At 54.0% G+C, this 44,217-nt stretch carries 56 protein-coding genes, 1 tRNA gene and 2 pseudogenes; 8 read left to right on the top strand and 51 right to left on the bottom strand.

Features of this window, described 5'->3' with window-relative positions:
• The coding region (gene punC, locus AQS70_RS10880) for a purine nucleoside transporter PunC (protein ID WP_055102783.1) at positions 1 to 869 on the bottom strand (869 nt) is incomplete at its 3' end.
• A 118-nt stretch (positions 870 to 987) separates the two neighbouring features.
• On the opposite strand from punC, the gene punR reads away from it, so the two are divergent.
• A complete protein-coding gene (gene punR, locus AQS70_RS10875; protein WP_055102782.1) occupies positions 988 to 1,893 on the top strand; it encodes a DNA-binding transcriptional activator PunR in 906 nt (301 codons plus the stop codon).
• A gap of 177 nt (positions 1,894 to 2,070) precedes the next feature.
• On the opposite strand, the gene AQS70_RS10870 is transcribed toward punR, so the two are convergent.
• The 4 genes from AQS70_RS10870 to AQS70_RS10855 all read right to left on the bottom strand — a co-directional run bounded on the left by AQS70_RS10870 (position 2,071) and on the right by AQS70_RS10855 (position 4,321).
• Positions 2,071 to 2,589, bottom strand: coding sequence for a DUF4174 domain-containing protein (locus AQS70_RS10870; protein ID WP_055102781.1), 519 nt, complete (start codon positions 2,587 to 2,589; stop codon positions 2,071 to 2,073).
• 178 nt (positions 2,590 to 2,767) lie between these two features.
• Positions 2,768 to 3,346, bottom strand: coding sequence for a DedA family protein (locus tag AQS70_RS10865; protein ID WP_055102780.1), 579 nt, complete (start codon positions 3,344 to 3,346; stop codon positions 2,768 to 2,770).
• 26 nt (positions 3,347 to 3,372) lie between these two features.
• Positions 3,373 to 3,552: a hypothetical protein gene (locus AQS70_RS10860; RefSeq protein WP_055102779.1), complete on the bottom strand. Its 180-nt coding sequence runs from the start codon at positions 3,550 to 3,552 to the stop codon at positions 3,373 to 3,375.
• Between the two features lie 352 nt (positions 3,553 to 3,904).
• Positions 3,905 to 4,321 (bottom strand): Ivy family c-type lysozyme inhibitor, encoded by a 417-nt coding sequence (locus AQS70_RS10855; RefSeq protein ID WP_055102778.1) that lies wholly within the window; start codon positions 4,319 to 4,321, stop codon positions 3,905 to 3,907.
• 337 nt (positions 4,322 to 4,658) lie between these two features.
• Between AQS70_RS10855 and AQS70_RS10850 the strand changes: the two genes are divergently transcribed.
• Positions 4,659 to 4,745: transfer RNA gene (locus AQS70_RS10850), tRNA-Leu, on the top strand.
• 251 nt (positions 4,746 to 4,996) lie between these two features.
• Here the strand turns inward: AQS70_RS10850 and AQS70_RS10845 are convergent.
• Positions 4,997 to 5,515, bottom strand: a complete 519-nt coding sequence (locus AQS70_RS10845; protein WP_055102777.1) for a hypothetical protein — start codon at positions 5,513 to 5,515, stop codon at positions 4,997 to 4,999.
• Between the two features lie 345 nt (positions 5,516 to 5,860).
• Here AQS70_RS10845 and AQS70_RS10840 point away from each other — a divergent pair, with 345 nt between their 5' ends.
• Both AQS70_RS10840 and AQS70_RS10835 read left to right on the top strand, forming a co-directional pair.
• Positions 5,861 to 6,931, top strand: a complete 1,071-nt coding sequence (locus AQS70_RS10840; protein WP_082428083.1) for a DNA-processing protein DprA — start codon at positions 5,861 to 5,863, stop codon at positions 6,929 to 6,931.
• A gap of 18 nt (positions 6,932 to 6,949) precedes the next feature.
• A complete protein-coding gene (locus tag AQS70_RS10835) occupies positions 6,950 to 8,089 on the top strand; it encodes a hypothetical protein (RefSeq protein ID WP_055102776.1) in 1,140 nt (379 codons plus the stop codon).
• 243 nt (positions 8,090 to 8,332) lie between these two features.
• Here the strand turns inward: AQS70_RS10835 and AQS70_RS10830 are convergent, their stop codons facing one another.
• The 8 genes from AQS70_RS10830 to AQS70_RS10795 form a co-directional block, all read right to left on the bottom strand.
• On the bottom strand, positions 8,333 to 8,845 hold the full coding sequence (locus AQS70_RS10830) for a lysis system spanin subunit (protein WP_055102775.1): 513 nt from the start codon (positions 8,843 to 8,845) through the stop codon (positions 8,333 to 8,335).
• A complete protein-coding gene (locus tag AQS70_RS10825; protein WP_055102774.1) occupies positions 8,842 to 9,510 on the bottom strand; it encodes a glycoside hydrolase family 19 protein in 669 nt (222 codons plus the stop codon). Before AQS70_RS10825 ends, AQS70_RS10830 begins: the two co-directional genes overlap by 4 nt.
• 59 nt (positions 9,511 to 9,569) lie before the next feature.
• Positions 9,570 to 9,842, bottom strand: coding sequence for a hypothetical protein (locus tag AQS70_RS10820; protein WP_055102773.1), 273 nt, complete (start codon positions 9,840 to 9,842; stop codon positions 9,570 to 9,572).
• Positions 9,835 to 10,161, bottom strand: coding sequence for a hypothetical protein (locus tag AQS70_RS10815; protein ID WP_055102772.1), 327 nt, complete (start codon positions 10,159 to 10,161; stop codon positions 9,835 to 9,837). The genes AQS70_RS10820 and AQS70_RS10815 overlap by 8 nt, the downstream gene beginning before the upstream one ends.
• The gene (locus AQS70_RS10810; protein ID WP_055102771.1) at positions 10,161 to 10,616 is read right to left on the bottom strand and encodes a hypothetical protein; all 456 of its coding nucleotides are present in this window, start codon (positions 10,614 to 10,616) and stop codon (positions 10,161 to 10,163) included. The genes AQS70_RS10815 and AQS70_RS10810 overlap by 1 nt, the downstream gene beginning before the upstream one ends.
• Before the next feature lie 68 nt (positions 10,617 to 10,684).
• Positions 10,685 to 11,383: a hypothetical protein gene (locus AQS70_RS10805; protein WP_156355137.1), complete on the bottom strand. Its 699-nt coding sequence runs from the start codon at positions 11,381 to 11,383 to the stop codon at positions 10,685 to 10,687.
• Positions 11,384 to 11,705: 322 nt separating this feature from the next.
• Positions 11,706 to 15,347 (bottom strand): TipJ family phage tail tip protein, encoded by a 3,642-nt coding sequence (locus AQS70_RS10800; protein ID WP_055102769.1) that lies wholly within the window; start codon positions 15,345 to 15,347, stop codon positions 11,706 to 11,708.
• Positions 15,348 to 15,403: 56 nt separating this feature from the next.
• Complete coding sequence (locus tag AQS70_RS10795; RefSeq protein WP_055102768.1) at positions 15,404 to 16,021, bottom strand: tail assembly protein; 618 nt, start codon at positions 16,019 to 16,021, stop codon at positions 15,404 to 15,406.
• Between the two features lie 803 nt (positions 16,022 to 16,824).
• On the opposite strand from AQS70_RS10795, the gene AQS70_RS10785 reads away from it, so the two are divergent.
• Complete coding sequence (locus AQS70_RS10785) at positions 16,825 to 17,550, top strand: DUF2971 domain-containing protein (protein ID WP_055102766.1); 726 nt, start codon at positions 16,825 to 16,827, stop codon at positions 17,548 to 17,550.
• On the opposite strand, the gene AQS70_RS10780 is transcribed toward AQS70_RS10785, so the two are convergent.
• The 24 genes and pseudogenes from AQS70_RS10780 to AQS70_RS10665 all read right to left on the bottom strand — a co-directional run bounded on the left by AQS70_RS10780 (position 17,547) and on the right by AQS70_RS10665 (position 37,839).
• Positions 17,547 to 18,311: a C40 family peptidase gene (locus AQS70_RS10780; protein ID WP_055102765.1), complete on the bottom strand. Its 765-nt coding sequence runs from the start codon at positions 18,309 to 18,311 to the stop codon at positions 17,547 to 17,549. The genes AQS70_RS10785 and AQS70_RS10780 overlap by 4 nt on opposite strands.
• A gap of 2 nt (positions 18,312 to 18,313) precedes the next feature.
• Positions 18,314 to 19,165, bottom strand: a complete 852-nt coding sequence (locus AQS70_RS10775; RefSeq protein ID WP_055102764.1) for a phage minor tail protein L — start codon at positions 19,163 to 19,165, stop codon at positions 18,314 to 18,316.
• 11 nt (positions 19,166 to 19,176) lie between these two features.
• Positions 19,177 to 19,515, bottom strand: a complete 339-nt coding sequence (locus AQS70_RS10770; protein WP_055102763.1) for a phage tail protein — start codon at positions 19,513 to 19,515, stop codon at positions 19,177 to 19,179.
• Positions 19,516 to 19,518: 3 nt separating this feature from the next.
• On the bottom strand, positions 19,519 to 23,367 hold the full coding sequence (locus AQS70_RS10765) for a phage tail tape measure protein (protein ID WP_164488182.1): 3,849 nt from the start codon (positions 23,365 to 23,367) through the stop codon (positions 19,519 to 19,521).
• Between the two features lie 28 nt (positions 23,368 to 23,395).
• A complete protein-coding gene (locus AQS70_RS10760) occupies positions 23,396 to 23,662 on the bottom strand; it encodes a DUF1799 domain-containing protein (RefSeq protein WP_055102762.1) in 267 nt (88 codons plus the stop codon).
• 53 nt (positions 23,663 to 23,715) lie between these two features.
• Complete coding sequence (locus AQS70_RS10755; RefSeq protein ID WP_055102761.1) at positions 23,716 to 24,105, bottom strand: phage tail assembly chaperone; 390 nt, start codon at positions 24,103 to 24,105, stop codon at positions 23,716 to 23,718.
• 9 nt (positions 24,106 to 24,114) lie between these two features.
• The gene (locus AQS70_RS10750; protein ID WP_055102760.1) at positions 24,115 to 24,762 is read right to left on the bottom strand and encodes a phage tail protein; all 648 of its coding nucleotides are present in this window, start codon (positions 24,760 to 24,762) and stop codon (positions 24,115 to 24,117) included.
• A 70-nt stretch (positions 24,763 to 24,832) separates the two neighbouring features.
• On the bottom strand, positions 24,833 to 25,249 hold the full coding sequence (locus AQS70_RS10745) for a DUF4128 domain-containing protein (protein WP_055102759.1): 417 nt from the start codon (positions 25,247 to 25,249) through the stop codon (positions 24,833 to 24,835).
• Entirely contained in the window at positions 25,246 to 25,899 is a 654-nt protein-coding gene (locus AQS70_RS10740) for a hypothetical protein (protein WP_055102758.1), read from the bottom strand. Before AQS70_RS10740 ends, AQS70_RS10745 begins: the two co-directional genes overlap by 4 nt.
• Before the next feature lie 17 nt (positions 25,900 to 25,916).
• Complete coding sequence (locus AQS70_RS10735; protein WP_055102757.1) at positions 25,917 to 26,177, bottom strand: hypothetical protein; 261 nt, start codon at positions 26,175 to 26,177, stop codon at positions 25,917 to 25,919.
• Positions 26,174 to 27,385, bottom strand: a complete 1,212-nt coding sequence (locus tag AQS70_RS23630) for a phage head spike fiber domain-containing protein (protein WP_156355135.1) — start codon at positions 27,383 to 27,385, stop codon at positions 26,174 to 26,176. The genes AQS70_RS10735 and AQS70_RS23630 overlap by 4 nt, the downstream gene beginning before the upstream one ends.
• A gap of 3 nt (positions 27,386 to 27,388) precedes the next feature.
• Complete coding sequence (locus AQS70_RS10725; RefSeq protein WP_055102755.1) at positions 27,389 to 28,528, bottom strand: hypothetical protein; 1,140 nt, start codon at positions 28,526 to 28,528, stop codon at positions 27,389 to 27,391.
• Positions 28,528 to 28,929 (bottom strand): hypothetical protein, encoded by a 402-nt coding sequence (locus AQS70_RS10720; RefSeq protein ID WP_055102754.1) that lies wholly within the window; start codon positions 28,927 to 28,929, stop codon positions 28,528 to 28,530. The genes AQS70_RS10725 and AQS70_RS10720 overlap by 1 nt, the downstream gene beginning before the upstream one ends.
• Positions 28,930 to 28,988: 59 nt before the next feature.
• Entirely contained in the window at positions 28,989 to 29,351 is a 363-nt protein-coding gene (locus tag AQS70_RS10715; protein ID WP_055102753.1) for a DNA-directed RNA polymerase subunit alpha C-terminal domain-containing protein, read from the bottom strand.
• A 106-nt stretch (positions 29,352 to 29,457) separates the two neighbouring features.
• Positions 29,458 to 29,961, bottom strand: coding sequence for a DnaT-like ssDNA-binding protein (locus AQS70_RS10710; RefSeq protein WP_055102752.1), 504 nt, complete (start codon positions 29,959 to 29,961; stop codon positions 29,458 to 29,460).
• A gap of 61 nt (positions 29,962 to 30,022) precedes the next feature.
• Positions 30,023 to 30,507: pseudogene (locus AQS70_RS10705) on the bottom strand (hypothetical protein).
• Between the two features lie 26 nt (positions 30,508 to 30,533).
• The gene (locus AQS70_RS10700) at positions 30,534 to 31,499 is read right to left on the bottom strand and encodes a major capsid protein (protein ID WP_055102751.1); all 966 of its coding nucleotides are present in this window, start codon (positions 31,497 to 31,499) and stop codon (positions 30,534 to 30,536) included.
• A gap of 12 nt (positions 31,500 to 31,511) precedes the next feature.
• Positions 31,512 to 32,240, bottom strand: a complete 729-nt coding sequence (locus tag AQS70_RS10695; protein WP_055102750.1) for a hypothetical protein — start codon at positions 32,238 to 32,240, stop codon at positions 31,512 to 31,514.
• A gap of 116 nt (positions 32,241 to 32,356) precedes the next feature.
• The gene (locus AQS70_RS10690; protein WP_055102749.1) at positions 32,357 to 33,445 is read right to left on the bottom strand and encodes a minor capsid protein; all 1,089 of its coding nucleotides are present in this window, start codon (positions 33,443 to 33,445) and stop codon (positions 32,357 to 32,359) included.
• Between the two features lie 4 nt (positions 33,446 to 33,449).
• Positions 33,450 to 34,838: a DUF4055 domain-containing protein gene (locus AQS70_RS10685; protein ID WP_055102748.1), complete on the bottom strand. Its 1,389-nt coding sequence runs from the start codon at positions 34,836 to 34,838 to the stop codon at positions 33,450 to 33,452.
• Complete coding sequence (locus AQS70_RS10680; protein WP_055102747.1) at positions 34,835 to 36,157, bottom strand: phage terminase large subunit family protein; 1,323 nt, start codon at positions 36,155 to 36,157, stop codon at positions 34,835 to 34,837. The genes AQS70_RS10685 and AQS70_RS10680 overlap by 4 nt, the downstream gene beginning before the upstream one ends.
• On the bottom strand, positions 36,132 to 36,608 hold the full coding sequence (locus AQS70_RS10675; RefSeq protein WP_055102746.1) for a DUF2280 domain-containing protein: 477 nt from the start codon (positions 36,606 to 36,608) through the stop codon (positions 36,132 to 36,134). The genes AQS70_RS10680 and AQS70_RS10675 overlap by 26 nt, the downstream gene beginning before the upstream one ends.
• Before the next feature lie 86 nt (positions 36,609 to 36,694).
• On the bottom strand, positions 36,695 to 37,207 hold the full coding sequence (locus AQS70_RS10670) for an HNH endonuclease (RefSeq protein WP_055102745.1): 513 nt from the start codon (positions 37,205 to 37,207) through the stop codon (positions 36,695 to 36,697).
• Positions 37,207 to 37,839 carry a putative metallopeptidase gene (locus AQS70_RS10665; protein ID WP_055102744.1) on the bottom strand — a complete coding sequence of 211 codons (633 nt, stop codon included), beginning with the start codon at positions 37,837 to 37,839 and terminating at the stop codon, positions 37,207 to 37,209. Before AQS70_RS10665 ends, AQS70_RS10670 begins: the two co-directional genes overlap by 1 nt.
• 72 nt (positions 37,840 to 37,911) lie before the next feature.
• Here AQS70_RS10665 and AQS70_RS10660 point away from each other — a divergent pair, with 72 nt between their 5' ends.
• Positions 37,912 to 38,298: a hypothetical protein gene (locus AQS70_RS10660; RefSeq protein ID WP_055102743.1), complete on the top strand. Its 387-nt coding sequence runs from the start codon at positions 37,912 to 37,914 to the stop codon at positions 38,296 to 38,298.
• Positions 38,299 to 38,400: 102 nt separating this feature from the next.
• Here the strand turns inward: AQS70_RS10660 and AQS70_RS24190 are convergent, their stop codons facing one another.
• Genes AQS70_RS24190 through AQS70_RS10645 form a run of 4 tightly spaced genes read right to left on the bottom strand, consistent with a single transcriptional unit; the run spans position 38,401 to position 39,731 of the window.
• Positions 38,401 to 38,523: a hypothetical protein gene (locus tag AQS70_RS24190; protein WP_277620587.1), complete on the bottom strand. Its 123-nt coding sequence runs from the start codon at positions 38,521 to 38,523 to the stop codon at positions 38,401 to 38,403.
• Positions 38,524 to 38,528: 5 nt separating this feature from the next.
• Positions 38,529 to 38,999, bottom strand: a complete 471-nt coding sequence (locus AQS70_RS24050) for a DUF2829 domain-containing protein (RefSeq protein ID WP_055102742.1) — start codon at positions 38,997 to 38,999, stop codon at positions 38,529 to 38,531.
• A gap of 43 nt (positions 39,000 to 39,042) precedes the next feature.
• Positions 39,043 to 39,360: a hypothetical protein gene (locus tag AQS70_RS10650; RefSeq protein WP_055102741.1), complete on the bottom strand. Its 318-nt coding sequence runs from the start codon at positions 39,358 to 39,360 to the stop codon at positions 39,043 to 39,045.
• The gene (locus AQS70_RS10645) at positions 39,360 to 39,731 is read right to left on the bottom strand and encodes a chemotaxis protein (RefSeq protein ID WP_055102740.1); all 372 of its coding nucleotides are present in this window, start codon (positions 39,729 to 39,731) and stop codon (positions 39,360 to 39,362) included. The genes AQS70_RS10650 and AQS70_RS10645 overlap by 1 nt, the downstream gene beginning before the upstream one ends.
• 87 nt (positions 39,732 to 39,818) lie before the next feature.
• Here AQS70_RS10645 and AQS70_RS10640 point away from each other — a divergent pair, with 87 nt between their 5' ends.
• Both AQS70_RS10640 and AQS70_RS10635 read left to right on the top strand, forming a co-directional pair.
• Positions 39,819 to 39,998 (top strand): type II toxin-antitoxin system HicA family toxin, encoded by a 180-nt coding sequence (locus tag AQS70_RS10640; RefSeq protein ID WP_038413159.1) that lies wholly within the window; start codon positions 39,819 to 39,821, stop codon positions 39,996 to 39,998.
• Between the two features lie 52 nt (positions 39,999 to 40,050).
• Positions 40,051 to 40,476 carry a type II toxin-antitoxin system HicB family antitoxin gene (locus AQS70_RS10635; protein WP_055102739.1) on the top strand — a complete coding sequence of 142 codons (426 nt, stop codon included), beginning with the start codon at positions 40,051 to 40,053 and terminating at the stop codon, positions 40,474 to 40,476.
• 113 nt (positions 40,477 to 40,589) lie between these two features.
• Here AQS70_RS10635 and AQS70_RS10630 read toward each other — a convergent pair whose 3' ends face one another.
• The 9 genes and pseudogenes from AQS70_RS10630 to AQS70_RS10590 all read right to left on the bottom strand — a co-directional run.
• Positions 40,590 to 40,847, bottom strand: coding sequence for a hypothetical protein (locus AQS70_RS10630; RefSeq protein ID WP_055102738.1), 258 nt, complete (start codon positions 40,845 to 40,847; stop codon positions 40,590 to 40,592).
• A gap of 124 nt (positions 40,848 to 40,971) precedes the next feature.
• Complete coding sequence (locus tag AQS70_RS10625; protein WP_055102737.1) at positions 40,972 to 41,517, bottom strand: hypothetical protein; 546 nt, start codon at positions 41,515 to 41,517, stop codon at positions 40,972 to 40,974.
• A complete protein-coding gene (locus AQS70_RS10620) occupies positions 41,514 to 41,858 on the bottom strand; it encodes a Lar family restriction alleviation protein (protein WP_055102736.1) in 345 nt (114 codons plus the stop codon). The genes AQS70_RS10625 and AQS70_RS10620 overlap by 4 nt, the downstream gene beginning before the upstream one ends.
• Complete coding sequence (locus AQS70_RS10615; protein ID WP_055102735.1) at positions 41,855 to 42,457, bottom strand: recombination protein NinG; 603 nt, start codon at positions 42,455 to 42,457, stop codon at positions 41,855 to 41,857. Before AQS70_RS10615 ends, AQS70_RS10620 begins: the two co-directional genes overlap by 4 nt.
• Entirely contained in the window at positions 42,454 to 42,675 is a 222-nt protein-coding gene (locus AQS70_RS10610; RefSeq protein ID WP_055102734.1) for a hypothetical protein, read from the bottom strand. Before AQS70_RS10610 ends, AQS70_RS10615 begins: the two co-directional genes overlap by 4 nt.
• A complete protein-coding gene (locus AQS70_RS10605; RefSeq protein ID WP_055102733.1) occupies positions 42,672 to 43,142 on the bottom strand; it encodes a hypothetical protein in 471 nt (156 codons plus the stop codon). The genes AQS70_RS10610 and AQS70_RS10605 overlap by 4 nt, the downstream gene beginning before the upstream one ends.
• On the bottom strand, positions 43,135 to 43,326 hold the full coding sequence (locus tag AQS70_RS10600) for a hypothetical protein (protein WP_055102732.1): 192 nt from the start codon (positions 43,324 to 43,326) through the stop codon (positions 43,135 to 43,137). The genes AQS70_RS10605 and AQS70_RS10600 overlap by 8 nt, the downstream gene beginning before the upstream one ends.
• Positions 43,323 to 43,847, bottom strand: a complete 525-nt coding sequence (locus AQS70_RS10595) for a hypothetical protein (RefSeq protein ID WP_055102731.1) — start codon at positions 43,845 to 43,847, stop codon at positions 43,323 to 43,325. Before AQS70_RS10595 ends, AQS70_RS10600 begins: the two co-directional genes overlap by 4 nt.
• Positions 43,844 to 44,217: pseudogene (locus tag AQS70_RS10590) on the bottom strand (DUF2591 family protein); the annotation flags it as partial. The pseudogene AQS70_RS10590 and the gene AQS70_RS10595, both read right to left, overlap by 4 nt.

Here is a 44,217-nt window from a genome sequence, read left to right as displayed (position 1 = left end):
ACGCCATACAACCCCACCATGCTTGCGCAGTACGCCACTAACAACCACGGCAATAACGTACGCCCCTTGATGCGCTGCAAAGCACTGCGGCAACCATAACCTCCGACCATAAACGCCAAAGTCGGCAAGGCATAGCTCAAACCAATGTCGCTCGGGCTGTACCCCATGTCTCCCAAGATGAAAGGCGACGCGGTTAACCATGCAAAAAAGCTGGCCGAACACGCCGCGAAGATCATCACGTTGCCGCTAAAACTCGCCGAACACAGCAATTTCCAGTAACTGATGGAGTGCGCCTCGTGCTTGGCAATCGGCTGCCGGGGTTTTTCTCTGAGCAAAAACGTTGGCACGATCAGCAGCAACGCCAAGCCCAGCAACACTGCAAAAATCGCTTGCCAACCCAAATGTTCCAGCACCACGGCCCCCAACAGAGGGGCTAGCGCAGGTGACAAGCCCATTAAAGGCATGATGCCAGCAAAGACTCGGTTAGCCCTGTCTGCGGGGTAACGGTCAACCACCAGCGCTTGCCATGTCACCGCCGCAGCGCAAATACCGATGGCCTGAATAAAGCGCAGACTTAGCAATAGCGCGGCATTAGCGACAAACAACATGCCCAAGCAGCCCAGCGCGAACATGCATAAGCCCGCCAGAAGTACTGGCTTGCGACCCAAACGATCCGACAAAGGCCCCCAGATCAACTGCCCAAAGGCGAAACCGGCCAAAAAAATACTCAGGCTCGCGCCCACAGCTCCTGCCGACAGACCCAATTCACTTCGCAACGTGCCAAAGGCTGGCAGGTACATATCCATCGCCAGATAGCCCAGCATGCTCAGCCCGGCGAGATAACAGGTAAAACCAAAAGAATTCTTCATGTGCACCCAAAAACTTGCCATCAAACAATTTGTTGACTGGCGCGCATTATCCAGCTGAGGATTGGCTTGTGAAGCGAGAATAATTGCCTGTTGGCATCAATTATTTTGAAGGCAAGGTATGTGGTCCCAATACTCTTTGGATGTGATTGACGCAGTCGCCCGACACGGCAGCTTCAGTGGTGCGGCGCAAGAGCTGCACCGCGTTCCCTCTGCCGTGAGTTACACCGTGCGCCAGTTAGAGCAATGGCTGGCCGTACCGTTGTTTGTGCGTCGGCACAGAGATGTCGAGCTGACACCCGCGGGGCAGGTCTTTGTCAAAGAAGCCCGCGACGTGATGAAAAAAATGCTCGGTACCCGCCGTCTATGCCAACAAGTGGCCAATGGCTGGAGCGGTCAATTACGGGTCGGAGTTGACGCCATCGTCAAACAGTCGCGGTGCCAGCAACTGGTGTTGGATTTCTATCGGCACTTTCCAGACGTCGAGTTACTGGTGCACTACGAGGTGTACAACGGCGTCTGGGACGCGCTGGTCGACGGCCGCACAGACATCGTGATTGGCGCCACACGGGCAATACCGGTAACGGCGAGCTTTGCATTCCGCGATATGGGGGCATTAGATTGGCTGTGCGTAGCCAGCCCCTCACACCCCTTGACGTCAATTGGCAGCGAACTGACTGACGAACAACTGCGCCCCTACCCGTCACTGTGCGTGGACGACACCTCTCGCAGCCTGCCCAAACGTGATACATGGACTCTGGATAACCAGCGCAGAATGATGGTGCCTGACTGGGCCACCGGATTATTGTGCCTAAGGGACGGATTGTGCGTCGGCATGCTGCCAGCGCACATGGCTCAACCCATGATCGAACAGGGCACGCTGGTTACGTTGCACTTGCAACGGCCCTTCCCCTCCAGCCCTTCGTGCGTCGCTTGGTCGCAAAACCGTTACTCTCCCGCCATGAGTTGGCTGCTGGAGTATTTGGGCGACACACCGACCTTGAACCTTGAATGGCTCAACGAATAGGGCTCAGAAGCGTAGGCGCTGGCAGATAAAACGGATAAGGCGCAGGGCTTAGCGTTTTGACTACATCGTTTTCACGTCACTTTCACATCAACGGCGTTACTTTAAAGCCACTCCTTTAGTGAATCCCATTTGGCCCGCTCCCCCAAGCGGGCCTTTTTTTGCCTGTTGCAATAGCAACTAATCTTCCAGTGCTTTAACCGTTTTGCCAGGTTTGACGGGCTTGGCCGGCGTGCCTGGAGTCGCAGTCTCAGCCGGGGCTTGAGCTTGTTTTTCACTCGGCGGCAAGGCGTCGATGAGGGCAGTTAGTTTTTCGATGTCGACAACGCCCTTGCCCTCAAACTTGCGCTCGCCATCCTTTCCGATCAAAAAAACTTTGGCATCATCAATGATCATCCCTGGCTTGAGCCCTCGGATCAGCGACATGGTGGATTGCGTTTCAAGGTCTTTACCATCGCGCTGGCCAGAAATACCTATTATTCGATAAAGCACTATATTTCGATCTTTAAAACGCTGCTGAATGGCCGGGTCATCCAGTGCTGTCTTAAGTGTGGCCAATGTTGAGTCAGCCGGCGTGCGGGCAACAATGATTAGCGGCCTCGACTTACCACGATCCTGTTCAAGTGGGCTTGGAACCTCAATGGCCTGAGCGATGCTCGTTACCAGCAAACTGGCGAGGATCAATAAACGGATAAACATCCATAGCTCCTTTTCTTAACGGACCGGATTCGCACATGCATCACTAGTGGCTTGAAACCCTTGGCGTTGAGCCTGTTGTAGGAAACATAGGCGTAACCGGATATTCGGACTTTGCCTTCCACGTTTATTTATTGCAACCGCAGCTAAATATCTTGAAATATCTGCGCCATCACGCTGCTCAGGCCTCAGCGCGGCGTTTGGAGCGCAAATGACGAATCAGGCCAATACCGACCATCAGTGCAATGACACACAAGGCTATGGGCAAGCGGTACGGTTTAAGGTCGCCAAAGACCCTTTGTAAAAACTCCCCAGCCCAATACCCGGCGTTAGCGAACAGCGTTGCCCATACCACCGCACCTAACAGGTTGATGGCCGTGAATTTCAACGGTGAAACCTTGCTGGCACCAATCACCATTGGCCCAATCAAGCGCATGCCATAGAGAAAGCGGACTGAAAAAATAGACACCGTCGGGTATCTATTAATTAACTGCGAAACCCGATCAATTGCGGCTTTTTGCTTATGTAATTTAGGCAGCAGTCGCGCTCCAAAGTAGCGCCCGATCCAAAACAACAATTGGTCCCCCAGCATCCCGGCCAGACTGGCGTAACCGATTACCGGCAACAGCTTGAGCACATGTTGATGCGCCGCCATTCCCCCCAAAATCAAGATGGTTTCACCTTCCAGGAAACAGCCAATGAAAATGGCCAGATAGCCATAAGTGGCCAGCAACTGGTTGAGGTCGAGGTGTTCAAACATGTGCGCTCTGGGGCTCCATTCGAATGTTAAGACTTGTTACGTTGCATCCAGCCGATCAGCATAAAAATCACCCCAGGAATCAACAGCCCTGGCGCTATGAAAGCGAACGTTCGATCAGCCAACAGACCGGTTAAACCAAAGCTGACACCACAAATTGCTAAAGGGATTCCGACGAGAAACAGTGGGTTTTTGAATGCATTGCCCATTCAACAGGCTCCTGAGTAAAAACTTAATTGATGGATGGGTATCCACGACACGCACCGATACTACCCGACCAACAACGTTCAACGCACCGCAGCGGTATCCACCCAGAAAAAAAAACTTACGCCAATACGTGCAAATCGACGTGAGCAAGCTTCACTTAGCGTAGAGATGAGAGAACAACCAGCGCCAACGACAGCCTGTCGCTAACTGCCCGATCCCTCAATGGCGATTTAAAGAGGACGTATCGGAGTGTGATCCAAACCCATGGATCACAGCCCGATACGTTAGAGGATGTGCTGTAGGAGCTACCGCAGGCTGCGATCTTTTGATCGTTTAAAGCTCAGGCCATATGAATCAATCCGCAGGATTGTTTTCTTCCAAGGTTTTGCTCAGTAAAGCCTTGATAGCGGTATCCGGCGCACCTAAAAGCTGGGTATTGAAGGAGCGATCATCAGCCGATCGAGTGGCTAACAACCCCCACGCTTGTTTCTTGTCAGGGCTAAAAACAACCACCAGTTGATTGTCGCCGCAATCGTGCGGTTTACACATTTGACCAAGGGTGTACTTCTTTCCTTCAAGCTCGACTTCTTGCAGCGGCGAAGACGTTCCTTGGCCACTGCTGACCCAGTCGGGGAAGGCCAACATCTGTTGATAGGCCTCTTTGTAGGGGCTCTTGTCTGTCACATCAAACAAGTACTCAGCCGCCTGCGCGGCAGTAAAACTAAACGTCGCTGAGGCACCCACAAAAGCCAACGCCATCAATGTCTTCATCGACTCACACCTTTTCAAATACGGCCAAACAAAAAAACAGGGTAGCCCAGCACTTTTCAAAAGCAAGCAAGCCGGCCCTACTCGCCTCCTCGTATAAAACACCGCCGAAGCGGGCTTTACTTCCTACTCGCAAAAGGCAAAGCTCCGAATCAGCCTTACCACTAATTCCCTAGCCCTCTGATTTTTCGACGATTTTAAGAGAGGCACCGATAAAAAAAGTTGCTAACCAACTTGCCTCATCGGCCAAGGCTCTATATATTCGTCCACCTGTCACGCAGGTAGCTACGTCATTGGCACGCAGCAGCATCTCTTGCTTGACCCGCTTTATAGCGCTACCGCCCGAATGGCGAAATTGGTAGACGCATGGGACTTAAAATCCCCCGTTCGTAAGGACGTGCCGGTTCGATTCCGGCTTCGGGCACCAAACAAATCAAGGGCTTGCATGAGATTCTTCATGCAGGCCCTTTGTTTTTTGTTCCGCAATTCTGAAAGCTGTTCCGCAATTCTTCTTTTTCGACCCTTGCTTGGCGTCCTGCTGACATTCAAAAATTCAAGACATCCAGACACAGCCCGCCGAGAAGCAAGCGATGAGCACTTTTAAAAGCCTCCATCACCAGCGAGGATAGATCTCAGCGTCCAGCCCGCGATCATGCAAACTAGACGTCAGGTAGGCGTTTACTCGCTTGTGATGGGCGTATTTAATCTCTGATGTATGAAACCATAATGGTCTAGGGTGCATAAGGCAGTCTCCCCCCACCACATGTTTTTGACTCCAAAATATTGCAGGGTCACGCCGAATTCATAACCTTCGACAGCTTGCAATTGACTGATGTCTTTCTCTAGCAGCGTTACCAGCCCCTCTAATCGCCGTACTTCATCTTCTTTTGCTCGAGCATGGGAAATCACATAGTTGAGGTACTCCCTATACCTATCAAGCTCATCTGCTTGGACTCCGCCAAAACCTGCCGAAAGGTAGCTATCACGGACTGAGTGGAAGGGGGACAGGGCACTTCGACGCTCATCAGTTCGTTCAAGAAATTCGATAAAAGCCACGGCTCGCATCTCCCCATCCAGCGCACTATCCATCTGAACCCGCTCATTTTTAAGCTCGTCATGCGCAACCTGAAGCATCTTTTCAGCTATATGGATCTGTTCAGAAATGACTTTGTTGTCCAGCGAAGGGCGTGTCCACATGTTGGTTTCTCAACTGCTCGAGGTGTTCGTAGGCTATCACTAGCAGCCAAGCCAGGCGCGTCAGGACTCTACAACAATCATCAAAGTGCCCCCCTTCTCTTCAGAAAGGAGTGCAGAAAAATGTCAACAGCAAAAGGTCAAAAATGGAAATGTCATCTGTAAAATCAGTGCTATTTCGCTGACTCCTAACGTAGAAGCCGTTGAAATTCAACAAAAGTAGATGGACACCAGCGACAAGGGAGGGCAACCTGAGCGCTGCTACAGATCTACGAGCACCAGCGCAAAAAAAGGAGCTCCTGGTGGGCCTAAGGGATTTGGCAAGGTTGATCTAACAAGGCACTGAAAATGGAAAATACCAATTACTGGAGACATGAAAGGATAGCTTTTCTATCTCTTTGCGCCTTAAAAGGGATTGGCTTTCGAACCCTTTATAAAATAGCCCAGTCCGAAATAAGCTTTAATGAAGCCTTACGTTCCCCCCAAGATGTAGGCTTAGACAAGATATTCCGCGATGCGAATATAAATAGCCTTGAAGACAAACAGGCTCTTTGGGCTAAAGGCCTAGTTGAAGCGCGAGCGCTCGCCAACATCAACGTGACCTTAATATTCAAACATGAGGATCACTTTCCTCAGAAACTAGCCAACATACCTGACAGTCCTGAATGGATCTTTATTCAAGGTAATGTTGAAAACCTTTATCTACCCGCCATGTCTATAGTAGGAACCAGAAAACCATCGGCAGACGGTATCTTTTTAACAAGATTTCTTGTCGCTGCGCTGACTAATCAAAAGTGCGTGACTGTTAGTGGTTTAGCCTTAGGTATTGACCAAACTGCGCATGTGGAATCAATCAGATACGGGATACCCACTATAGCTGTACTCGGAACCGGCATTCTGGAAAATTATCCCAGAGGTTCTGAAGGGTTACGATCAGAAATTATAAATAAAGGCGGCTCAGTAATAAGCGAGTATTTACCGCACCAATCGTATAGCGCTGAGAATTTCGTTAGAAGGAACCGGCTACAAGCAGCGCTTGGAGATATTTTATTCCCAACCGAATGGGAAATAAAAAGCGGCACTGCACACACCGTGAAATTCGCAAGCAAATATGGCAAAAAGATTATCAATCTACACTTACCTAGTACCTACATCAAAAAGCCAGAGTTAGCCTATGCCGAGACTGCTTATGAGGCATTGTCTCTTGAAATACCTAAAGACACTCAGCTATTAATTGGCTTGGTTTCATATTTTACAGATTCAGACCAGACCCATACAACACTTCCACCAGAACATGTTGTCATGCAGGCACTTGATGAGCCTGCGCCCGAACCGGAAACAAAAACTATCAGCAAAGAAAATTTTGACCAGCTCACTCTGCTAGACGAACTTAAAGACCCACAACTTTCTCTACTTTAATGGATTTTAGGAGTAAGGATGCTAGCCCTCATTACATCACCGGCAGCTTTGCTAAATAATGGAACACCCTCAAAAGCAACCATACAGTCGTTAATCAATATTTGCGCGTCTGGTAGTGCAGTCGGGATAACATCAAATCATAATAAGCCCGCGTGGTTTGACGACGAGTTTAAGGGCTCAAACGTTATATTCATCAAAACTGAAGCTCGTCAAAGTGGGGCAGTTATACGCAAAGCAGCAGAAACACTAAAGATAGAAACACACAACATCCTTGTGTTGGCTATTAAGCCAGAAGATATGCAAATGGCAAAGAATGGTCACGCTATGCTGATCGCAGCAGGCTGGTCTTCTGACAGGGGAATCAAAGGGCTAGGTATAAAAGTCAACAGCGGAACCGAACTTGAAACAGTTGTCAAATTGACAGAAGACTGGACTGGGCACTGGTGGTTTAAAGGCGACCAAGTAAAATATAGTGCTAGAGCCCTAGCTGACCTATCAGGATATGGCAACAACATAACAGCAACACAACAGGTTTTCGCAAAAAAACTGACTTCCACTGTAAAAAATGGTGGCGCACAGTTAATGGCTCTATCTCTACTTGCTTCTCGATCTCTACTAATTGATAAAATCTACAACACAAGCGATCTTCTCTGGGGAGTTTATCCGTCGTCACAGGTAACGACCGGCGACACAGAGGTACTCAGCGATTTCACTCATAGATTGAGAACCACGGTTTCTCTAGTACGATTTGCCAAACGCGAGGAACCTCTTTTTATACGCCACACTGCGTCTCAGAAAAGATCATCTAACAGAAGTGGGGACAGAACAGACCCCGCAGACCAAATCACGACCATCCACCTCAACCCATTCTACAAAACGCGCTTAATTAATAGAAATGTAATTGTAGTAGATGACTGCACAACATATGGCCTTTCATTTGGTGTAGCTGCTGCCTTCCTTAAAGCAGGCGGGGCTTCAAGCGTAACTGGGGTAGCTCTCGGAAAGTTCGGCAACACCATGAGGTATTACGATATAAACATTCAATCAGACCCATTTAAGCCTGTTGGCGCAACTCAGTACACTGCTCAGGCAAGCTCTGCATTTAGCGGCAGTACTGACTCGCGCGCCCAACAAACACTTATAAAGCTCATGCCCTAATTCACACCCTGCAATCTTATATCTACAAAGATTAAAACTAGAAAAACAACAACTTAAGAGGGGGCTCCCCCCTCTACGAATTATTAGATAAAAAAAGCAATCACCGCCCCCCCAACTTAAAAACAGTTTATCTTCGGACTTCTTAGGCATCACTAACCCGCACTTCAATCATCACAAAATCCGAATTTCTCCCGGTAAAAACATCTACTGCCTCAAAGCTCACTTGCTAGGACCATCATCGTTTCACCTCACTTCAGCTATAAGTACTTTGATGTAAGCTTGGCAGGCCTGAAGCGCAATCAGTCCTCGGTCTCCATCGCTGGTGATTCCGATAATTCGTTGAGCATGCGCTGGGTCAAGTTGGGCTCTACGGGGGCCATAAACCACGCCGCTGGTGCGGGGGGTGGCTTGCATTGGGTCACAACTAGCTGTGTCGGTGGCGTCGAGTAGGACTGACAGCCGCAGATCAGCACTAGCAAGGCGATCACGCAGGCGTGTTTGATTGGTTTTTTCATCGGTCAAGGCTCGATAGTGGGCTTGGTCGCTGGCTGCCAGCCATTGTTCAAGAGCAAAGCGCTTGCCCTCTTCTTCCAGGATTAAAGCGGAATTGACGTTGGCAAGGCGAGTGAGTGCTGTTTGATGTTCTGCGTTCAGCTCAGCCAGTTGCTTGCCGTAGCGCCAGGCGTCCACTTTCCATGTGGCAAAACACGCAATGGCCAGTAGCACCGTTAGGCCCAGCCAGCGCGCCGGGTTCATGCCAGCACCTTCAGCGCTCGAGCGTAAAGCGCCTGACGATCGGCCAACCCCGTCAGCCCGCCGTTCAAGCGCCGGGTGATGCTTTCAAGGTCGCTCTTGTCGGCCAGCGAGTTCAGCCCGTTGCTTGACCAGAACCACGCGGCAGCCATGCAGGCGTGCTGTGGTTTCTCCAGCAGTTCAGGCTGTGCGAGTAGGTCTAGGCCCAGAGCTTCGCCGCACAGCCGGTAGTTGGTCTTGCCGGTAAGCTGAATAAGACCGCGCCCGCGATACTTCCAGCCGTCGCCCGGCGCGATGTTACCCATGCGTCCGGCGTAGACGTTGTTGGCGATCTGCTCAGGTTTGTTAGCAAGGCTTAGGCCCAAGGCATTGGGCTTGTTGCGTGACCTGTCTTTAACCATAACTTTGACGTAGCCGCTCTTGCCGTCTGGCTCGGCGTAGCGATTGGGCCAAGTGTTGGCCAGACCGTCAGCGCTGTAGTTCAGGTTCTCCACCAGGCGCGTCAACTGACCGGATTCATGGCCAACCTGCGCGATAAAGGCTGCAATGCGCTTCTGACCAACGATCTGGTACCGGTTCATTGCGGTGTTTAGGACGGGAACAAAAACGCCGGCAACTTGGCCGGCGTTCGGGAGGATCTGCAGCAGTTGCTGCGATGTGATGGGCATGGGTTTCTCCGAGCAAAAAAAATCCCGCTCGATGGCGGGGTTCTGTGTGATGAAGAGTGTCAGATCGGGCGCGCTGGCCGTAGATTTGAATCTGGATAACCTGCAGCGCCCAACTTCCAGGCACGCACTTGAGTGCGGTAGTCACGCCACTCTCGTTCGGTACCCGCGACACTCTCGCCGTCTTCAATGGCTTCGAGTTGTTCACCTGCAAACTTGCGCTCTTGCTCGGCCCATTGGGTTTCTGCCGCTATCAAAGGCGCTAATCGTGACGCCTCTGTTTCGGCCTTGATGTCTTCGGCCTTGCGCAGCTGCGACCAGTCTATGTTATTCATTAGCTGGCTCCTGACGGGGTAGCGGCAAAGGTTTCGGCAGATCAAGCAGGCCGTTTTTAGTTACCCGTATCGGGGATGGAAATGCCTGGGCCTGACTGTAGTTCCATGGGTTAGCCAGAATTAGACTTAATTGAAGTTCTCCATTTGTCCGAGTCACGTCCCCTGAAAACCATTCTGACTTAATGGCCTCTTTCGGCAATACATCTCCTTCTTCAATTTTTGAAAAGTCAAACAACTCGCCGTTAACAATAATTACTTCTCCAGCTGTTTGATAAATAACTGTGTCATCTCTGCGCTGGGGGCTAAGTATGATCTGCATTACTTCCATCTCCCCATGGCCTGAATACATACAATATTCTGTGCGGATATGGTAGACCTGAACCCATAACCCGCAGGACCTGTCGCCCACACCATCCACGTGGTGTCGAAGGCAGCCGAGGGTTGTACGCTAGCTGCGACCGCTGGAGTCGCGGAGAACGACACCGGGAACAACTTGTCGTGGTTTGTGTTGGCGCTGTATCCGGTGAATCGAAACCACGCAATCATGGTGCCGTCAGCCCACTTTGTGAACTCACCATTAGCATTCGACCCGCGCTCTATGATCGCTCCGCTCGCCATGGTTCCGAGTATATTTGCTAAGGCAGCTGTTCCTAACTTCGCATTCTTTTCATATAACTCCAGCGTCATTGCGTTTATTTTCATGCTGGCGACGCGTGGAGGATCGCCGCCAAGACCTGTCGGCGGTGTACCTAAGATAATTTCTTGCCGTGCCATGCTGTTCTCCAAACGAAAAAACCCGCGACTGAGCGGGCTGATAATTGAGTAATAAAAAACGTTATTGATTACGTGCCCGGAAGCCTTGCAAAGACGCCCGCAGGCTGTCCAATGTCCAACCACGCACCGCCAGATGGCCTATTTGTTATGGCAAATATCTGCAGCCGGTTAGCACCCCAGTCAAAGCGAATACCGGCAGGCGTCCAGTTTATTTGTTGTGGCTGAAGGAGTCCGCGCGAGAATGGGTTGATCATGAAATACTCATCCTCGGCCATCGGCGCAACCATTGCGTTGTTGTATAGGTGTGAGCCTCCGAGTGTTGGATTTTGAATGAACCCAGCATATGCCCAACTTTGGTTGGCCTTTGTTACCACTACAGGGGTTGATCCAGAATCGAAAATTATCTCTCCAGCCGGCCCCCAGATTCTCAAACCGTAGTCGGACTGCGCAACGGAACCGAATACAGCAGCAAACCACTTACCTTCTGGCCTCCAGTTAATGTTATTTGCCGAGATATAGAAGCCAGTCCAATTGCCCTCTGAGCCTGTTATCACCATGGCGTCGTAGAGGTCATCGGGTCTGTTTGGAGTATTCCGAATAAATATACAGGGCGGCTCTTGAGTTGTTATCGGCGCGGGAAAGTTCACCGATGCAACCCTGCTTCCAACAGCTTGATATGTGCCGTTATATATCGCACATAGACGTGGACTGTCAGAATCAATCTGTAAATAGTTGTCTCCGTTTCTCGCTATCAGTCCGTAAGTCAATTTCTGTACCTCATGACCAGAAGTCGAAACCTCAACTGTGATGCGGAATCTCTTCCGGGCTCACTAGGGTTTTTGGATCTTATTATTACGCTGCCATTAGATACCGTCATGTATGGCATTGCGTCATTTGCATAAGCCCCGGAAGGCGCGCCTATAGGCAGTATTGCTGCTGAGCAGTTATCGGTTCTAAATTCGGGCACCTGAACTGTTATCATCTGTTCTTTAGCCAGTGCGTAAGTCTGGCTATGCAAAACCTGATATGTGAAAGTGCCCGTATCCAATTGCAGCGTGCCATTAGCACTCCACGTTCTAACTCCGTAACTCATGCGGTAAGGTCTCCCCACTGATAGCGTTTCACACCATTTTCATCGAAAACCTTACCCCCACGGTTATTAATGACCTGCCGCGCCTGCCCGCCGAACGCCCCATTAACTTCAAACGTCCCATCGAAGAACAACTTCCAGCCCGATACACCAGCTACATAATTATTCGACTGAATATAATTCCCGATCTTGGCATTAGTGATGGTCCCGTCCTGAATAAATGCCGACGACATAAACACTTGTCCATTCTGAACCACGAAGGGTGTGAATACCTCCCCTCCCGCGAGCGCTCCAACCACAGCAAAGCGATCTGCACTCACTAAAAACTGGCTCTGTGTAACGCCGTTTGCATCGGTTTCGATGCCCAGCCCGATTCCTGCCGTGACCAGCTGACCATTAGTGTTCACCTGCATCTTGACCGACCACATGGTGCTGGCTTTACCTTCGAAGTCAGCCTGAGCCTTGCTCACAACCTCGACAGCGGCAGAGGTATCGTTGACCTGCGCGATAACCCTGTCAGTACGCACTGATTGGGCAAAGTCACGCTCGGCAATGACAGACATCAACGACTCAGCCCCAGCTGACGAGCGCTCATCACCGGCGCTGCCGCTTTCATCACCCGCGGAGCCCGAGTCAATGACTGCGTAAACGCCGTCGACTTTTTCCGAAGTCGCCTTGATCTCGCCGTCCAGGACTTCCACCGTGCTGGTGAGCGAACTCAACCCGCTGGCCGTGGCTTCAAGCCCGGTCACCGGATCAGTCACCTTGGCGTTGATCGCGCTGAGCTGCTCGGCCTGCGCAGTAATCTTGCCGTCCTGTTCGATGATGCTGGCCGAGTTCTTTTGCACTTGCAGCACAAGCGCGTTGGTGGTTTCGGCCAAAGTGCCAATGTCGAGCCAGTAAGTCGCGTTCGGCGGCGGATTGCCGGTAGTGGCTGCGATCGCCTGAAACAGTCGATTACCCAAGCGCACCACTTCGCCCGAGGCGTAGGTTTTGGTGTCGTCGTACTCCAGTGCGTCGGTAATTTCGTCGATCAGGCCTTCCAGTTCCTTCTTGGCCTCATTGAGACGTCCATTCACAGAGCCCGGCCCATCGCCGTCGATCAGGTCGACTCGATCCAGCAAGTGTTTGCCCAGTTCCGTCTCGCCAATCTGCCCAGCGATCATCTCCAAAATCGGGCCCGCATCGGCGCTGGCCTGCCCCATCACGCCGTCTTTCACCGGGTAAAACGGCCCGATGTTGCCGGTACGATCGACCAGCCGCGCCCAGAAGAAGAACTGAGCGCCTGCGGTCAGGCTTTGCAGTTTGAAGTCGCTCTGGGGAAAGGCCAGATCCGACAGCTTGGCGGCAGTCCCAAGGTTGTTAGATTTGCTGTACCAGATCTCCGTTCTCTGGGTGTCCTCTGCACCTGCTGGGAAGCCCCACTTGAGGCCGATTTCGAATAGCAAGCTTTGTGTCGTCAAGAAGCTGACTGCCGGTGGCAAGCCTTCCTTGCCCTTGAGATTGGTCAGTTGCGATGACTTCCAAATCGAGGAAATATCGAACGAGCTAACCGCACGTACTCTGGCCAAGTACGCGCCCGCATAAATACCTGTCACGTCAACACTGGACGCACCGGTACGCTGCATCTTGATCCAGTTACCACTGTCCTTGCGCCACTCCACATCGTAGGCCACGGCGCCAGGTACAGACGCCCAAGCAATGGTCATGGTGGTTACAGCCAAGCCTTGGGCAATTGCAGAGTTTGATGTCAGCGTCACGCTCGCCGGTGGCGGCACAACAGTGATTGGAATCACACTGATAGGTCGTTCTTCTAGGCGGGCGCCGGTGTCGATATGCGCAAACTTGCTCGGGTCGTACTGCACGGCCGAGATTTCGAAGACGCCAGGCTCAGGCCGAGACACGCTGGTAACACGGTAAAGCGGAACCGCCAGATCATCAGCATCTAAGCACCAAACCAGTTCTGGCTCAGGCGCGACGGAGTAGGCCGTGGTAACCGTAAGCTTACGCCCGCTGACCATCTGAACTGTACGACCTTCACACTTGCCATCTGGCAAGTTGAGAATCAGACGATCACCGGGCTTAGCTGAGGTGTCACGGTCCAAGGTGATGATCCTGCCGCTGACCGCCGAGACAAGACCACCTACCGGACGCCCTGCAATCAACTCGTCAGCAATCGGAATGACGTAGCCAGGCAATGGAATACGCCCGGCTAGGCCCGTCCTGAACGTAACCGCCCGATCTTTGGCGTTGGTCAGTAACGCCCACTTACCACGGCGCTGCGCCTCGGATTCCCGCGTACAGCCAATGGCGCTGATCTCAAGAAGGTTGTCGCCATAGCGGCGCTGCAACTTGCTGTCAGTCACCGCGGTGACGTCGGTGTCGTAATTGTTGGCCGGGTTGTCGTAGCTGATAAGGGCGCGGCTATAGCGTGTACGCTCTGATGCGCCACCATAGGTGAACTTGCCGTCTATGACATTGGCTCGGGTGTAGGCGAAATCGAAGTCTGTCGCACGCGGCATGTCCGACAATGAGAACACTTGGCCTTGGGCCCAGTAAGTCATGCCGCGGTAAATTGCAGAAATATCCCGCAGAAGCGACCAAGCGTCTGCCTTGCTTTGCAGGTTCAGGTTGCAGATAAAACGCGGCTCCATCCCACCCTTCCCATCGGGCACCAACTGGTCGCAATACTGAGCAATGCGGTACAACTCCCACTTGTCGACCTGCCAAGGTTTGATTCGGCGGCCAAGGCCAAACCGATCATTCACGGTGATGTCGTAGGTCATCCAGACTGGATTGTCGGTCCATGCCTGTTTGAAGGTGCCATCCCACACACCGATGTAGGTTCGGGTACGAGGGTCGTAATTGCTCGGCACCGGCATTTTGCGCGCATCGCACTCGACCGTGATTGCCGGGATGTTGCGGAACTGCTCGGCTGAAAACTCAATGTAGAGCAGCGCGGTATTTGGATAGCGCAGCTTGGCGTCGATGACCTCAGTGAAACCGGCGATTTGCATGGTGTCGGCGATTTTGTTGTTGTTCTGGTTAACGGTGATCCGGGTCACCCGTAGCAGCCAGCCGCTCGCCGCCTTTGGCAAGTCAATACGCCGCGTGCGCTCGTAAGTGCTGGTGGTCTTGCCGTCTACGGCCTCACTCAGCACTTCCTTATAGGCGCCTCCATCCGTGGACAACTCAACCTTGTACTCAATCCGGTAACCGTTGATGTTGCTGCTGTCATCTATCGACTGCAGCGTTGGCCAAGCAAAACGAAGACGCACAGCGGAAAGCTGAGTATTGCTGATAGCCCTCACCCAAGGTGTACCGCTACGAAGCTCGATGCCTAGGGCGGTTTCGTTCTCTACCGAGGGAATGCCAGGGATATAGGGTTGCTCAACGGATCCGGTGCGCCACTCCCACTTTACATTGGGGAAGTTGTAATTGCCTTGTTCGTCCTGCAACGGAGTGTTGTCGAGAAAGATGTTTTTGGCCGTGGGTGTGCCGTCAAATTCGCCCTCTCCTACTGCGATAAGCATCTTCGCCAAAGCAATGGAACGAAGGCTGTCTGGAGCTTCACTTGGCGTCTTTGGCTTGTCTGATCCGCCCTTGGCGCCGCTGATGTCGATTAACTGTGCTGCGCCCATACTTTCCTCCAGGCGAAAAAAAACCGCCTTAGAGGCGGCGCGGTGTTCGTTGGTATCTACATCTGATCTTCAGCGTAAATAGCAGCACTGATGATTGCCCCGCCCCAGCGCCGACGGCCGTAACAGAGGGGCACTGGATTGCCGGAGGCAGTGGTGTTCTTGCCGCTGCCGAATGCGTAGCCGGGAGTGTTTTCGGGGGCTGCGCTGGTTTTGATCCCTTGCGCTTGGGGGCTAAGCATTTGGATTACGCCGCCGATGGCCATCGAAACGCCGACTGCACCAGCTATGCCCCAGCCTCCTCCCGCGCCTATGGCTCCAAGTCCAGCAGGGGCAAAAATAGCCACAGCAGCAATTAAGGCAACACCGACTATCGTCTGCAAAAGTCCGGCGCGCTTGCTTCCGGTGATAACGGGAGCAATCCGGATTTCACCAATACCACTGTAATCCAGCTCCTTTTCCTCAATATTTTTAACGCCCCTAAAGATGGCAAACTCCATCCCCCTGGACTTGGCATTAGAGATAAACCGCTCAAAGCCTGGCACCTGAACACACAGAGCCTTAACTGCCTCAGCAGGAGATCGAACGCTGAGTTTAAACTCTCGCCCAAACTGTCGGAGACTTCCATACAGCTTGATGGTCGTAAGGGGTTGATACTCGATGGCACTCATCAACATGGCTTTCTCCGAACTATAAAAAAACCGCCCGTAGGCGGCTTGATAAAACTCTATTCACTTCGAGAATTTCCTCGACGGTCGTATTGGTAACAACGATCAACGGGAAGCCGGCCATCGTGGCCCAGTGCGAGCTTACTACTAGGCTCAGTGTGCTACTTTCAGAATGTTGTGGGGTAAACGCTCACCCCAGAGATTCTGCGTCGCACAGATTCTCCTTTAACCACAGTTACCTCGGCTTCATATATACCGCTACCGCCGCAAATGCCGACGGGCTCTACTGCTAACACGTGATGCCCCTGAGTAACACCAAACCGGGCGACTTCACCGGAGTAAAAATCGGCTGCAGCCTTTCCATCAATGTGAAAGCGAAGCTTGCATCCCGACCCCGAGAACCCGGAATCCCGGGTAACTACCAGCTCAGAGTCCGATGCACCCCCAAAAGCATAAAACCTATCCTTTGGAACTGGATCTGCTTTGTCAGCTGAAATTGGCGAGGTTGCACACCCCGCCAGCATCGCTACTGTTACCGCCGCTATCAGAATCCGCATGTCGCTCCCTCTTAGGTTTGTCGAGACTTTAGCATTGGAGGGTAGATGCAAAAAGCCCAGCGCGGGCTGAGCTGAGTATCAAGCAGGTACCAAATTTCAACAAAGTAGCTCGAGTTTCGAGCGAAGTGTCATACAAGCTGCATATGGTCTTTGGGATTCAACAACAGAAAAAGAAGCGATCTTTATATCTAATTCACGCACATTTAGACTCATTAGCCCCTACTGATTCATTAACTCAATATCTAAGGAGTTGAGATGCTCGTCTACAAATACATGAGCCTAGAAGGCTTGGACGCGTGCTTGCGTAATTGCACTATTCGCTTTACGAAACCAGTGAATTTCAATGACCCTTTTGATTGTTCCTCCTCCGCTGGACGCATCGTGCAAGGCTTGAATATTCGAGCTTGCGGTTCAGCTAACGCCGACAAGTTATTCGCCATTCGGAATGCCATCGGAGTACTGTCACTGACGCGTAACCCCTTGAACCCTCTGATGTGGGCCCACTATGGCAGCAACCATCAAGGAGGGGTAGTAGCCATTGACGCTGAGGAGGCCGGATTGGAATGTGCCTTAACAAACATCATCACAGCTAGCAGAGGAAATATAATTTACACAACCGTGAGGCCAACAGTTGAGGGTGACCTACTGCCCTACCACGGTGAGTTAACAGCGATGAATGACAGGCTCATGCTGGAAAGACTTTTTCTATATAAGTCACTCCATTGGTCTTATGAAGAGGAAATTCGAGTCGCACGTCGCATCGACAACAAGCCTCAAATCAGATTCGAGGATTTTGAAATCCCTCAAACCGCCATAAAAGCTGTGTATCTAGGAGCTAAGTATTTTTTAGCACTGCACGAAGACTACGAAGGAAAGCTACCTAAAGTTCATCGAGAGCATAGCGCCTTTCAATTCCACCGTTGTTACGAAGATAGCCGTACATGGGACCTTCGATCTGAGCCGTACTCACCAAGTAACTAACATGTTTTGATTACATCTTTATGCCTGAGGATTAGGCGTGTGCGATCCAGCCAAGGCCCGCCATAGACGATCACTTCAGACGGTCGCCCATAAAGGTGATGCAGCAAAAACGGCCCCGGCCCGTACACATCAGACTCTTCACCAGGTAACGCCGGATCACCGCCAAGGTAAATCCCGGCATGATTCGGGTGCGCCGTCCGCCCGATCGCCATGACGATCATGTCTCCGCGCTGTGGCTGGTTGACCCGCACAAAGCCTGCCGCTTCGTAGTGAGCCTCGTACAGGCTGACGTTACCCGCACTCTCCCACCAGCCGTCCTCGCGCTGATAGTTTGGCAGTTCAATGCCCATCGCTCGCACATAGAAATCTCTCACAACTGCAAAACAGTCCCACGCCCCATGAACAAACGGGCGCTTGAGCAGCGGCGTATGTCCGGTCGGCGTGATCGTGCGCAAATCCCCTTCGGGCCAGCTCAAAATGTGCCAAGGCAAGGCCGTTGCTTCGCACATGGCCAGATCATGCGGTGACGGTCGGCTGGTGGCGTCCGGGTGCGAGTGAACAATTGCGATGACCTCGCCCAAGTCTTCCGCCGCGGCGTAATCCTCAGGATCGAGCCGGAACTCTTCGTTTGGCTCCGTGGCAGTATTGCGGCACGGGAAATACTGCTCTTTGCGTCCTACGATCAGCAGCAACCCGCAGCACTCTTTCGGGTACTCACCCGCCGCATGCGCCTGAATGGCGCTTAAAATGTTTTTGCGCATGGTCAACTCCGCGCTATGAGAGATACAGCGGGATAACCGCCATGACTGAGTTCTTCGTTTTCGCCGAAGCGCAATTTGCAGGACGACAGGCCGCCCTTGCAGATGTCCTTGCTGGGGTCGTCCGTTGGGTTGTCCTCATCGTCAAACATCAGCCCTCCGGTGTAGCCGCAGTTCGGACCGCGATAACCGCCAGTCATTGCCCAGTGGCAAAACGTCGTCATTTGCCTGCCGGGCAAGCCGTGGTTGTCGATCTCGCCCGGTGATGACAATTCCCACTGCACTTGCTCGCCGTCTTCGCCGGTCTTCTGGTCGATAAACCAGATTTCCAGCGCCTCTTGGGTTGGGTCAGCAGTTGGGTTGCCGCCGTAGAAGTTGTTTGCGTCCAAGTACTTCGCCATGGTTTCGCGCACGGTGAGCTTGAACTTGAGCAGATCCTCAAACGCCAAGCACAACGCCGTGACTCGACCGTTGACGTTGCCCGCAACCAGCGTCGGACGCGAGGCCGTCCCGTCACTGTCAGCGCCAATGCCTTCTATGTTGACGGGCCACGCAGCGTACTCGTTGCCCTGCCACCAGATGGACTTGGCGGCCAGCTCCATACCGTTGTCCGCGCTGTAGTAATTGCCCGCAAAGTCCAGTGTCAGGGAAGCCCCTTTCTGGTCATCAATACCGTACTGGTTACCCACAAAGTCCAACGACAGTGAAGGTCCGTCCGGGTCTAGCTCTTCGGGCTCGTGGGGTATCGCATGCCCGTGGAAGCGAAGGATATCGGCGCCATATTCGCTCCCGTCTATTTCAAACAGACGAATCTCGTCGCCGGGCTCCAGTTTCTGGATGTCCGTGATCAATGCCATGGGGGGTTATCTCAGGGGTGGAAGGCTTGTTCGAAAGTAGTCGTGATTGCGTACATTTGGCCGCCGCGGTGCGCGGGCTTGTAACCGGTGCACTTGTATAACCCCAAATCGCCGAGTGGTGGCACCCACAGAAAGGCTTTTGCTCCTTTGTGCCGGTCGATGAAGGCCATAACCTCCTTGATGCGCTCCTTCGTTCCGGTAAAGGTCACCGGCCAAGCTTGGGATTTGTTGTTGATTCCATCACCGACCGATTGTGCGTAACCGTCACCGAATTGCTTGGTTCTAACCCGGTGAGTGATATCCCCCTCTGCGCCCTTGTCGATTGCCCAAGTGAATCGCTCGATTGCCATAAATCATCCTTTTACATTTCGACTGCTGATGCCGCCCTGACGCCAAGATTTGGAGATTTCTTCCCGCGCAACGGTGCGCATCCGCTCCTGCATGTTGCGCTGGAATACCTCAGTATCGAGTTCAGCCCCTGCCGGACGACCTGACTCTTCGTCGGTCATTACCATGATGGGCATACTGAGGCTGACCGTAGTCCCCCCGCCAGCAGCACCGCCCACAGCCCTAACCCCGAGTTTGCCTCCTGCTGTACGGGTCAGCGGCATAATCGCCTCCTCCCCATCCTCGCCCATCACACCGATTTGGCCGTTGGCCATTCCGAACGCAGTGGGTTTGCTGACAATGGAGTTGGTGAACGCGCCACCGTCTGCAAACATCTGCACACCAGACTCCCAAGCGCCGCCATTGGCCTGTGCAATGCCCGACCACCCACCAATGACCTCAGGGCTATATCCAGCCTGAGTAGAGCCTGCTGATGCAGCGCCCCCGCCAAAGTAAGAACCGACAGCTGAGACGCCAAGCCCCCCCATAGAGCTAAGAATCCCTGAAGCTGCCTGCCGAGCTGCAATCCGCGCCATATCGGCCAAAATCGACTTAGTAAAGTCCGCAAACGAAGCCTTCCCGGTAATGGCGAAGTTGACGACAGAGTCTTCCATCGAGCTGAACGCATTGCCGAATAGCGACTTGGTCTGCCCTGCAACATCCCGCGCGCTGTCCAAGTAGTTCTGAAACGCTGAGGTTGCACCGTTACGCCAGTCGCTTTGCGCAGCCGACATATCCTCATAGTTGCTGAGCGTGGTTTCCTTAAGGTCGGATTCACTCTTGTTGATCGCAGCCAACTTATGGTTGTACTCATCTGCGCTCATATTGCGCGCTGCGTCGGACTTGTCTCGTGCCAGATCCAACCGTTGCTGGTTGGCTCTATCCGCGATGCCGTTGAGCTCGCCGTTCAGTGCGTTTTGCCGATCCCCTTGCCGGATACCCAGCGCCGCACGTTGTCCGGCCAGTTGTAGCGCGTGATTCTGCTGGTTCAACGCGTCGGTGTAGCTCTTAACGGCTTGGGTCTGTTTATTGATTCGCCCCTCTTCGCTCACCCGCAAAACTTCAAGCTGGCTATCGGCATCCTTTTGCGCCTTGACCATATCGGTTCGAGCGTTGGCGATTTTCTTGTCGAGTTCGATGGATTGGACAGCAGAAGTGGTTTTTCTGGCCTTGGCGGATTCAAGGGCTGCAATCTCAGCCTCATACGCGGCTGTGATCTCGTCCTTTTGGTTGCCGATCATTCCGGCACGCTTCCAACCGAACTCCTCCTGCGAAATCAGCCCCGCCTTTTGCAGAGCGTCCAGCTCTTTCTGGGCGTTAGCGTATTCAGCCAAGATGGTTTTGATTGCGTTTTGGGAGGTGTTGAACTCGGTTAGATCGACAGCGCCAGCGGATGCAGCCTTGGGATCTTTGAATTTAGCGTTGATATTGGCGATGTTCTTGTCAACAACACCCTTGTTCAGACGCGCGTCATCCGGATTTGCCTTACGAATGTCATCTAGCTGCTTTTTATACTCCTTAAGAGCCTCGGTCCGCTTTTGCTCATTAGTCCAGGCTGACTTTGTGAGCGCATCGACCTTGGTTTGAGCGTCAATGGCATCATCCTGAATCTTTCTCCGGTCACCCAGATACTTATTCTTGGTCTTTTCAGCGTCGATCTGAAGCTCGAGAAAGGCTAAGTCTGCCTTATCCTTTTCTTTGTTCCTGGTATCAAGCCCAAGCGCTGCCGCCCGACCGCCTCGTCCCTGATTGTTTGCAATTCGATCGCGCAGGGTTTGGGCCTGCTGCTCTAGGGTAAGGGCGCGACCTATGTTCAGCGTGGCATCAAGCGCACCAGCCGCTGCATCCTTAATGCCTTTCCATGCCCGCTCAATCGTGCCTAGGTTTTCAGTGATCTGCCTTGACCGATCCTGAACAGTTTCGGCGTAGGTCTTGGTGAGAAGGTCAGTAGCTGCCGTTGTGTTGCCCTGCTCTTTCAGCGCAACAATCTGCGAGTAAACCGAGGCTGTCAGGAAGTGATACTGATCATTCAGTTCTTTGGCCGCTGACACAGGGTCTTTGGCGATTTTGACGAACTCAGCAATCGTTGCGTCAACAGACCTGCCGGTTGCGTCCTCCATTGCCGCCGCAGCGTCAGCGATTTCCTTAAAGCTGCTGCTGGCAATGGCACTGCTTCCAGCAAGTTTAGCTAATGTGGCTGCGGCTTCTCCGGTCGTGCCATTTGTAGCACTGACTTGTCGTGCCAGATCAGCCAACTGGCCAGCGCTACTGCCTGCATAGTTGCCAGTCAAAATCAGCGATTTATTGTAGGCGTCGGCCTCCTTGCTACCTTGATAGTAGCCGTACGCCAAAACCCCTACAGCCGCCGCAGCAGCAACGACACCAACTGCCAAAGCAGCCATGCCAAGCCCTACCGGGCCAGTGCTTAGGCTAAGCGCTTCAAGTCCCTTTTTGGCGTTTCCGGTGGATTCAGCAGCCGTGTTGGACTTCTCTGCGAGGTCAGAAATACTTTCGCCCGCCTCACCCGCTTTTTCTGCCACATCCTTGGACTTGGCTGCAATGTCACCTAACGACTCACCAAGGACAGCAGCGCCGGCACCGCCTGTAAACAACGTGTCGAACTTTTCCTTGATGCCGCCTAGAACACTGCCGCCGCCTAACTGCGTAACCGCCCGAATACCGCTCGTCCAGTCGCCGGTTCGAACCGCATTGATGAGCTGCATCACATTTTGCTGTGACTGTTTCGTGCTTAGATTGAGCTTGTCGAAAGCACCTGTTGCCTCGGTCAGCCCTGCACGATCCCTACCGATTTTGGCCAGCGCCTCGGCGTAGCCGTTAGCATCAATCTCGCCGGTCTTGTAAAGATCGTTGAGCGCCTTTTCTCGCGCCTCAAGCTTGCCCAACTTCTGAGTAAGCGGATCAATGCCGTTAACTGTACGTTTTAGCGCCTCAATTCGCCGGTTCTCGGCCTCAATCGAGCGCTGTTTTTGTTGCTCTTCTTTCTGTTCGGCAGCGGTGCGCTTAAGCCGAGCGGCCTCAACTTTCAGCTCAGCCTTTTCAAGTTCGGTGTCGAGGCGAATCTCTTCTTCGACGGTCAGAAGCCCGCGTTCTTGGGCTTTAACGTAAAGCTCATTTGCCTTGGACAGGTTTTCTCTAGAGCCGGCCGCACTGCTAATTGCACGCTCAAGCTGACCCAAGATAGCCATTTCACTGGCCGCGCTTTCCCCACTGCGCTTGCTGGCTGCCGCAACGCGCTCTACGGCTTCTGCCGACCGGTCTGCACCTAAAGCAGAATCGGCATAACTGCCAACAAGTGCGCGAGACCCGGTCAGCAGCCCTTGCTGCGCCTCAGAGAGGCCAGTCGCGACCGAAGACAGCTCGCGCTGGGATTCAGCCGCCAGAACAGTTGCTTGAGCCAGCTCCTGAATGCGTGATGCACTGTCTGCCGCCGAATCTCCGACGACCTTCTGAGCGCCGCTCAAGCCAAGCAAAGAATTCAATGAAGCTTCGATTTTCTGCTGGTAGTTCGAGTAGGCGGCATCACCAATCAGGCCAGCCTTGCGAGCTTCCGCCAGTTTGTCTTCCTGAGCCGCCAGTTCATTAAGCTTTTTTGTCAGCGGGTCGACTTTACCGAGAAGCGAATCCAAGTCTTGACGCTGCTTTCGAGCGGCATCGGCAGTTCTGTCGAACCCACTTGCGACGCCTTCTGCAGCCTTTTCAGCCCTCTCTCCCGACTGAGAAAGTTTGTCCAGATCAGTCACGGCATTCGCTGCATCGGACGAGTCAACTTTTATGCCGAGCGACGCGATATCCATAACTCACCTTAAAAATAAATGCCCGTAATTACGGGCTGGGTTCTCGATCCTCCGCCATGACAGCCAACGCCTCGGCCTCCATGACTTGTAGGTCTGGAAAGATCTCTTTGATGTGTTTTTTCTTGATGCCGATGAAGTCGGCCACATCGCGAATGGATGTGTAGTCGAGGCCTGTTGCGCCGCATGCTCCGGTGCGCCACTGAGTCGCCATAGCATTGAAAAGGCGGAAGGCGGGCCAGTTATCAGGCCAAACCTCCACGTCCTCATCCAAATCCTCAGGCGCAAGGCCGAACATCAGGAGCTTTTCGGTTGGCGCGCTACCGCCATAGAGTGCGCGCGCCGCGGCAATCAGTTTCCCAAGCGGCCCGGCGTGTAGGCGTCCTGATAAGCTTTGACGATTGCATTACCCGCGCCAGCCGAGGTTTCAACCAGAGCACGAATCGACTCAGGCGAAAACTTGTCATCAAACCCCCAGCCCGCAACGATGTCTTGCACCTGATCAACCTGATAGTCGATGTGAGAGGCGGTGGTGTCAGCAATGGTCAGGCTCTCGCCCTTAGCTTTCAGCGCCTCTTGATCATTCTTCAGCCTCAGTTCCCAGCTATCAAATAAACTGGCCAAGCCCTTTCGGTCGCGATACTTAAACTCAAACGGAACCTGAATGACCTCGCCGCCAACGCGAGGTATCTCAACGTCAGCGTTAAAGGTCGGGTTCTGCGCAATTTTGAACGTTGCCATGACGGTTCCTTACGATAGGTAGCGGGTAATTGGCGCTTGCAGAGCCAAGGTGATGGTTCGGGTCATCAGGTTGCTACGACTCACGACCGGTTGCGGCGACCACGCGGTGATAGCGCCGTAATAAATCGTGTCTTTGCCGGGTAAGTTGAGGCGCGAAGCATGGACTGCACCGCCAGCATCGGCTGCTTGAACAATGGGCACGTAAGACTGAGCTGGATCATCGGCAACCGTTAGCGTCATACGCGCAGGCGATTTATCAGTTGGCAGCTCGCGCCCTTGGGCATCCTCAAGGAATGCGACTGTCAGGTAGTTCTGCTCACCACCCGAGAACGCGACGTCGCTCACCTGTGGAACCAGCGCCCATGCCAGAACCTTTTTGAGTGAGCCCGCGCCGTTAAGCGGGGGATAGACCTGGGTATCGCTGGTGTCGATACCTTCCAGCGTAATTGCCGTGGCCGTGGCTGCTTTAACCCGAGCAACGCGACCGTTCAAAGGTGTCCAGTTCGAGGACACCAATACAATATCGCCCACAACCAACGTTGCAGCCGCCACAGTGGCCACCGCTTCTGTAGCGTTGCTGATGCCAGAGAATGCTAGCGGCGCGGCATAGGTCGCAGCATGCTGGAACGTAGCGCCGTTCGGTAATTTGTAGCCCATTGGGTTTTCCTCTTTTCAGAAATGACAAAACCCGCTCAATGGCGGGTTTCTGGTTTGCCCTACGGGCGAATTAGAAGGTGTCGGCGCGGTATTGAAACGAGACGGGCAGCGAGTAGCTGGTGTCTTCTTGTTGCTGCGGGCCGAGCTCGACGGGAGTCATTACCAGCACCGTTAAATCTCCCTGGCTCAAGCGATCATTGAGGGGAAATAGCGCTGCCAGTTCTTCAGCCAGCCCCTCCCCAGTTCCTGAACCGCCACCAGCCGGTGTGACGATCGTGATCTGAAATAACCCTCTATAAGCGCGATGGTCACCGGCAAGGTCATCGCTTCCCGTCCCTGCGGGCATCAAAAACGCGCGCAGATAGGTTTCATTGGTGGCCGGGGTAAAGCTGACGTTCTGGAAAGCGATGCGCAGCGCTGGTTTTTTGAGCTTTGCCCAGTCGGCCAGCCGCGCCTCAAACAGTGAGCGAATGGTCTTATGACTCATACCCGGTTATTCCTGATGGCTTCGTCGACGATGCGCTGAAAGTCGGCCAGAGTCACGCGCACCATGCCGTGCGGGGCCTGTTTGGAGTGGCCATATTCAAGCGGAATGGCGTACGGCAGGTTGTTCACGATGTACGCCGTCTGGCCTATCGTCAGGCTGTTCACTTGCGCCATCAGTGCAGCAATCGTGGCGTTTCCGCTTGGGTCAATGGCTTCAATTTCTCCATCAGCCGGGGTGTCGATTGAGAACTGCCAGTTAGCCCGGAAGCGGCCGCCTACGTAGTCTTTACCAGCGACCAAGCCATTCACATTGAAGTTCTGGTCGCGCTCAGTTTTGGTCAGGGGCTTGGCGTACTTAACACCGCGCTTGAACCTACCGGACTTCGTGAAGTTGCTATCTGTCAGGTTGATGACGGTATTGCGAACAGCAACGTTGAAGTCGTAGGCGTCAGCGGTGGCTTTGTTTGCGGTCCGGTATGCCACATTAGCAGCCCATATTTCTGGATTACCCACCGGCGACATACGGATAACAGTGCTCCCGATCTCAATCACAATCTCACGGAATGTGGCATCTATCGCTTGCTCAGCCTTTTCAGCGAATTGCCGAATACTCTCGGCAAAACTTCCGTTAAGCCCAGAATATTTGGACATATGAACTCCTGAGTTAATCAGTCCTGCAACAAATTGTCCCGGATGCTAGCCCATTGCGCTTCATCCTCAAACCGCAAGAACACGGTCGGAGCGCCGGAAAATACCCGTACTGGCTTGGAAGGAAATATTTGGAACTTAGCCAGTTCTTCGGGGAAATCCACCGGCGTGAAATTTACAAACCAGCCGTCTAGGTAAGTTGGGGGTTTAATCTCTACCCCCTCTTGCGTGTACTCACTCGGTGAGTCAACGATTAAGCCGATTTCGCTGTACTCGATCATGTGGTTAGCGCCTCGAGTTCAGAATCTGTTAATCGGCGAGGGTAGTAACTGATGCTCAATATGTGGCCATTTAGGAGCTGGCTTTGGGATTGATTACTACCAATTTTGAGCGAGGTAACCTCTGGCGGCGTGAAAGCAATACGAGCTTTGGAAAGCACCGACCCTGCAACCCCCGTCAATCCCTTCGAGTCATAGCTAAGGGCTGATTTTCCTAGTTTGTTGATATTAGGAGGATAGGCCGCCGGTATGGAGGGGACTGGTACCGATATATCACCTGACGAAGCCCTAAATTCGGCGTTGCCTGCTGGAGCTGCCATATAAGCTTGTAATCTGTTGCGCGCAGTACCGTCATCTAGAGACATAATTGCTCGAAATTCTGTTGTGCGCGAAGCTGCAGGTTTGAATACGGCAAACATAGTACCTTCGCTCCTGTTGTACCAAGGACTTAGTGTGCTTACACGAGCAATGTCGCTAGTGCGTGTTACTTGAGAACCTCCAGTGGGTATAAATGAGGTTTCAAATGAGCCAACCTCAACTTGTGTAGCATCAAGAAAAACCTCTGAACGCTCGGCGGGTGATATATCAACTGCGCCACGCCTATCTTGAGGTGCCAGCAGAATAGAAGACCATGGCACGGCCCCCGAAGTGGCTGTACAGATACATCTCCACACTCCTCCCCCGACTGGAACCATCCGAGCTGAAACTGCTGATACGTCACCAGTAGTGGCGTACGAGAAATCACCGGTGATCAGGTTGAAAAAAGCGTCTACACGATTGGCATAGTTGGTTTGTACTCTCATAGCCAGCCATCCGCCTATCACACCGGCTTTGGCGTGTTGAGAGGCAGTTATGGTAGAGCCTGCCGCACTAGCGAAAGATCTAGTTAAATACCTTATGCCTAAATCATCACGAGAGATTCGACTCATCGTTGATAAACCAAGAGGGCCATCAGATTGAGAGGGCGCTATGACTAAAGAAGCTCCTGCTCCATTATTGTTCCAAAGGGAATAGTCACTTGAGTTAACGATTAAGTTGGTTCGATTCTCCTCGATAAGCAGCCCCAATGGCTGACGCGTGATCGGGTCGTAATCAAAACGCGGTTGGTTAGCCGGAACCATCTCGAATAGCCCGCGATCATTGAAGCGACCACCAGCAGACGAGCGCGTAAATGTAATCAGATCGCTAAATTGCTTTTGCACCAAAGCCATTGCTTACCACTCCACAAGCGCAGCGCGCTTCCATTGATTTGCGCCCGTGGCGACATAGAGATAATTGGCATCTACAGCGATGTTTCCGGGCTTACCGGGTGCTGTAGCGTTTGCAGGTACGGCGACAATTTCCGCCGACTCGGGCTGCACCCTGACCAGCTCCAGCGCACCTACGCCATAAGAGTTGTTGGCAAAATCCAACGAGAGGCTTGCACCCGCATCCAGCCGCATGACGTACCACGCTGAACGGCCTGCGAAGTTCTCATCAGCCACGATACGCACCGGCTGACCATCAACCAATAAAGCAAGGTCAGCGTTAGCGAGCGCCTTGGTGGTGTAAACCCTTGCGCCCGACAGCTCAGCGTAGGTTTCAGCGGCAACAGCGGAACCCGCTGCGTTGGCTGCGGATGTTGAGGCAGCACTGGCCGACTTAGATGCATCGGCCTTACTGGATTGAGCCGCAGACTCAGACTGCGCCGCTTGCCCTGCTGAACTCGATGATGCAGATGCTGACACGCCAGACTGTCTGGCTGACTCGGCAGCGCTGGACTCGCTCGATGCAGCGGCATCAGCGCTGGACTTGGCGGCTTGCGCGCGAGTGCCAGCGCTTTCAGCAGACTGAGCCGCTTCGCTGGCCTTAGTCTGGGCTGCACCGGCTGATTGGGATGCAGATTGCTGGCTAGCCGTAGCCGAACTCGCGGAAGTAGCGGCCCCAGACTCGCTTTGTGCTGCCTGACTGGCGCTGCCGTTAGCGCTTGAAGCTGCCTGCTGCGCTATGGTGCTTTCTTGGGCAGCAACACTCGCACTTTGCGCTGCTGCTTGACGACTCTGCCCGGCGCTCTCGTCATGCCTTGCCGATGACAACTCAGACGCGGCAGCGGCCTTTTGGCTGGCAGCCGCATCATCCCTACTTCGCTCGGCAGCATCAGCCGCCTGCTGGGCCAAAACTGCGTTTTCGCCTGACTCGGTAGCGATACTCTCAACCGAAGCCGCGCGCTCATCCATGAATGCAGCAAGCGCATTCGCCTCAGCTCCGAAGACAGGCAGCGCAGAGACAAACAGATCCATCTTGGGCGTAAAGTCCCGCGGGGCTTCTGTTCGGGCAGGCGGCACCGGCAACGCGGTGATTGTCGGAACGCTCATTAGCGCCTCCCTTGAAGTTCGAATATAAGCGGCGCGCCAGCCGGGTTGGTCTCTTTCACGTTAATGACGGACCAGACCGAGGGCGGCAGGAAGAAGTAGTCGTAGAGGTTTGATACCGCGATGTCAGAGACTGCGACCGTTGAAAGGGTCGGTGGCAATACGTCTCGAGCGGCGATTTTGATTTTCTTGTCGCCCTGCTGAATCAACGTGCTGCGCTGAAACTCAAGGCCAGTGAAATCCAGAACCATGCCCTCCGCGAGCTGCTCGCTAAACTGCTCTGGACCTGTCTGACCCGTTTCAGGGTTGTACTCACCAGCGATCATCTCTCGCAGCAGGATGGGCTGACCGAACTCTGTGAGCATATCCAGAGCCATCACGGCCATTTCGTCGTAAAAGGCCATGGTGGCTCCAGATGTGAAAAGCCCAGCTCTATGGCTGGGCTTGCAAGCCTTTTGCGGCTCTACAGTGTTCCGAGGTTATGAGCTATGCCTCGATCATTCAGAAACTGGAGAACCTCTCTCAAGGTTTCCACTCCGACTCGATGTTTGCCAAGAAGCGCAGCCTGATTAATTGTGGTCAAGTCCCCCACTGTTGAAAATCCGCAGGTGGCCACCAAATTATTTCGTGTCCTTGTAGAAAACTTCAGGTCGTCAATAGGAGTGTTAAGAACGCTGGAATTGCCCGCAGCTTGAGCGGCGAGGGCCGAAACAATTTGCTCGGCAGACTCTCGGTTATCAACTTGAGCTACAGGATGAGTACCGCGGTCATCATATTTAGTAATGACGTAACGCGTTACTTCTCGAATGCGAAATTCGGGCTTCATAGTGAACCTCCGGCCTGCGCACAGGCTGAGTTAGATAGGGGAAGTTGCCGCGGCAACTCCGCGATAATACCCCCTATTCATTCGGATGTCATAAGGATGCCCATCACTACACGCGAATTGAAAACAGCCCGCGCGTCTGAAGATAGTCAGCAAACTGAGTAGCGCTCGGCCGATCCGGCGCCGCTGGCAGCAGCCGGTTGCTGGTGGAAGGGATAGCTGCGTATTCGCGATCTACAGCGCCCTCAACCCGCTCCCGGACAACTGCGCCTTTGCGCTTTTCTACCGGGTCGATATCGTCCTGATGAATCTCAGCAGCCAGAGCCATCTGGCCATACTGGATACGCGCCGGGAGGTAGTTGTGCGGCTTATTCTCGCCGTCCAAATGGATTTCCCGGCGCGGCCAAGACAACGCTTGTTCACTTCTGGTTTTGCGCCCTTTCCACGTCATGCCATCCATCGCCAAGGCAGCCCGGCGCAACAATGCTTCCTGTACCGCTACGCCCGCAGGAATGACAACGCCGAACTTAGTCGCGTACATAGCCAGATCCTCAGCCGTCGCATAGCTTTCGGCGTCAGGCTTGCCGCTGCCGTCCTCAATGATTAGCGTCATGAATTAACTCGCTGGAATGGGTTTAACGGTCGAGAGTCGCAGACTCCGATGACTCGCATTATTACGCTGTAGGCAACTCAGCAACGAGCTTTTCCAGCGCTTCTTTTGAGGCGTTGGCGCGATATTGAACGTTGGCGGCGTCGAGCTTGGCCTTGAGTGCTGCGATTTCGTTCACTTCGCCATCTTGGCCCGCAGGGCCAGTTGAAGCCTTCTTCAAGACTTCAATCTCTTGGCGCAGTTCTTCGGCTGTGGTTGCCAGGCCGTTACGCTCAATGGTCAGTTGGCCAACATGCTCATGAAGGCTCTCAAACGCCTCAAACAAACAGATTGCCAGTTCGCCGGTTTCTGGGCGCACAACTTCACCCGCTTTTAGACCGTCAACCAAAAAGATAACCGCATCGTTTTCAGCTCGAAGTCCTTCAATACGCTGGTCACCCCAGCTTCGGGCTTGTCGAAGTGTTCAGGGTTGCGATAGCGTTTGTCCGGGTCAAAGCCCTGAAGCTGATTGCTGTAAGTCAGTTCCATGTGTTTCTCCAAGGCGGCCATTTCTGGCCGCTCGTTGATCCTGAGGCTTACTCGCCGGTTTCAGGAGGCGTGGAAGTCAGCTTAATCATCACACCAGCAGTCACCTTGTTGCTGCCTGCGTGCTTGATCCAGTTGGCGGCAGAGCCAACAGCGGCCAGGGTTGGGTTGGCGCCGCCAGCGGTGGCTTTCCAGCTATAGCCCAGCACGTCGATGTTCACGGTGCCTTCTGCGCGGTAGCCAATACCCAAGTTCTCTTCGTCGTTCACTTCATAGGAACGGAAGCCGGGTGCCTGAGACTCAGTGATGGTCACAGCGTTTGGCAGCAAGCCGAAGATCACGTCTGCCGGAGCGGTGTCGGTCACCAGTACAGGCTTGCCGAGGGTGCCAGGCAGGCCGCCGTAGATCACAACGCCCGCTTCTTCGTAGATCTTGTTGGTGATCGCCTCGTCGACAATGTCGAAGTAGGCAGACGAGTGCATAACCCACAATGCGATACGGCCAAACTTGTCGCCAAACTTGCGCATACCGCGAGTCAGCGTCTTTTTGCCGTCGGTTTCGATGTTGGCCTCAACCACCATGTCGGCGTTGGAACCGATAGCGGCGCGCAGGCCAGCAGTGGCGTATTGGATGAAACCCTCAAGGGTTGCATCGGCAACGTCGGCGCCAACGATCTGGGAAAATTCCTCGACCGGACGACCACGGCGCTTAAACGCCTCTTCAGTTGTCTGGTACGGGCCGTATTTCCACGGAGCCTTAACGCCCACGGCTTCAGCGGCACCGATCTTCTTGGCGGTTACTTTGCCTTCGGAGTTGACGTCGCGATGCTCAAGAGAGCCGTTCAGCTTGTAGAGCGCACGCTTGCGGAAGTCGCCTTCGATCAGTTCGTTATCGAGCACCATCGCGCCATTGGATGATGCGTTGAACACATCGAGGTTGTCCTGAACACGCTCCAGGTATGCGGTTTGCGCCTCATCGTTGTAGATGATCAGGTCGCTGTTAACAGTTGTAGGCATGGGTCAATCCCCTTACTTGGGCAATGCGAGATATGCGGTTTGGCCGTGCTTGCGCTGAAAGTCGCGCTTCTGCTCGGAGGTCATTTCGGAGCGCTTGAATGCAGCCTTGCCGCCACCCCCGCCCGGGGCAAATGTGCCTGAAGCCCTTGGCCACAGGTGTGGAGCAGTTTCACGAAGCGACTCAGCCCATTCGAGCGGAGTCAGTGGGGTTTTGCCGTCTTTGCCGAGGATGGTCTGGCCGGACTCATCAACGGCGACGGCTTCGCCATCTTCGTTTAGCGTGAACACGCCTTTGGCGCGCAGGATGATGTCGTCTGTTGCTTCCGGTAGTGCACCGGCTTTCAGAGCTGCGCCGCGTACCGAGTCGCCTAGGACTTTGCCCTGAAACTTGGCAGCGAAGGACTCAGCCTTCTCGGCGCGCTCAGTGATGGTCTTGAGCTGCTTGTCGTAGTCGCCACGAAGACGCTCAGTGCGGCGGTTGAATACTTCATCCACCTTGCCCTCTGTCAGCAGCTTGGTTTCTTCGTCTTGGCCCGCACGATTGAGCAGCCCTTTAACGGCTTCAATGTCGATGCCTTCGAACTGGGTTTCAAACTGAGTCAGCTTGCCAGAGGTATCTTTAAGCTTGCCCAGCAGCTCGGCGTTCTTGGTTTTCAAGCCTGAAACGGATGTTTCAACGGCAGTCGCGATAGCGGCCTTGATTGCCGGGTTTTCCAGGTCGATTTCGTTTTCTTCTGCCACGTTGATGCACCCCTTAGGTTTGGTTTGCCCGCTTTGCAGGCGTAAAAAAGCCCCGGCTTTGCCGAGGCTGGAAATGTGCGCGCCACGTTTTCGTAGTTACCGTTTCGTGGCGCGGATTAGTTGATCCCTGCTCGTTCGAATGCCAGCGGCTCCAGACCTTTCATCTGTACTAGCGTCAGCGGCGTAAAGTTGCGGTCAAGCTGTAGCTCAGCGAAGCGCTCCACGCTCAAACCGCCCTCGCGGAAGAGCTTGGCCCGGACAGGCCCGATGGCCACGTCTTGGAATGCTGCAGGCTGCTGTTGCAACCAGTGGTAGTAATCGAGGCTTGCGCTGACCTGCTTCGGCCCGTCATCACCCACCGAAGCCCGTGTCGCACCTTGGGTGAAAGTCTCGCTCAACCTGGTCAGCAGAATGAATGTGGTGCGGCAATTGGGGTGAAATGGCGGCCTTGGGCCTGAATCCACAGGAAACTTGCGCTTGTCCATCGAGCGGCATAGCTGGCTTGTCTTGCTATCGAGCGTGGCCACCATCTGGATCTCTTGCACAACATCCGTGTTGGCCTTGGCAACTTCCATGCGAGCTTGTGACGACACATGCTGAATCGCCGTGTGCACAATCGTACTAGCATTGCGGCTGGTCGTAGCCAAGATGCCGTCTTTGTATCCCGCAGCCTTGGTGCCACGAATATTGCGGATAATCTCGAAGTTGGTCTGCCCTTCGAAGAAACCCTGCCGGATCACACCGTTAACGCGGTCACGCTCGGCAACCGTCCAACCTTTGATAAACGCCTTAAGCAGCTTTCCCCCGCCGATGCCGCGCACGCTGAGAGGATTCGTGAGTACGGCAGCCCTGATAGCCGTAACCGTCGGCATTGCTGCATCAAACGACACTCCGGCCGGGGCAGATCGGGTGAGGCTTAGCGCTTCAAACTCTGCCTCGTAATTGGCAATGTCGATCAGATCAAGGTTCAACTGAGCGCTGTAGCGGTCGAAGATGCTCAGTAGCAGGCTATCGACCTCTTTAAGCAACGCTTCAAGCCGTTTGACGTTGTACTCAGAGAGATCTGACTGGGTAAGCCGCTCGCGGATAGAGCGATCAATCTCCTTGAGAAAGGGACCAAACTTGCCCACCTCTCCCGCTTTGAGCTTCTCGAGGAACACCGCATGCCGGATCGTGGCATCCAGTATCAACTGACTTGCCGCCATCAGGTTAACCCTCGTCGTCTAAGTCCAGGCCGTCTGTTTGCTCCTGCAGCTCACTGTCGATCTGAAGGTCAGTGCGCTCTGGTGCGATCAAACCCAGCTTGCGCAAATATGCCCGCAGGTCTGCTTTAGCAAAGCCGCCGTTCTGCCACAGTCCAACCAGCGCCGTGATCATCTGCGGGTCAGCCGTCAGCTCGACAAACTCTTGGTTGACCTGGTAGCCGACCTTCTTGTCGGCTATGCCCATGTAGGTGCAGCACCACATGATTGCTCGGGTGTAAGCCTCGCTAACGTTGGCGACACAGCCTGCCAACACCGAAGTGGACGCTGACTGGTCCCCGCGGGCCTCGGTTGCAGTCTTGGTCGACAGAGACGCGACAACCATCCGTGCGCCAAGCTCAATCATCATCTGGTTCTTGTCGGCCATGGCCTCTTTAACCAGCGTGTTGGGCAATGGCTGTGCGTAAGCGAAATTCCCACCGACAGGCAGCAACATCGGCGCTCTGGAGCCAACATATACGCCGTTTTTCTGCATATGGTCGCGCCAGTTTTCATCAAGACCCGAAATGTAAGGCTGAGCCTGCCCACACCAGAACACGCTGTCTTCGTAGTCAGCGCTGTTGCGGTAATGGCCTAGGTTGATCATGGCGATGTCGTAAAGTGGCGATTCGTCGATGGTTGGGTCGTTGTTCTGAGCGCCTACAAAAGTAAACGGAATTTCTTTAAGGCGGCCAGTCACACCGCCCGGCTTAAACTCTTCAGTGACCGCCAAAGGGCCGCCATTTTCCGGCCCGGAGCGCCGCCAAACCCTGCATACAAAGCCGTCATCCTCTAGCGCCAGCTCCCGGTACTGCTCAACCGTCTTGAAGCCGAAGCCGTCCGGAATCTCCGGCGACTCGCGTAGAACCACCAGCGTCAGCACGCTGTGACCATTCACCATCCCAGTGCGCCAGTTAATGATGTCCTCTGCGCAGTAGGAGAGGATTACAGCGTGCCCACCAGCGCCTTTGTCCTGGTGGTAATCGACATACAGACCGTGACGGCCAGCTTCAAGCACCTTTTCCAGCGTGCCTTGTGAGTGCTGGTAAATGCTAACGCCTGAGCCGTTTGCATTGTCTTGCAAGTACTCAAGCTTCTTCGACACAGTTAGGGTTGGATCTTTGTGATAAGCCAGACCCAGCAATCCGTTACGTGTATGCCCGGTGGCATTCTTGAAGACTGCTCGCTCGCGGTAGGCCCGGTTCCGATCTTTGTTTTCAGGCGACTCGTCGTGTGCATTGATATACGGCAGCCGCGACACCACCCGGTGTTGGCCAGCGCAGACATCGCGCACAGTCTCCCATCGGCCTAATGCCTCAATGTATTCCGCCCGCTTGAAGGAGACGTCGTTGCTCATCGGGCGTATCCCATTTTGATAGAGGTTACGATCGCTTTGATCGGATAACGCTTGGCGATGAAGTAACCAGCAGCGTCGTTCATGTGGTCATGACCCTTTTTCGGGTCTTTATCCGGCTCGCCTTTGTCTGTGTAGGTCTGCCGCTCCAGGCACAAGGTGAGCTGTGGGCACTGGTCGATATTTACCTTTAGGCGGCGCTCACCGTAGGTGTTCAGCAGCATTGCGTTAACAGCATTCACGCGGTCTTTAACGCCCGGGTTTGTGGAGTCAACTACCACGGTAAATCCGGCCTTTTTCAGCAACGAAAGGTCGGACTCACTGGCATTCTTGCTGCTGGTGTTCTGGCCGCTGGCATCCGGGTAAACAGCAACGGTGTGACCCGGGAACCGAGCCTTAATCTTCTCGATCATTTCCGGCGTGTCTCGCACGGCGTGAAACTCATCCAGCGCCAGCGGCAACCCATCGCGCACCACATAGACCACGGCGCTCATCTTCATGACGTTGAAGTCCATGCCGATGTGCAGCGCTTCGCCTGGCTTGATTCTCTCGGAGGTCCGGCATTCATCACGATTAAACGTGTAGTAAACGACACCTGCGTAGTTCTCAAAGCTGGCTTCGTACTCTTGGCGGAACGTGCGCGGGTCCATCTTGCGCCGGGCAGCGTCCAGTTCCTCTGCCGGGACGTTACCGCCATCGAGCGAAGTGTAGAGCCAGCTCTTGTGGTCAGGTTCGTGGCCGGGCCGCCCGTCCTGATACGTGTCGTAGCAGTGGTTGAAGCCCTTTGGTGTGCCAATTCGCAACGCGTGGCCGCCCTTACGAGACTCTCCGCTTGGTATTGTGTACTGGCAGGTCGAGAGCATCGGGCGCAGTACTTCCTCCCACGCTTCCCATGGGCAGTCCGCCCATTCATCCACCAGAACAAAGAACAGGCCGGAGCCGCGCAAGTTGTCGTAGTTATCAAGCCCAACCACGCGCATGACGTGGCCAGACTTCAGCGTGATTGAGCATTCCGTCTCATTGGGACGGTGTGCACGCCATGCCTCTGGAATAGCCTGCTTCAGACGCCGCCAGAACACGCGCTTGGCCTGTTTGAAGGTCGGGGCGCCGTACCAGATTTCATCCTCTACGCTCACGCCCCACTCAGCAGCGAGACGAGCAGCGCGGCGCATTTCGGCTTTACCCAAGAAGGTTTTGCCAAATCGACGACCGCACACCGCGTCACGAAAGCGGGCTTCCGGCTGAAAACCCCACACGTAAATGTTCGCCTGCTTGGGCGTCAGCTTTACCGGCGGGTCATAGGTACGGGGTAGTCGGGACATTCTCATCTGGCTCCAAGGTGTACTCAGCAACGGCGTGCTGCTGGTCCGCTTGGGAGCCAAGAGGTTTCTCAGGTTCAATTCGGCGGTTTACGTATACGTCGCCCACTTCTTTAGCGGCTTGCTCGTAAAGCTGAGCCGTCAGCGCTAGGTTGCGCATGCTCTCAGCCTTCTCCGCCATACGACCCAAGCCACGCAAACGGTAAGCTCGGTTCGCAATCGGGATCTCAGCCGTCTCTTCGCGGAAACGCTTGCGGGTATCGTGGAACAGGGTCTGCCACTTCACCGCAAGGCCCTTCCCAGCCGACTTAGTTGGGTCGTGCGTCTCGACCTGTTGGCGACTTACCACAACCCCGTATTCGTTCTTGACGGCTTCAACCACCTGGGACGGTGTGTCAAAGCACGCCAGCGCCTGAACGATGAAGCTCTTCACCTCATTTTTCAGGACTGCCATAAATTCTCATCCGTCTAGAGCCTGTCAATAATCAGGCCGATCTGAGCAGACAGGTTCCGCAGGCCCTCGCAATGTTCAATTTAAAGTCATTCGACGTGCTTCCAGGTTCGCTTAGCAGCTACATCCATGACAGTTGCTACTGAGATGCCGTATTTCGTAGCCAGCTCAGCTTGGGCTGACCTTGTAAGCGGGACTCTGGAGCGGATCTCGCGCACACCTTGCTCGGTTAGTTTCGAGTGTCCATTGCGCTCACCTTTCGCGTCGTTCGCCCCATGGTCATAGCCATGCTTGCGGTTGCCTGATGCGCTGACCCACTCAAGGTTGGACACTTGATTGTTCGAGCGAGTGGCGTCGATGTGATTTACCTCTGTCGTACCTTTCGGCCTTGGCAGAAAGGCTTCCGCTACGAGACGATGCACTCGAACAGACTTGCGACGACCAGTATCAGTGAAGTTCACCGACGGATAGCCGCAGACAAGAAACTGGGAAAGAATGGCTCCAGCTATGCCGCTTTTCACCGTAGTCAGCCTCTTGATCCGACCACAGTTGCTCACCGCGTAGTGCGGCCAATTACTGATCTGCTTCCATTGCTCTTCCACTACACAGCCCTCAGCAAGCAAGTACCGCACGCACTCGCTATCGAGGCGCGGTTAACAGATGGTGGTTTTTTGGCCGCTTCGACCATTCGGGCAACATCGCTATCTGGCGCACCAACACCGTATCGCTCAACGATGGCTACGAACTCACTGACGTCATGGCCTCGCAGCTCCAGCTTCGGCATTCCATCTTTCGTAAATTTTGGCTGCCCGTATTGATCGCGAGCTTGAGCGATATGCATCAGCTCATGCTCGACCAAGGCACAGAAGTCGGTGTCGCTGCACTGGGAGCAGTAGTCGGCAGCTAACGTGATGATGAAAGCCGGCACATCGCCGAACCAATCACGCATCTGTTGCTCCATACGGGCTTTCTGCCAACCACCGGCGCGGAACGCTACTTGTTCAGCCTGACCCAGAACCGTTCGGCCTTGCTTCTCAAAGCTAGATGACGCCCACATGATCCGGATGTCTGCATCCAGGAGGTGGGCGTGGTCTGGGTTGTGAATGCTGCCGGTGTCGTCGAGGATCTCGGCTTGGAGCCAGTCCCATACTTCCGGAGCTGGTGTCAGGCGTATGCCGAAGTCAGAAAGCTCTGACAGCTCGATCAATGACGATGGAGGGTATGGCCTGTCCATGGGTCACCTTGAGCTTGAAATAGTGGCTCGTTGCCGCAAGTTAATAGATAAACAAATTAGGAGCCGACATCAATGGACGCTGCTGAACTGCATGAAGCCCAACTAATTGCCAACGAACTACGTCGCCTGCATGAAAATATTGACGGACTAATGAGAGACACAGGAGATAAGAGACGCTTTTCAGACGACGAAGTCGCTCTGCTTCAGGCTCGTCTCAGATCAGCGAAGGAAGAAATAAAAGCTGCTGCTAAAAATGGGACCCTCTCTAGGAAAAGAGAACCATTGAGCGAGCTAGAAAGCGCTTTCTTTGAGCCCGCCATTCGCAAGGCTGCCGCAAGATTTAGTCTTGCTATAAATGCCAACCCAAGAACAACAAACTGGGTTAGCGGCCTGTATGACGTTGCAGGAGAGCTCTCCTATATGCTCTACAATCTAGAGGAATACATCGCCAAGCAGTAAACAATTCTCCGAGGTAATGCCAGTCTTCATATCAGATGATTAAACACGGCTGAACACGACCTTTACCCTAGTAGTGGCCGCCGTGTTCGCCTGGTTGATCGCTCATGCAAGCACCACCCGGAAGTGAGAGAAGATCCAGATCAGGCTTTCAATCACTACCCAACCACTGACGGCGCAGACACCACAGATAATGATGAAAGCACCTTGGATATCTGAACCACCCATAGCGCTTACTCCACTAGCTGCCAATCATCAGCGAGCACGTCTGTTTGCGAGGCCAGCCACGGAACAAAGCATTGATCGGCAGTCTTCATGCCGATCCACGGGAGTGGTCGTAATGCCTCATGCTGAAACGAGATCGCTTCGGCAAGTTCTTCGGGAACCAACTTCAACCACATACCCTTCCCGTTCCAACTTGCCCGTTCAACGCGCTTGCCCAGCTTCAGCGCCTCAATGGCGAGACCGAAGCTCATGCCGCTGGTTTGACGGTAGGCGTTATCGAACTGCTCCTTTGGCGACCAACTGATGTAGCCGGCGTGATCTGCATGGTTTGGCGAGCCGCCGTCGGTGTATTCGACGAGATACCCCGCGTCGTCGCCATTCTCGTCAGCAGGTAGCGCCCAGCCGCGATAGTCGTTGTAAGCCAGCCGAGTCATTGCCACGGCCAGAATGATTTTGGTGCCGATAAATTGCTGAGTCATGGCCTTTCTCCAAGATTTGGCGCATTCGAAAATGTGGCGCGGGTTACTGCGAAACCCGGTTGAGGGCTTCATCCGCCTTGTCGGCAGCTTTGGCGGCAGTGGTTGCGGCCTTCGATGCCTTATCAGCTGCCGTGCCGGTCTGGCGAGTCAGCTCCTCAAGGCGCTTATCCCGCTCAGTCATGGCCGCGTCGTAAGCCTTGCGGATGTCCTGTACTTGGCTGTTCTGGTTCTCGGCGAGATACCAGTACGCGGCCTGATAACCCAAAACAGCACCACCGCATACCAGTACAACAGCAATGGCCCAGACCTCAGTCCGGCGCCACCAGCGGCGAGCGATAAACTCCAAAGCGCATCTGTCCATCAGGCAATACCTCCCAATTTGGTACGCAGCCGGTTGATTTCGTCGCTCTGTTGCGTCACTCGATCGGTGAGCTGAGCTACTTGGCTGGTCAGCGCTTCAATCTTCCCTTCCATCCGGCCAACGGCTGCGGCCAACTCATTCCGCTCTTTTGCAAATTGGTCAGCTCGGGCCTCCGCTTCTTTGCGGGCTGCGCGCTCTTGATTCAGAAGCTCGTTCAGGCGCGTCAGCGTTCCAATATCTGCGCTGTCCATAGCCCGATCAGTTGCGTCCTTAGACAAAAACTTGCGCAGCCACAGAAAGGCACCAAGCAATACGGTTCCAGTACCGCCCAGCCAGGTGGCTGTGCCTGGGCCGAGGTCAGTAGGATCCATCGTCACTCCAAGTTAAAATAAAACAAATTTGTTGTATTACCACAAAATCGTTGTATAATGGACTCATCCAAACAACGAGGCGAGGTGATGAAGTTCAGCGAGTTCAGACGATGGTTGAAGGCCCAAGGGGTGACCTTCGAAGCAGGCAAAGGAAGCCACTTCAAAGTCACCGCCCCAAACGGCAACAGGACAACCTTCGCGGATCACGGTAGCAAGGAAATGCCAGAACCGACCCGCAAGGCGATTATTAAACAACTGGGGCTCTAAGAGCCCCCTTCACCCCATCTGAACGCTGAACAATCACCTCTAGGGAGTGACCATGTACGACTATGCAATCCGTTTTGAGCAAGACAGCACGCCAGGCCTAGCAGTGTTCTGCCGCGATCTGCCAGAAGTGAACAGCTATGGCGACGATAAAGAACATGGCATGCGCGAAGCCGTAGACGGCATTGAAAGCGCTCTTTCCCTTTACGTGGAACAGCGCCGCGCCATTCCAGAAGCATCAGCGCCACAGCCTGGCGAACACGTGATCCACCTGCCAGCCGTTACGGTGGCAAAAATATTTCTGTGGAACGAGATGATCTCGAGGGGTATGCGCAAGGCCGATCTGTGCCGATTGCTGGGGCTGGCTCAGACTCAAGGGGATCGGTTGGTCGACTTTCTGCATACATCTAAGATGGAGGCGATAGAGAAAGCCTTGGCCGCGCTCGGAAAACGCCTTGAAGTGGTAGTAAGCGCCGCTTGATTCAGTTCAGACCTAGCAGCACTTCCAGCTCGGAGCAATCGCTGTGGTGGGACCGAGAACGAAAAAAACCCAGCGCGATGGCCGGGCTAAGAGAATGAACAGAGATTTAAAATCTACCTGCTGAACGCGTTCCATTCGTCAATAGCATCATCGGCCGCTGACTTGTGCTTCCGGATTGCGTCTTGCTGCTCTTCTACAAATTCAGTAATGCACGTTTTGTATTCTTCAACATCGACCTGAAATTGATCTCGCTCATACTGATCTTCAAACTCGTATGGTATGTCCGGCTGATTGCAATCGTGCGAGGGCTCAATCAGGTCGGCAAACGAAAAGGGCGACAGCAACAATCCGAGAAAAAAGAGGTTTCGCATCTTCCTACGCCTTAAATGAAAAAGCCCGACTTCATGTCGGGCTCTACTGTGCAACCTCAACGCGCAAGATCGACAGGATGCACAAATACTCTCTCACTTTCTCACTCATTGCAATGGCTTTTTGCTACGCCGCGCAACTCTCGATTAATCCCTCAGCGTCGAGCAGTTCCTGAGCGGCAGTGAGCGCATCGTTCACTTGGTCATCCAGCGTCTTGCGGATTCCCGAGCGCCACCGATACCGAGTTGATTCTGGCTTACCGTCGTTGCCCCAATTGGTGATGTCGTACCAAGCGGCTGGCAGCACTGCGGCAGAACGCTTGCCCTCGGCACCGGCAACTTGAGGAATGGCCCAAGTCAACACCGCGCATTCCCGGAAGCGTTTCGGCGCAGGTGTCTTCACCGAGTTAAGCAGCTCCAGTATCGCGCCATGCTTGCGCTCCTGATGCGTCGAGTACTTCGCCACGAGTGCCCGCCAGTGCGCCGGGGTAAGTGCCTTGTGCAGCCGACCGAATACCCAGCAGTCTTGGAGAAACGACGCCTCCTTGCCGACGATCTCCCCCTTCTGCTTGACGCATTGCACCTTGGGCTCGAAGTCGCAGCCGCCGGCGGAACTGATAGTCTCGGCAGCAAGCGCCCGAACTACTGCTGAAATAACGTTGCGATAGGTCATGCTTCCGCCCTCGGCCAGGTGTTCAAACCCTTGTTTTCGCCCGCGTCATAGCAGTTGCGAGCCCGGTTGTGTCGGTCGTTCCAACGCTCAATCGCGATCCGCATCACGTCAGCTACCTCGAGGTCGTAGATTTGCTCAAAGGTGCCAAGCGAGCATGTATTGATGTTTGGGCCTTGGGCGCCACAGTCATGACACCAGACATGCGCCTCGTAGGCTTCGTCGCAGTCTTCGTTCTGCTTGTGCCCCTCGCCCAACTCTTCCTTGGTGATCCAGTTGCGCGCAGTGATGCAGGGTGGCCCTTCGCAGAACGGACAAGGGTTCATCTTGATGGGTTCGATCATGCTGCCGCCCTCTTCAACTCTCTTGTTTTTTCCCGGTACTCGGCCTTGATGGCCTTGATCTCTTCGATGGTGTACTTGCGCGCAGGATGTGGACCTTCCAGCCAAGTCACTTTGTCGGAGCCGATACGCAGCACCAAGCGGGTGCGGTACTCCACGGTATTTCCGGATAAGTTGCGATTGCACTTCACGCACTGGCGATGAATGTTCAGCGGCTCAAAGCGCAGTTCTGGGCAAGAGCCAACAGAGCGATAGTGCCCCGAATCCCAGCGGCTCCCGGTCATGAGGTCGCTGTCGTTCGGAGTTGAATCACAGCTGATGCACGGAAGGTCGGCATCACGCAGGCGCACATATTGGTTAACCGCGGCTTGAGCCTCGCGCAGATGGTCCGCCCTGCTCTTCAGCTTCGCCTTTCGAACCTTGATTTCTTTGCGCTCAATCTGAGCGAGCGACTTGCGGGCCTTCTCTTGGTAGCGAGGTGCGTCGATGATTGCGCAGGCTGGGCTGCATACCGACTGGCCGAGGCGTGCAGGGACGAATGAGACCCTGCACGTCTCGACTCGGCATTTCTTGGGTTTGGGCTGCTTACGCTCGATCGTCATGCGGCCTCCACGAACATTTCCAATTGCCCACGCGGGAAGTCGAGATAGGTTTGCGCTCGGCGGTGAGCCATATTCCGGCGAAAAGCTGCGCGCTCAAGCCGGATATCTGCCGGGCCAGCACCGACATAGCGAGAGCACGCAAGGTTGAATCGCGCACGATCACTCCAGAACTGGCGGTTTGCTTTCGGGCATAGGCTGATTTCTTCAAGAGTGGTCATGCGGCCTCCTTGCTCAGCAAGTCAGTGAACACCACACCCAATTCGGTAAAGTGGGCGGCGATGCGATCGGTGTAAGCCACGCCCTGGGCGCGGTTGAACAGACGGGTTACCGGGAAGCCATCCGGGCCAAACAAAGGGTTGCCGCCCATAAGGTCGAGCTTTTCCTCGTAGTTCAGATGGCGCATGGTCCGGTACCAGGCAGCACGGAAGTCTTCGTCCTCGTTCAGCAGGATCTGTACACCAAAGTGCAATTTGCAGTACTTGCGCGCGTCCTCGATGTCGCCGATCTGGGTCATTTCGGCAATGCGCTTGTACATTCCGAACCACAGAGAGTTTTGATCAAGCGTGCGGTCTTTCCCCGGGCGAAGGGACACAACCACGTACTTCTTCTCCCGGTACATGGTGGTCAGGCTAGTAATGGCCTCGGAAAGCTTGGCTTGGCAGTTGACGGAGATTTTGTCAGCCATGGATAGCCACCTCTGACTTAATCAGGCAACGATCGTGATAAACCAGCCCGCGCGTCTTGGCGTGCAGAGCAAGTCGGCGAATCGTGTCGTCGTGATGATCTTTGAAGCCTTCCCAAGTCGAGTACCACTGTTCAAGCATGGAAAGCGCGATCTCGATCACAAACACTCTACGAGGATCAATCATGACTGCTCACCCTTGCCTATGGCGGCGCGTCGGCCTTCGTGGAATGCCATAACCTCCTGCATTCCATCATCCACAGCGACAATCTCGCGATCAAAGTAAGCTTGGCTGTCGGTCTCACCTTCTGGAGGCAGCTCTCCCGGACCAGCCAGCGAGTTGTAGATCCACTCCATTGCGGCGGCCGGGCCCTTCCCATGCTCTTCCTCAATGAGAGATGAGCGCATGGCGAGGATGTAGCGACCGAACAACAGATCCAGCTCCTTAATACGCATGCGGGCCAGTTCGTTCTCGGCGATCAGAGCCTTGATTGCGATAGGGTTGGCGGCAGCGATGAAATCAGCGTTCGCGCCTTGCTCGCCCTCGTGCATCCAGTCAGCACCGACAGTCATCGCGATTTGGCACTGGCTTGAGCCATTAGCGAATTTAACCGCGGGTCCACCCTTGATGACTCCATGCTTGAAATGAGCCCATTCACCCTGGGTTGCAGCATCGGCCAGCCGCTTCAATTCGTTATTGTCGGTCATGCCAGTAACTCCTTTGGCACGCTTAGGGTGTCGCCAAGCTCGAACTGAGCTATTGCTCGCATGGCAACGATTAGCGGGCTGTCCGGGTGATGGAACGACGCACGACGATGCTTGCGCTCTTTGCCGAAGATGGTGGAGCCCCAAAAGCCACTCTCATACCAACCATTACGCTTATCGAGTGAGCCAAAGTTCCGATGTACCAAGTTGCTCGGAGGGGTAAGCAACACTTGGTACTTCTCAATCAGCGGGCCGCCCTGATTCCAGTCGGCAGACGGTCGATAGCCAAAACCTTCTGCAGCACCACGAACGCTGATGCTGGTGAACACACTCTTTGGGCTGATCACTGAGCGGCCATCACCCTCAGGATCAA

The sequence above is a fragment of the Pseudomonas endophytica genome, assembly GCF_001411475.1.
GTDB classification, from domain to species: domain Bacteria; phylum Pseudomonadota; class Gammaproteobacteria; order Pseudomonadales; family Pseudomonadaceae; genus Aquipseudomonas; species Aquipseudomonas endophytica.
Note: the sequence above shows the minus strand (reverse complement) of the source record. Positions and strands in the feature narration are given on the sequence as shown.

Bases quoted from the DNA above. Each gene is read 5' to 3' on its own strand.
- punR (WP_055102782.1), top strand. From the start codon at position 988: ATGTGGTCCCAATACTCTTTGGATGTGATTGACGCAGTCGCCCGACAC.
- AQS70_RS10870 (WP_055102781.1), bottom strand. From the start codon at position 2,589: ATGTTTATCCGTTTATTGATCCTCGCCAGTTTGCTGGTAACGAGCATC.
- AQS70_RS10865 (WP_055102780.1), bottom strand. From the start codon at position 3,346: ATGTTTGAACACCTCGACCTCAACCAGTTGCTGGCCACTTATGGCTAT.
- AQS70_RS10860 (WP_055102779.1), bottom strand. From the start codon at position 3,552: ATGGGCAATGCATTCAAAAACCCACTGTTTCTCGTCGGAATCCCTTTA.
- AQS70_RS10855 (WP_055102778.1), bottom strand. From the start codon at position 4,321: ATGAAGACATTGATGGCGTTGGCTTTTGTGGGTGCCTCAGCGACGTTT.
- AQS70_RS10845 (WP_055102777.1), bottom strand. From the start codon at position 5,515: ATGTGGACACGCCCTTCGCTGGACAACAAAGTCATTTCTGAACAGATC.
- AQS70_RS10840 (WP_082428083.1), top strand. From the start codon at position 5,861: ATGGAAAATACCAATTACTGGAGACATGAAAGGATAGCTTTTCTATCT.
- AQS70_RS10835 (WP_055102776.1), top strand. From the start codon at position 6,950: ATGCTAGCCCTCATTACATCACCGGCAGCTTTGCTAAATAATGGAACA.
- AQS70_RS10830 (WP_055102775.1), bottom strand. From the start codon at position 8,845: ATGAACCCGGCGCGCTGGCTGGGCCTAACGGTGCTACTGGCCATTGCG.
- AQS70_RS10825 (WP_055102774.1), bottom strand. From the start codon at position 9,510: ATGCCCATCACATCGCAGCAACTGCTGCAGATCCTCCCGAACGCCGGC.
- AQS70_RS10820 (WP_055102773.1), bottom strand. From the start codon at position 9,842: ATGAATAACATAGACTGGTCGCAGCTGCGCAAGGCCGAAGACATCAAG.
- AQS70_RS10815 (WP_055102772.1), bottom strand. From the start codon at position 10,161: ATGCAGATCATACTTAGCCCCCAGCGCAGAGATGACACAGTTATTTAT.
- AQS70_RS10810 (WP_055102771.1), bottom strand. From the start codon at position 10,616: ATGGCACGGCAAGAAATTATCTTAGGTACACCGCCGACAGGTCTTGGC.
- AQS70_RS10800 (WP_055102769.1), bottom strand. From the start codon at position 15,347: ATGGGCGCAGCACAGTTAATCGACATCAGCGGCGCCAAGGGCGGATCA.
- AQS70_RS10795 (WP_055102768.1), bottom strand. From the start codon at position 16,021: ATGTTGATGAGTGCCATCGAGTATCAACCCCTTACGACCATCAAGCTG.
- AQS70_RS10785 (WP_055102766.1), top strand. From the start codon at position 16,825: ATGCTCGTCTACAAATACATGAGCCTAGAAGGCTTGGACGCGTGCTTG.
- AQS70_RS10780 (WP_055102765.1), bottom strand. From the start codon at position 18,311: ATGCGCAAAAACATTTTAAGCGCCATTCAGGCGCATGCGGCGGGTGAG.
- AQS70_RS10775 (WP_055102764.1), bottom strand. From the start codon at position 19,165: ATGGCATTGATCACGGACATCCAGAAACTGGAGCCCGGCGACGAGATT.
- AQS70_RS10770 (WP_055102763.1), bottom strand. From the start codon at position 19,515: ATGGCAATCGAGCGATTCACTTGGGCAATCGACAAGGGCGCAGAGGGG.
- AQS70_RS10765 (WP_164488182.1), bottom strand. From the start codon at position 23,367: ATGGATATCGCGTCGCTCGGCATAAAAGTTGACTCGTCCGATGCAGCG.
- AQS70_RS10760 (WP_055102762.1), bottom strand. From the start codon at position 23,662: ATGTTCGGCCTTGCGCCTGAGGATTTGGATGAGGACGTGGAGGTTTGG.
- AQS70_RS10755 (WP_055102761.1), bottom strand. From the start codon at position 24,105: ATGGCAACGTTCAAAATTGCGCAGAACCCGACCTTTAACGCTGACGTT.
- AQS70_RS10750 (WP_055102760.1), bottom strand. From the start codon at position 24,762: ATGGGCTACAAATTACCGAACGGCGCTACGTTCCAGCATGCTGCGACC.
- AQS70_RS10745 (WP_055102759.1), bottom strand. From the start codon at position 25,249: ATGAGTCATAAGACCATTCGCTCACTGTTTGAGGCGCGGCTGGCCGAC.
- AQS70_RS10740 (WP_055102758.1), bottom strand. From the start codon at position 25,899: ATGTCCAAATATTCTGGGCTTAACGGAAGTTTTGCCGAGAGTATTCGG.
- AQS70_RS10735 (WP_055102757.1), bottom strand. From the start codon at position 26,177: ATGATCGAGTACAGCGAAATCGGCTTAATCGTTGACTCACCGAGTGAG.
- AQS70_RS23630 (WP_156355135.1), bottom strand. From the start codon at position 27,385: ATGGCTTTGGTGCAAAAGCAATTTAGCGATCTGATTACATTTACGCGC.
- AQS70_RS10725 (WP_055102755.1), bottom strand. From the start codon at position 28,528: ATGAGCGTTCCGACAATCACCGCGTTGCCGGTGCCGCCTGCCCGAACA.
- AQS70_RS10720 (WP_055102754.1), bottom strand. From the start codon at position 28,929: ATGGCCTTTTACGACGAAATGGCCGTGATGGCTCTGGATATGCTCACA.
- AQS70_RS10715 (WP_055102753.1), bottom strand. From the start codon at position 29,351: ATGAAGCCCGAATTTCGCATTCGAGAAGTAACGCGTTACGTCATTACT.
- AQS70_RS10710 (WP_055102752.1), bottom strand. From the start codon at position 29,961: ATGACGCTAATCATTGAGGACGGCAGCGGCAAGCCTGACGCCGAAAGC.
- AQS70_RS10700 (WP_055102751.1), bottom strand. From the start codon at position 31,499: ATGCCTACAACTGTTAACAGCGACCTGATCATCTACAACGATGAGGCG.
- AQS70_RS10690 (WP_055102749.1), bottom strand. From the start codon at position 33,445: ATGGCGGCAAGTCAGTTGATACTGGATGCCACGATCCGGCATGCGGTG.
- AQS70_RS10685 (WP_055102748.1), bottom strand. From the start codon at position 34,838: ATGAGCAACGACGTCTCCTTCAAGCGGGCGGAATACATTGAGGCATTA.
- AQS70_RS10680 (WP_055102747.1), bottom strand. From the start codon at position 36,157: ATGTCCCGACTACCCCGTACCTATGACCCGCCGGTAAAGCTGACGCCC.
- AQS70_RS10675 (WP_055102746.1), bottom strand. From the start codon at position 36,608: ATGGCAGTCCTGAAAAATGAGGTGAAGAGCTTCATCGTTCAGGCGCTG.
- AQS70_RS10665 (WP_055102744.1), bottom strand. From the start codon at position 37,839: ATGGACAGGCCATACCCTCCATCGTCATTGATCGAGCTGTCAGAGCTT.
- AQS70_RS10660 (WP_055102743.1), top strand. From the start codon at position 37,912: ATGGACGCTGCTGAACTGCATGAAGCCCAACTAATTGCCAACGAACTA.
- AQS70_RS24190 (WP_277620587.1), bottom strand. From the start codon at position 38,523: ATGGGTGGTTCAGATATCCAAGGTGCTTTCATCATTATCTGTGGTGTC.
- AQS70_RS24050 (WP_055102742.1), bottom strand. From the start codon at position 38,999: ATGACTCAGCAATTTATCGGCACCAAAATCATTCTGGCCGTGGCAATG.
- AQS70_RS10650 (WP_055102741.1), bottom strand. From the start codon at position 39,360: ATGGACAGATGCGCTTTGGAGTTTATCGCTCGCCGCTGGTGGCGCCGG.
- AQS70_RS10645 (WP_055102740.1), bottom strand. From the start codon at position 39,731: ATGGATCCTACTGACCTCGGCCCAGGCACAGCCACCTGGCTGGGCGGT.
- AQS70_RS10640 (WP_038413159.1), top strand. From the start codon at position 39,819: ATGAAGTTCAGCGAGTTCAGACGATGGTTGAAGGCCCAAGGGGTGACC.
- AQS70_RS10635 (WP_055102739.1), top strand. From the start codon at position 40,051: ATGTACGACTATGCAATCCGTTTTGAGCAAGACAGCACGCCAGGCCTA.
- AQS70_RS10630 (WP_055102738.1), bottom strand. From the start codon at position 40,847: ATGCGAAACCTCTTTTTTCTCGGATTGTTGCTGTCGCCCTTTTCGTTT.
- AQS70_RS10625 (WP_055102737.1), bottom strand. From the start codon at position 41,517: ATGACCTATCGCAACGTTATTTCAGCAGTAGTTCGGGCGCTTGCTGCC.
- AQS70_RS10620 (WP_055102736.1), bottom strand. From the start codon at position 41,858: ATGATCGAACCCATCAAGATGAACCCTTGTCCGTTCTGCGAAGGGCCA.
- AQS70_RS10615 (WP_055102735.1), bottom strand. From the start codon at position 42,457: ATGACGATCGAGCGTAAGCAGCCCAAACCCAAGAAATGCCGAGTCGAG.
- AQS70_RS10610 (WP_055102734.1), bottom strand. From the start codon at position 42,675: ATGACCACTCTTGAAGAAATCAGCCTATGCCCGAAAGCAAACCGCCAG.
- AQS70_RS10605 (WP_055102733.1), bottom strand. From the start codon at position 43,142: ATGGCTGACAAAATCTCCGTCAACTGCCAAGCCAAGCTTTCCGAGGCC.
- AQS70_RS10600 (WP_055102732.1), bottom strand. From the start codon at position 43,326: ATGATTGATCCTCGTAGAGTGTTTGTGATCGAGATCGCGCTTTCCATG.
- AQS70_RS10595 (WP_055102731.1), bottom strand. From the start codon at position 43,847: ATGACCGACAATAACGAATTGAAGCGGCTGGCCGATGCTGCAACCCAG.